This window comes from Patiriisocius hiemis, from assembly GCF_031846325.1.
GTDB lineage: Bacteria > Bacteroidota > Bacteroidia > Flavobacteriales > Flavobacteriaceae > Patiriisocius_A > Patiriisocius_A hiemis.
This window is the reverse complement of sequence record NZ_JAVRHZ010000008.1, coordinates 1-57,671: the sequence shown is the minus strand read 5'-3', so window position 1 is coordinate 57,671 and position 57,671 is coordinate 1. Positions and strand designations below refer to the sequence as shown.

The 57,671-nt window shown below is 34.1% G+C and carries 46 protein-coding genes and 5 tRNA genes (1 of these 51 running past the window's edge); 40 read left to right on the top strand and 11 right to left on the bottom strand.

Annotated elements, in window-relative coordinates:
• Positions 1 to 113 carry the 5' portion of an HTTM domain-containing protein gene (locus tag RM538_RS11935; RefSeq protein WP_311333669.1) on the bottom strand. Its footprint begins 1,228 nt before the window's first position, so 113 of the gene's 1,341 nt are visible here — the first part of the coding sequence; it begins with the start codon at positions 111 to 113; the stop codon falls past the left edge of the window.
• Positions 94 to 1,230, bottom strand: coding sequence for a glycosyltransferase family protein (locus RM538_RS11930; RefSeq protein ID WP_311333668.1), 1,137 nt, complete (start codon positions 1,228 to 1,230; stop codon positions 94 to 96). The genes RM538_RS11935 and RM538_RS11930 overlap by 20 nt, the downstream gene beginning before the upstream one ends.
• Positions 1,231 to 1,249: 19 nt before the next feature.
• Here RM538_RS11930 and RM538_RS11925 point away from each other — a divergent pair, with 19 nt between their 5' ends.
• Positions 1,250 to 2,371, top strand: coding sequence for a glycosyltransferase (locus RM538_RS11925; RefSeq protein ID WP_311333667.1), 1,122 nt, complete (start codon positions 1,250 to 1,252; stop codon positions 2,369 to 2,371).
• Entirely contained in the window at positions 2,364 to 2,765 is a 402-nt protein-coding gene (locus RM538_RS11920; RefSeq protein ID WP_311333666.1) for a sugar 3,4-ketoisomerase, read from the top strand. Before RM538_RS11925 ends, RM538_RS11920 begins: the two co-directional genes overlap by 8 nt.
• Here the strand turns inward: RM538_RS11920 and RM538_RS11915 are convergent.
• Both RM538_RS11915 and RM538_RS11910 read right to left on the bottom strand, forming a co-directional pair.
• Positions 2,748 to 3,692 (bottom strand): glycosyltransferase family 2 protein, encoded by a 945-nt coding sequence (locus RM538_RS11915; RefSeq protein ID WP_311333665.1) that lies wholly within the window; start codon positions 3,690 to 3,692, stop codon positions 2,748 to 2,750. The genes RM538_RS11920 and RM538_RS11915 overlap by 18 nt on opposite strands.
• Complete coding sequence (locus RM538_RS11910; protein WP_311333664.1) at positions 3,685 to 4,581, bottom strand: glycosyltransferase family 2 protein; 897 nt, start codon at positions 4,579 to 4,581, stop codon at positions 3,685 to 3,687. Before RM538_RS11910 ends, RM538_RS11915 begins: the two co-directional genes overlap by 8 nt.
• Before the next feature lie 98 nt (positions 4,582 to 4,679).
• On the opposite strand from RM538_RS11910, the gene RM538_RS11905 reads away from it, so the two are divergent.
• Both RM538_RS11905 and RM538_RS11900 read left to right on the top strand, forming a co-directional pair.
• The gene (locus RM538_RS11905; protein ID WP_311333663.1) at positions 4,680 to 5,501 is read left to right on the top strand and encodes a 2OG-Fe(II) oxygenase; all 822 of its coding nucleotides are present in this window, start codon (positions 4,680 to 4,682) and stop codon (positions 5,499 to 5,501) included.
• Positions 5,502 to 5,506: 5 nt separating this feature from the next.
• A complete protein-coding gene (locus tag RM538_RS11900; protein ID WP_311333662.1) occupies positions 5,507 to 7,150 on the top strand; it encodes a S8 family peptidase in 1,644 nt (547 codons plus the stop codon).
• Between the two features lie 2 nt (positions 7,151 to 7,152).
• Here the strand turns inward: RM538_RS11900 and RM538_RS11895 are convergent, their stop codons facing one another.
• Both RM538_RS11895 and RM538_RS11890 read right to left on the bottom strand, forming a co-directional pair.
• Complete coding sequence (locus RM538_RS11895; RefSeq protein WP_311333661.1) at positions 7,153 to 7,839, bottom strand: cell division ATP-binding protein FtsE; 687 nt, start codon at positions 7,837 to 7,839, stop codon at positions 7,153 to 7,155.
• A gap of 39 nt (positions 7,840 to 7,878) precedes the next feature.
• Positions 7,879 to 8,349 carry a tail fiber protein gene (locus RM538_RS11890; RefSeq protein WP_311333660.1) on the bottom strand — a complete coding sequence of 157 codons (471 nt, stop codon included), beginning with the start codon at positions 8,347 to 8,349 and terminating at the stop codon, positions 7,879 to 7,881.
• 149 nt (positions 8,350 to 8,498) lie between these two features.
• On the opposite strand from RM538_RS11890, the gene RM538_RS11885 reads away from it, so the two are divergent.
• The 3 genes from RM538_RS11885 (at position 8,499) to RM538_RS11875 (ending at position 15,124) form a co-directional block, all read left to right on the top strand.
• Complete coding sequence (locus tag RM538_RS11885) at positions 8,499 to 11,519, top strand: tetratricopeptide repeat protein (protein ID WP_311333659.1); 3,021 nt, start codon at positions 8,499 to 8,501, stop codon at positions 11,517 to 11,519.
• Between the two features lie 133 nt (positions 11,520 to 11,652).
• Positions 11,653 to 13,335 carry a TonB-dependent receptor gene (locus tag RM538_RS11880; protein WP_311333658.1) on the top strand — a complete coding sequence of 561 codons (1,683 nt, stop codon included), beginning with the start codon at positions 11,653 to 11,655 and terminating at the stop codon, positions 13,333 to 13,335.
• Positions 13,336 to 13,486: 151 nt separating this feature from the next.
• Entirely contained in the window at positions 13,487 to 15,124 is a 1,638-nt protein-coding gene (locus RM538_RS11875; protein WP_311333657.1) for an amidohydrolase, read from the top strand.
• A gap of 155 nt (positions 15,125 to 15,279) precedes the next feature.
• Here RM538_RS11875 and RM538_RS11870 read toward each other — a convergent pair whose 3' ends face one another.
• Complete coding sequence (locus tag RM538_RS11870) at positions 15,280 to 16,071, bottom strand: zinc-dependent metalloprotease family protein (protein WP_311333656.1); 792 nt, start codon at positions 16,069 to 16,071, stop codon at positions 15,280 to 15,282.
• 40 nt (positions 16,072 to 16,111) lie between these two features.
• On the opposite strand from RM538_RS11870, the gene RM538_RS11865 reads away from it, so the two are divergent.
• Positions 16,112 to 16,654 carry a DUF2059 domain-containing protein gene (locus RM538_RS11865; RefSeq protein ID WP_311333655.1) on the top strand — a complete coding sequence of 181 codons (543 nt, stop codon included), beginning with the start codon at positions 16,112 to 16,114 and terminating at the stop codon, positions 16,652 to 16,654.
• Here the strand turns inward: RM538_RS11865 and RM538_RS11860 are convergent.
• Positions 16,641 to 17,345: a class I SAM-dependent methyltransferase gene (locus tag RM538_RS11860; protein WP_311333654.1), complete on the bottom strand. Its 705-nt coding sequence runs from the start codon at positions 17,343 to 17,345 to the stop codon at positions 16,641 to 16,643. The two genes, RM538_RS11865 and RM538_RS11860, sit on opposite strands and share 14 nt — an antisense overlap.
• A gap of 29 nt (positions 17,346 to 17,374) precedes the next feature.
• On the opposite strand from RM538_RS11860, the gene RM538_RS11855 reads away from it, so the two are divergent.
• Positions 17,375 to 17,866, top strand: a complete 492-nt coding sequence (locus tag RM538_RS11855) for a YkgJ family cysteine cluster protein (protein ID WP_311333653.1) — start codon at positions 17,375 to 17,377, stop codon at positions 17,864 to 17,866.
• A gap of 1 nt (position 17,867) precedes the next feature.
• Here the strand turns inward: RM538_RS11855 and RM538_RS11850 are convergent, their stop codons facing one another.
• A complete protein-coding gene (locus RM538_RS11850; protein WP_311333652.1) occupies positions 17,868 to 19,169 on the bottom strand; it encodes an exo-beta-N-acetylmuramidase NamZ family protein in 1,302 nt (433 codons plus the stop codon).
• A 10-nt stretch (positions 19,170 to 19,179) separates the two neighbouring features.
• Here RM538_RS11850 and RM538_RS11845 point away from each other — a divergent pair, with 10 nt between their 5' ends.
• The 9 genes from RM538_RS11845 to RM538_RS11805 all read left to right on the top strand — a co-directional run bounded on the left by RM538_RS11845 (position 19,180) and on the right by RM538_RS11805 (position 29,512).
• The gene (locus tag RM538_RS11845) at positions 19,180 to 20,415 is read left to right on the top strand and encodes an ABC transporter permease (protein WP_311333651.1); all 1,236 of its coding nucleotides are present in this window, start codon (positions 19,180 to 19,182) and stop codon (positions 20,413 to 20,415) included.
• Between the two features lie 119 nt (positions 20,416 to 20,534).
• A complete protein-coding gene (locus RM538_RS11840; RefSeq protein WP_311333650.1) occupies positions 20,535 to 21,515 on the top strand; it encodes a PLP-dependent cysteine synthase family protein in 981 nt (326 codons plus the stop codon).
• 96 nt (positions 21,516 to 21,611) lie between these two features.
• Positions 21,612 to 22,880: a DUF2851 family protein gene (locus RM538_RS11835; RefSeq protein ID WP_311333649.1), complete on the top strand. Its 1,269-nt coding sequence runs from the start codon at positions 21,612 to 21,614 to the stop codon at positions 22,878 to 22,880.
• 71 nt (positions 22,881 to 22,951) lie between these two features.
• Positions 22,952 to 23,182 carry a PspC domain-containing protein gene (locus RM538_RS11830; RefSeq protein WP_311333648.1) on the top strand — a complete coding sequence of 77 codons (231 nt, stop codon included), beginning with the start codon at positions 22,952 to 22,954 and terminating at the stop codon, positions 23,180 to 23,182.
• Positions 23,179 to 24,189 (top strand): potassium channel family protein, encoded by a 1,011-nt coding sequence (locus RM538_RS11825; protein ID WP_311333647.1) that lies wholly within the window; start codon positions 23,179 to 23,181, stop codon positions 24,187 to 24,189. Before RM538_RS11830 ends, RM538_RS11825 begins: the two co-directional genes overlap by 4 nt.
• 96 nt (positions 24,190 to 24,285) lie before the next feature.
• Positions 24,286 to 25,917 carry an alanine/glycine:cation symporter family protein gene (locus tag RM538_RS11820; RefSeq protein ID WP_311333646.1) on the top strand — a complete coding sequence of 544 codons (1,632 nt, stop codon included), beginning with the start codon at positions 24,286 to 24,288 and terminating at the stop codon, positions 25,915 to 25,917.
• Positions 25,918 to 25,942: 25 nt separating this feature from the next.
• Positions 25,943 to 26,824, top strand: coding sequence for a ComEA family DNA-binding protein (locus RM538_RS11815; RefSeq protein WP_311333645.1), 882 nt, complete (start codon positions 25,943 to 25,945; stop codon positions 26,822 to 26,824).
• A gap of 42 nt (positions 26,825 to 26,866) precedes the next feature.
• Positions 26,867 to 28,033 carry an acyl-CoA dehydrogenase family protein gene (locus RM538_RS11810; RefSeq protein WP_311333644.1) on the top strand — a complete coding sequence of 389 codons (1,167 nt, stop codon included), beginning with the start codon at positions 26,867 to 26,869 and terminating at the stop codon, positions 28,031 to 28,033.
• Between the two features lie 57 nt (positions 28,034 to 28,090).
• Positions 28,091 to 29,512: a carboxypeptidase-like regulatory domain-containing protein gene (locus tag RM538_RS11805; protein WP_311333643.1), complete on the top strand. Its 1,422-nt coding sequence runs from the start codon at positions 28,091 to 28,093 to the stop codon at positions 29,510 to 29,512.
• Between the two features lie 77 nt (positions 29,513 to 29,589).
• Here the strand turns inward: RM538_RS11805 and RM538_RS11800 are convergent, their stop codons facing one another.
• Positions 29,590 to 29,733 (bottom strand): hypothetical protein, encoded by a 144-nt coding sequence (locus tag RM538_RS11800; RefSeq protein WP_311333642.1) that lies wholly within the window; start codon positions 29,731 to 29,733, stop codon positions 29,590 to 29,592.
• A gap of 227 nt (positions 29,734 to 29,960) precedes the next feature.
• Here RM538_RS11800 and rpsU point away from each other — a divergent pair, with 227 nt between their 5' ends.
• From rpsU to RM538_RS11695, 21 genes are all read left to right on the top strand, one after another.
• A complete protein-coding gene (gene rpsU / locus RM538_RS11795; RefSeq protein ID WP_311333641.1) occupies positions 29,961 to 30,155 on the top strand; it encodes a 30S ribosomal protein S21 in 195 nt (64 codons plus the stop codon).
• 121 nt (positions 30,156 to 30,276) lie between these two features.
• On the top strand, positions 30,277 to 31,164 hold the full coding sequence (locus tag RM538_RS11790) for a tyrosine-type recombinase/integrase (RefSeq protein WP_311333640.1): 888 nt from the start codon (positions 30,277 to 30,279) through the stop codon (positions 31,162 to 31,164).
• Positions 31,165 to 31,188: 24 nt separating this feature from the next.
• On the top strand, positions 31,189 to 31,497 hold the full coding sequence (locus tag RM538_RS11785) for an HPF/RaiA family ribosome-associated protein (protein WP_311333639.1): 309 nt from the start codon (positions 31,189 to 31,191) through the stop codon (positions 31,495 to 31,497).
• A gap of 108 nt (positions 31,498 to 31,605) precedes the next feature.
• Positions 31,606 to 31,679, top strand: a tRNA-Thr gene (locus RM538_RS11780).
• Between the two features lie 53 nt (positions 31,680 to 31,732).
• Positions 31,733 to 31,814, top strand: a tRNA-Tyr gene (locus RM538_RS11775).
• Between the two features lie 157 nt (positions 31,815 to 31,971).
• Positions 31,972 to 32,044: transfer RNA gene (locus tag RM538_RS11770), tRNA-Gly, on the top strand.
• A 111-nt stretch (positions 32,045 to 32,155) separates the two neighbouring features.
• Positions 32,156 to 32,227, top strand: a tRNA-Thr gene (locus RM538_RS11765).
• Positions 32,228 to 32,309: 82 nt separating this feature from the next.
• Complete coding sequence (tuf, locus tag RM538_RS11760; protein WP_311333638.1) at positions 32,310 to 33,497, top strand: elongation factor Tu; 1,188 nt, start codon at positions 32,310 to 32,312, stop codon at positions 33,495 to 33,497.
• Between the two features lie 136 nt (positions 33,498 to 33,633).
• Positions 33,634 to 33,706 (top strand) — tRNA-Trp (locus tag RM538_RS11755).
• Positions 33,707 to 33,748: 42 nt separating this feature from the next.
• A complete protein-coding gene (gene secE, locus RM538_RS11750; RefSeq protein ID WP_311333637.1) occupies positions 33,749 to 33,937 on the top strand; it encodes a preprotein translocase subunit SecE in 189 nt (62 codons plus the stop codon).
• A 2-nt stretch (positions 33,938 to 33,939) separates the two neighbouring features.
• Positions 33,940 to 34,494 (top strand): transcription termination/antitermination protein NusG, encoded by a 555-nt coding sequence (nusG, locus tag RM538_RS11745; RefSeq protein ID WP_311333636.1) that lies wholly within the window; start codon positions 33,940 to 33,942, stop codon positions 34,492 to 34,494.
• A gap of 72 nt (positions 34,495 to 34,566) precedes the next feature.
• A complete protein-coding gene (rplK, locus tag RM538_RS11740) occupies positions 34,567 to 35,004 on the top strand; it encodes a 50S ribosomal protein L11 (RefSeq protein WP_311333635.1) in 438 nt (145 codons plus the stop codon).
• 21 nt (positions 35,005 to 35,025) lie between these two features.
• Positions 35,026 to 35,721 carry a 50S ribosomal protein L1 gene (gene rplA, locus RM538_RS11735; RefSeq protein WP_311333634.1) on the top strand — a complete coding sequence of 232 codons (696 nt, stop codon included), beginning with the start codon at positions 35,026 to 35,028 and terminating at the stop codon, positions 35,719 to 35,721.
• 11 nt (positions 35,722 to 35,732) lie between these two features.
• On the top strand, positions 35,733 to 36,254 hold the full coding sequence (gene rplJ, locus RM538_RS11730; protein WP_311333633.1) for a 50S ribosomal protein L10: 522 nt from the start codon (positions 35,733 to 35,735) through the stop codon (positions 36,252 to 36,254).
• Between the two features lie 51 nt (positions 36,255 to 36,305).
• A complete protein-coding gene (gene rplL / locus RM538_RS11725; protein ID WP_311333632.1) occupies positions 36,306 to 36,686 on the top strand; it encodes a 50S ribosomal protein L7/L12 in 381 nt (126 codons plus the stop codon).
• A 136-nt stretch (positions 36,687 to 36,822) separates the two neighbouring features.
• A complete protein-coding gene (gene rpoB / locus RM538_RS11720; RefSeq protein ID WP_311333631.1) occupies positions 36,823 to 40,635 on the top strand; it encodes a DNA-directed RNA polymerase subunit beta in 3,813 nt (1,270 codons plus the stop codon).
• A 93-nt stretch (positions 40,636 to 40,728) separates the two neighbouring features.
• Positions 40,729 to 45,030 (top strand): DNA-directed RNA polymerase subunit beta', encoded by a 4,302-nt coding sequence (gene rpoC / locus RM538_RS11715; protein ID WP_311333630.1) that lies wholly within the window; start codon positions 40,729 to 40,731, stop codon positions 45,028 to 45,030.
• Between the two features lie 56 nt (positions 45,031 to 45,086).
• Positions 45,087 to 45,404, top strand: a complete 318-nt coding sequence (locus RM538_RS11710; protein ID WP_311333629.1) for a DUF3467 domain-containing protein — start codon at positions 45,087 to 45,089, stop codon at positions 45,402 to 45,404.
• 91 nt (positions 45,405 to 45,495) lie between these two features.
• A complete protein-coding gene (locus RM538_RS11705; protein WP_311333628.1) occupies positions 45,496 to 47,178 on the top strand; it encodes a histidine kinase dimerization/phosphoacceptor domain -containing protein in 1,683 nt (560 codons plus the stop codon).
• Between the two features lie 10 nt (positions 47,179 to 47,188).
• Positions 47,189 to 47,866: a LytR/AlgR family response regulator transcription factor gene (locus tag RM538_RS11700; RefSeq protein WP_311333627.1), complete on the top strand. Its 678-nt coding sequence runs from the start codon at positions 47,189 to 47,191 to the stop codon at positions 47,864 to 47,866.
• A 113-nt stretch (positions 47,867 to 47,979) separates the two neighbouring features.
• Positions 47,980 to 50,787 (top strand): phage tail-like protein, encoded by a 2,808-nt coding sequence (locus tag RM538_RS11695; RefSeq protein WP_311333626.1) that lies wholly within the window; start codon positions 47,980 to 47,982, stop codon positions 50,785 to 50,787.
• 53 nt (positions 50,788 to 50,840) lie between these two features.
• Here RM538_RS11695 and RM538_RS11690 read toward each other — a convergent pair whose 3' ends face one another.
• Positions 50,841 to 52,442 (bottom strand): peptide chain release factor 3, encoded by a 1,602-nt coding sequence (locus RM538_RS11690; RefSeq protein WP_311333625.1) that lies wholly within the window; start codon positions 52,440 to 52,442, stop codon positions 50,841 to 50,843.
• 570 nt (positions 52,443 to 53,012) lie between these two features.
• Here RM538_RS11690 and RM538_RS11685 point away from each other — a divergent pair.
• Positions 53,013 to 57,671 (top strand): Ig-like domain-containing protein (locus RM538_RS11685; protein ID WP_311333624.1); only part of this gene is annotated, 4,659 nt, incomplete at its 3' end.

The following is a 57,671-nucleotide window of genomic DNA, read 5'->3' as shown; positions in this document are numbered from 1 at the left end:
CAACTATTGGAGCCATACCCCATGAGTAAGGCAACTACAAAAAATGTAAATAAGTAGTAGTATACTTTAGGTAATGTAACATTTGCACCCATTTTAAGTAGTGTATATGTCAATATATTTTTGAGCAATTGTAATATAGTGGTGCTCCTTTTCAATAAAATTTATAGCGTTTTTACTTATTTCAGTAATTTTTTCAGGATTTTTTATAAGTAATTCTAGATTGGCTACAATCTCTTGAGTATCAGGTCTGGTATGTATTGCAACTTGATTTTTAAGATTATGAAAAGCTTCAAATTGTGGAGAAGCTCCGGTAAATACTACTTTCCCTTTTGCCATAGCTTCCAAGGCATTGTATCCTTGGTCATACGCTAATGCTTGGTCAAGTAAGATATGGGCTTTGTCAAACTTGGTTATGTACTCTTTGTATGGTAAATTTTCAACTACAACAACTTCTACTTTATCTGCATACTTTTTCTGAATAATCTCTAAAGCTTCTTCAAAATAGACAATTCCTTTTGTATGGTAATTACTTCGATTAATCCCTAAGAAAATTTTTATTTTGTGAGTAGGTTCTTGAGTTTTAGGGGTCTTTATTTTGTCTATATTTACAGGGTTTGGTATAAGTCCCAAGTATTTAGGGTGGTTTTCTAGTGGGAGGTGATAATCCATATCTGTAGCAATCACACCTTCTATTTTTGAGTAGACATAATTGTGAAGCTCTTTGTATGCGGGAGCTAAATATTTTAAAGATGAAAAGTAAGTTTCTTTTGATACGGTATTATCTAAATATCCTTTAAAAATACTATACTCAAGTTTATTACTTAGACCAAATGCGACACTTACATAATCCGTTCCGCAAGACAATAAAAATAGTTTTTTGTTATTTAAATGTAAGAAGTCTATAAATTCTTTTTCATATTTTGGGGTTGCAGCAAAAGAACTTTCGTTTATTAATTGTACTATATCAAAACCTGTTAAACGTTCTGTATGTTTAAAAAACTGATTTTTAAGAGATAGTGAGGTTATATTAACACCGGTAAACTTATACAAGAGAGTTTTCAGTTTCTTTTGAATACCACTATCAAATTTTCTTTTTAGTTTAATATCTGATGGGTAATCTTTAAAAAAATCCCCAGATGAAATAAGCAACACCTCATGTCCTAAAGCAGTTAGTCCCTCTTTTAATGAATTGTGTAATCTACTATATTCGCCTACTAAAAGTATCTTCATATCTTTGTGACGCTTCTAAATGGATAAGCTCTTGAGCGAAGGTACGCATATTAAAATTTGTATAGTAACAATTTCTCTTGCTAATGGTGGTGCAGAGAGAGCTGCTGCTATGCAATCTCAAATGTTTACATCACTTGGCCACGAGGTTCACATTGTAACTTTAAACAATGCTATTTCTTACAATTACTCAGGTACACTTTTTAATTTAGGAAAATTTAAAAAAGGTAAAGACACAGTCTTTAAACGTTTTATTAGATTTAAAAAACTTAGACGGTACATAAAGAAGCAAAAGTTTGATGTTATTGTAGATAACAGGTCGAAGACTAATTATAAGAGAGAGTTATTTTATAGTAATTATATATACAAGAACCAATCATGTATTTATGTGGTTCATAGCTCAAATAAAGAATTATACTTTAGCAATAACCCAAAGGAAACTGCAAAAATATACAGGAGAAATACTAAAACAGTTTGTGTTTCAAAATATATAGAGGATACCTTACTAGAAGATTTGAGCATTACCAATGGTGTCACTATATATAATTCTTTTAACCCAGATTGGAGTAGTCAAAATAGCACACTTCCTAAGCAATTAAATAATAGGAATTATATTTTGTCTTACGGAAGAATTGTCGATTCCGTAAAGGATTTTAGTTTTTTAATTAATTCCTTTTCAAAATCTGCTGTATGGAAAGATAACATATACCTAGTGATTATGGGTGATGGGCAAGATGCCAAAATGCTTCAAAATAAGGCTTCAAAATTAGAGTGTTCTCCATTCATTATTTTTATGCCATTTCAAGAAAATCCTTTTCCAATAATTAAGCAAGCAAAGTTTGTGACATTAACTAGTAAGTTTGAAGGGTTTCCTATGGTGCTTTTAGAATCTTTTTCTGTTGGAACCCCTGTAGCAGCATTAGATATAATTTCTGGTCCTAATGAAATTATTAAACACAAAGAAAATGGTTTATTAGTTTCTGAAAGAAATGTACCTTTATTTTCTAATGCAATTAGGCAGTTAGTATATGATAAAGAACTTTATATAAAATGTAAAGGCAATACTAATACATCTATAAAAGAGTTCTCTATGGAGGTAGTTGCAAATAAATGGAATGGAATATTATTAGAAAATTATGCTTGATAACTGTAAAATTATAGATATACCTAAAATTGCTGATCCAAGAGGTAATCTAGGTGTAATTGAAAAAGAATTACTACCCTATAAAATAAAAAGGGTTTATTATTTATATGATGTACCTAGCGATGCATATAGAGGGGGGCATGCACATAAAGAACAGTTAGAGTTTTTAATTGCATTAAGCGGCAGTTTTGAAGTAGTAATTGATAATGGAACAAACAAAGAAACAATTACCCTTAATAAACCAGATAAAGGTCTTTTATTAGATACAGGAATATGGCGTGAGCTGCAAAATTTCTCTTCTGGTGCAATATGCCTTGTAGTTTCATCTGGTGAATATCTTGAAGAAGATTATATTAGAAATTATAATGACTTTAAATCATTTGTAGGAGCTTAATCTATACCCCTTTTTTCCAAGAAATTTTTGAGTCTTTATCAATAATACAAGTATAGACCTAGGTAGCTTGAGTAGGTTTCTTTGTGTAAAAGAAAGATTTTTAGAATTTATTTTTTTTGAAATTTTATTGGACGTTTTAAAATTTCCTGAGAGCTTATATTGTAGTGCTATAGAATACCTGTTTAAATCTAAAAACTTTTGAAGAAACATATCTTCTTTTGCAAAGTCTTCATAGTTATCTAGATTTAGAAATACACGATCATTTGTAGGGGTATTAGAGATTCTATTTGTACCTTCTAGGTTATGTGTTGCACTAACTATTTTACAAAATCCAATTTCAGAGGCTAATGCGGCTCTAATCCATAAATCTGTATCTTCTCCTGCTCCCATTGTAATGGATGTGTCAAAGCCATTTAAACTGTTAAAAAAAATCTTTTTCATGCAAACAGCAGAGGTCCAAGCAAGATTATCTTTTAGAGAATTTTTAAAATAATTATTTATCAAAAACATAGACTCCTCTTTTTCCATAACTGGTGATTGTATGGGAACAATGAGATTTTTATTATGCTTTTTTTCATAGGCAGTTGCATACCAACCTTGTTCTGGGAACTTTTTAATTAAATCTTTCAGGTTTTTCAAGTGGTTTGGGTACCAATAATCGTCTGCGTCTAGAAAAACAATATGGTCTGCTATAGCTTTAGAAACTCCAAAATTTCTAGTTTTTGATACACCTTCATTTTTTTTTGAGAACAGCTTTATTCTATCGTCTTTTATTTGAGAAACTACACTTTCACTTTTATCTGTAGAACCATCATTAACTACTACAACCTCAAAATCACTATAAGACTGAAGTAACACACTTTTTAATGTGTTTTCAATATCTTTTTCTTTATTGTAAAGAGGTATAATTATAGATAACTCAGGCATTTTCTGCTCTTTTTAGCTTAATGTAATAGTGTAGTCTATATAAATCAAACCAAAATAAATTAGGCTTACTTGATCTAAAATTAGCTTCCATCATATTTTTAAACAATCCAATAAACCAATTAAATAACTTAGTAAGTCGCCACTTTTTCAACTTTAAATAGGACTGTTGCATTGGTCTAAGGTTGTAGTCTAATAAACCATCTTTTTCGAGAGTAAAAGTTGATTTAACAGACTGTAACGATTTTTCTAAAAACACCTCGGTATTTTCTAAACCATGATGTATTACAGGGTTTTTAACATGAAGTACAGCAGCATTCATGTTTTTTAATCTATTGGAAAAAAAATTGTCTAAGCCATAATGATTTTCAACAAGAGTATTAGCTTTTGTAAATGTCTCTTTCTTAATTAATAGATTTTGAGAAATTATAAAATGAGGTTTCTTTTTTCTATGTGATACAGACTTTGCTTCTCTTTGTTTGCCATAATGCCAACGTAAAAGTTTTTCTTTATCTAAAGGTTTTTTTTCTGAATAGGCAATGCCCCCAAAAATAACATCAAACTTATTATCAATTTGTTCAATATAGTTTTTTATAAAATTTTTTGAAGCGGGCATAACATCAGCATCCAGAAATAATAACCAGGAGTAGTTAGAATTTTCAACTAATTTATTTCTATTAGCTGTTCTACCTACATTTACTGTATTAGAAATAAGGGATACATTTTTTAAAAATGTAATACTATCATTTTTAGTAATAAAACTTTTCTTACTTGAAGCATCATCACTAACTATTATTTCAAAAGATATAGCAGTTTCGTTACATTGCTTATGTATCTCAGTAACTAGGTTAGTTACATCATAGTTATATGTAGGTATAAGTATTGAAAGCATATTTACTATTGGTAAAAATACATTTTTTGTTGCTTTAAAATTGATTTCAGTATTTATATTGTAATTTTAACCCAATAGTTATCCTCTTCAAATTATACATGGAAACAAAACAAATTGCAACATTAATTTTTGATAAAATCTCTTCAGAAAAAGAAACTCTAAAAAAGAAATATTCTGAAACAAAGAATGGTATAGGTCATTTTTACATTGACAATGTTTTACCAGAAGATCTAGCGATGAAAATTAGTAGTGTTTTTCCTAGTAAAGAAGAGATGGTACTAAAAAAAAGTTTACGAGAGTATAAGTACATCGCAGCACAAATGGATCAATATGATTCATTACTTGAGAAGGTGATTTATGCATTTCAAGATCAAAGAATAGTCGATTTAATTGGTGAAATTTGTAATACCAAATCACTAGAGCCTGACGAAAACCTGTATGCTGGAGGTATTTCCCTAATGGCTTATGAGAATTTTTTAAATCCGCACTTGGATAATTCGCATGATAAAAATAGAGATAAGTGGAGAGTCTTTAATCTATTGTATTATGTTACTCCAGATTGGGATGATGATAATGGTGGGCATCTAGAATTATGGCCTGATGGAGTAGAAGGTGAGCAAATAACTATCCATAGCAGGTTTAATAGGCTAGCAATTATGGCTACACATCAAGGTTCATGGCATAGTGTGAGTCCTGTCACGTACCAAGGAGAACGTTGTTGTGTTTCTAATTACTATTTTTCTGAAACACCTTTAAAAGAGAATGACCAATTTCACGTGACATCTTTTAGAGCTAGACCTGGACAAAAAGCAAAGGATTTTATCTTAAAAATGGATGCTTCCTTACGAATGGGGATACGTAAAGTATTTAAAAAAGGAATTGTAGAGAATCCTCATGTTTATAAAAAGGATAAAGAGTAATACTTATGAAGCCTATTCTACTTTACTTTCTACTATTATTTTCTTGCTGTAGTATAGCTTCTGCTCAATTTCAAGATAAATCCTGGATGTACCTTAGAGCTAAAGATACATTAGTGTCACCAAAATTTGAAGAAACAAATGGAGTTTTGAGATATGTGGGAGATGATACAAAGCTTAAAAAGATATTTGAAGAACATATAATCTATAAGTTTAAAAAAACATACAAAAACGCAACAAGACAGAACTTAAAAAAGACCTTTTTTGTTATTTCTGATAAACAATCTTTTCTAGATGATATTTTAAGAGAAGGGTCACATCTTTTTGTTTTTGGCGAACTTATAGCTAATGAAGACAAAAAGATTTTTGAGCCCAATGATTATGGGCTAACCAGTACCATTGGTGACTATGGAGAACATAAACTTAATCTAGATTACTTGGATTTTCTTGATTTACCTAAGGCGTGGTATTATACTACTGGAAGTAAAGATGTAATAGTAGGAATTTCAGATGCCCAATTAGATACTATAAATATTGATTTTAAAGGGAAAACAAAAAATCTTAAAAATGGATATCCAAGCGGTGGACATGGATATGGGGTTTCTGGAATTGCTGCTGCTCAAGGTAATAACGGTTACGGCATGCCAGGTGTTTGTTATGACTGTAGTATCTATGGCACTAAATATGGAGAGTTTAAAGACTTTAAATCCTTAATGGAGCTATCTAAGATGGGTGTACGTGTAATTAATTGTAGTTGGTCTGGTAGCAAATATTATGAAACTGCGCAAGAAGCTATAAACGAGATGTATCAAAATGGAACAATTATAGTTGCTTCAGCTGGAAATAAGAATTGGAATACATCAAAGCAAGGGGAAATTGTTTATTACCCAGCTTCTTATGACAAAGTGATTTCTGTTTCAACGGTAATGTATAAAAATCCTACCTATAAAGATGCCATGGATAGAGATTCAAAAGGTAATTTTTTCGCTCAAAACGTTAGAAATTATGTAGGTAGATCCTTAGGCTTTAAAGATAATGATACTTTAAATGAGCCTCATATCTGGAATGTATCTGTGACTACCTTAAACAAAGATGTAGATATACTTGCACCAAGTGCTGGGGTTTTTAGTTATGGGAAATGGCTTACTAAAAACAAAAAGGAGTTTATAGATATTGAGGCTACTTCACCAGCCGCTCCATTTGTTACTGGAACTATAGGCCTTATGTTATCGCTAAACCCTTGTTTGCCTACTAATGAAATTGAAAGTATCCTTAAAATGGGTTCAGTTAACATAGACTATATACCAGCAAACAGGAAGTTTTATGGCAACTATGGTTCAGGAGCACTTAACGCAGGAAATACGATAGAATTACTATATCAATTATACACTCCAACTCAAACTGCTTATATTCAAAATCAAGATTTCTCAAGATGGGGTTTTAACTTACGTTCTTTTGCTAAAAAAACTGTTTTTAAAAATCAGACGTTTAGAGAAGATGCTACTTTAGAATTAACTTCAAAAAATCAAGTAGTTCTCTCAGAGAATACAATTTTACGACCCGGAAATAAGGGAAGTATTAAAATAAAAATAGATTCGACGTTAGAAAAAGAATGTGAGCTCCAGCTAAGAGACCCTAGTATTGAAGAATAATACTATACTGTAGTTTGCACGACTTCAAAAATTTGGTTTTCGTCGCACTTTAATGTTTTTGAAGGGTATTTAAGTAGCAAGGCATAATCATGCGTAGCCATTAAAATAGTATTTCCGTTTTTATTTATTTCTTGAAGCACCTCCATAACTTCAACACTTGTTTGTGGGTCTAAATTACCAGTAGGTTCATCAGCAAGGATTAACTCAGGATCGTTTAGTAACGCCCTTGCAATAGCAATACGTTGTTGCTCTCCTCCACTTAATTGGTAAGGAAATTTAAAGGCTTTTGTTTTCATCCCCACTTTATCAAGCACTTCATTTATTTTATTCTCCATTCTACCTTTGTCTGTCCAACCAGTTGCTGTAAGAACAAAGAGTAGATTGTTATGAACGGTACGGTCGTTTAATAATTTAAAATCTTGAAAAACAACCCCTAATTTTCTTCGTAAAAAAGGGATATCATTCTCTTTTAAACTAGGTAAATCATAACCAACAATGCTTCCCTCTCCTTTTTGTAATGGCAAATCACCATATAGGGTTTTCATAAAACTACTTTTACCTGTTCCAGTTTTACCAATTAAATAAACAAACTCTCCCTTATCTACAGTTACTGAAACATCCGAAAGGATTAAGTTCTCTCTTTGAAAAATAGATGCATCTTTTAAAAATAAGACAGGTTGTTGTGACATAATATTGTTGTAGTTAATAAAACAAAAGTAGCTAAATCACTATTCATTTTCTAGTTTACTAATCTTTTCTTTCAATACTTCTAACTCCTTTTGTTGCTCAATAGTATATAATGTAAGTTCTTCTATTTTCTCTAGTAATAAAAGGTTCATTTCTTTTAATGAAAGTCCATTTTTATCTAACTCTTTTGCTGAAGGTATCTTAGGTAAGTGATTGTGTTTTTTTACATATGCCTCAAGTTTCAATAGTGATAACCTTGAATAATCAGGATTAAGAGTTGAACTCCCTTTAGTATATTCTTCAAAAACATAATCTGGTGCAACAGCACCTTTAAGGTCTACTATTACTTCTTGAGTGTGTATTTTTCCTTTAACTGTTAATGTTTCATCTGGGTTTGTAGTACCAATCCCAACTTTGCCATTTTTTTGAGTAATTAAATTCCCATAACTAGATTGTGCAGCACAGCTGCCAAGTAAAAAAAGAAGAGTAAAGAGTATTAATAAATTTTTCATAAGTGAAAGTTAAAGTCTATATATCAAGTCTAAAAGTAAGTAATTTTACATTCAAATATTCTATTAAGAAGACAAAACATAATTAACAGGCTTTTGCTCCGTTATAGAATAGATAGTGAAATAAAAAGCTACAAAAAACCTCAAACAACATGCTTAAAAATCTCATTGCACTTGGTATTGCTTTACTAGTAATAATTACATCAAGTGCTCAACAAACACAAGCTTTTACAAACGATTTAGTAGATTATAACAAGGCAATAGAGTTATATAAAAACAATCAGTTTTTGGCAGCTCAAAACCTTTTTACTCGTGTTAAAAATGAAGCTAAAGACCAAACTGTAAAAGGAGACTGTGCTTATTATATTGCTAATTGTGCAGTACGTCTTAACCAACAAAACGCAGACCAGCTTATGGAATCTTTTGTTGAAGAATACCCTACCAGCATTAAAAAAAATGAAGCCTATATTAATGTAGCAAATTACTATTTTGAAAATGGTAGATATTCCTATGCTAGGAAGTGGTTTGATAAAGTAGATGAAGCCAGCATCCCCAGAGGCGAACGCGAAAAATTTTATTTTAATAATGGGTATGCTTATTTTAAAGCAAAACGATATAATGAGGCTAAAAAATACTTTAATAGAGTCTCTACCTCCCAAAAATATGGTTCGCAAGCTAAATATTACCTAGGCTTTATTGCTTATGAGGGCGATGAGTATGAAGAAGCAACAGAGCTTTTTGATGAAGTAAAAGACGAAGAGCGCTACTCAAAAGATTTATCCTACTACCAAGCAGATTTAAATTTCAAATTAGGAAAGTTTCAAAAAGCTATCGATTTAGGTAAAGAACAATTTGATGCTTCTACTCCCAAAGAGAAAAGTGAACTTTCTAAAATTATTGGAGAAAGTTATTTTAACCTAGAGCAGTATGCAGAGGCAATTCCTTATTTACAAGGTTATAACGGACGAAGAGGAAAATGGAACAATACAGATTACTATCAGTTAGGGTACGCATATTACAAGCAAAGAGACTATAAAAATGCTATTAATGAGTTTAATAAAATTATAGATGGACGCAATGAGGTTGCTCAAAACGCTTACTATCACTTAGCCAAAAGTTACCTCGAACTAGATCAAAAGCAACAAGCACTTAATGCTTTTAAGAATGCTTCAGAAATGGACTTTTCTTTACAAATTCAAGAGGATGCGTACCTTAATTATGCAAAGTTGAGTTATGAGATTGGTAATAGCTACCAAAGTGTTCCGCAAGTTATTTCAGGGTTTATAGAAACATACCCTGACAACCAAAATAATGACATACTTAAAGATTTATTAATAGATAGCTACATCACTTCAAAAAACTATAAAGCAGCTTTAGAGCTATTAGAAAGTAACAAGTCTTTTGAAAATAAACTAGCTTATCAAAAAGTAGCTTTCTTTAGAGGGATTGAACTGTATAATGAAGGCGACTACAGAGAAGCTATTTCTTTTTTTAATAAATCATTAAAAGAGCCCAGAGATGCCACTTATACAGCAAGAGCAACCTATTGGAAAGCAGAGAGTGATTACAACCTTTCTAATTTTGAAGCTTCATTAATAGGCTACAAGCAGTACTTACAATTACCAGAGGCGAGTACAACACCAGAGTATAAGACTATAAAGTATAACCTGGCATACAATCAGTTTAAGCTTAAAAATTATAGCGAAGCTATTACAAACTTTAAAAGCTATGCTTCTTCTACCAATGCAGAAGCGGCCAGAAAACAAGATACTTATTTACGTCTTGGCGATAGTTATTTTGTAACAAGCCAGTATTGGCCTGCCATGGAAAATTATAACAAGGCTATTGAATCGGGTACAGCAGATAAGGATTATGCATCTTTTCAGAAGGCTATTAGTTACGGTTTTGTAGATAGGATACAGAAAAAAATTGAAGAGCTAAATGCTTTTGTAGGAGCGTATCAAAATTCAGTTTATAAAGATGATGCATTGTATGAACTAGGTAACACTTATGTTTCTCAAGATAATACAGCAAATGCCTTAAAGACTTACGATAGGCTTTTACGAGAGCAACCTAAAAGCTCGTTTGCCTCCCGTACATTACTTAAAAAAGCATTAATTTTTGATAACACTGGAAAAAGCAACGATGCACTATCTATCTTTAAAAAGGTAGCAAAAGATTATCCTTCAACACCTGAAGCATTGCAAGCTGTTGCTTCTGCAAAAATTATATATATAGACCAAGGAAACGTAGATGAATATGCAAGTTGGGTAAATACGCTTGACTTTGTTCAAGTCGAAGATGCAGAGTTAGATGATGCGACCTATCAAGCTGCGGAGCAACCCTATCTCGAGAATAAACCAAAACAAGCTATTACCAGGTTTTCAGAATACTTAAGTAAATTTCCTAATGGACAGCATACTTTACAAGCACATTTTTATTTAGCACAGCTTTATTTTGCAGATGATAAAAAGGAAGAAGCTATCCCATATTATGAGTTTGTAGTAAGCAAAGAACGTAGCGAGTTTTCTGAACAAGCTTTAGCAAGAGTTTCTGAAATTTACCTTTCTAAAAAGGACTATCAAAAAGCAATTACATTTTTAAAACGATTAGAAACTGAAGCAGATTTTCCTCAGAATATCATTTTTGCACAAACCAATAGTATGAAGGCGAGTTACGAGTTAAAAAAATACTCACAAGCAGTTAGTTATGCTGAAAAGGTGCTTCAGAACATAAAAATTGATAACAACATTAAAAGTGACGCACAAATAATTATAGCAAGGTCTGCTATTAAAACTAATGATGAAGAAAAGGCTAAAAGCGCCTATGCCGAAGTTTCCAAAATTGCAACAGGACAGCTTGCCGCGGAGGCACTTTACTATGATGCTTATTTTAAAAATAAAGATGCAGCCTACGAAGCCTCTAATGCATCTGTTCAAAAATTAGCCAAAGATTATAGTGGTTATAAATATTATGGAGCTAAGGGGTTAGTGCTTATGGCAAAAAACTTTTATGCGCTTAAAGACGCTTATCAAGCTACTTACATTTTAGAAAGTGTAATCACCAACTTTGAAGATTATCCAGATGTTGTGAATGAAGCAAAAGTGGAATTGGACAAAATTAAAAATGCGGAGGCAAAGACCAATGCTTCTGTAGAAACTGACGAAAATTAAAACCTCATTATTTGTCATGCTGATGACCAACAGCATCCCAAAAACTCAAATAAAATTTATGTTATACAGCCCTTTTTATACTAAACTAAAGCCTATACTATTTTTCTTTGTTCTTGCTATTTCAACAACTAGTATGGCACAAGAAGAAAAAGAAGATTTAGGTACCGAAGTGGTTAATATTGTAAAACCCTACACACCTACCATTTCTGATGCTTTTAAGGTAAAGCAAACGCCTATTTTAAACGATTCGGCAACAATAAAAAAACGACCAGTTCAATACAGTATATTTTCGGTACCCGTTGCTTCTACCTTTACACCTGCAAAGGGAACAGCAGCTACCTTAGAAAAGCCAAAACGTATAAAGTTATATGATAATTATGCTTCATTAGGCTTCGGGAACTTCACTAGTATTCTTGGAGAGTTATACAGTAATTTTGAAATAAGTAGGACGGATAATGCTGGTATCTTTTTTAGACATAATTCCTCTCAAGGTGGGATAGATGATATAAGGCTAGAAAATAAATATTATGATACTCAGTTAGATGGGAACTATACAAGTAGACAACGTGATGCAACATATATTTTAAATGCAGGACTACAACATCAATTATTTAACTGGTACGGGTTACCTAGTTTTTATGACAATGCTCCTGCTGAAACTATCAATGCCATAAACCCACAACAAACCTATTTTAGTGGCTATGTTGGTGGAAGTATTTCTTTAGATGATTCAGTTTTTGAAAAAGCTTCGGCAGAAGTACGCTACTTGGGAGATGCTTTTTCTTCTTCAGAATTTAATATCACAGCCCAGCCAGAATTTAGATTTCCACTAACAGATTTCAATTTAAAACTAACAGGAGACATCGATTATCTGAGTGGAAGTTTTGATAGAACTTATAATAGTAATCAAGGGATTAATTACAGCTTTCTTAACGCAGGAATTATCCCTTCATTAGAGTATGTAGATAATGACTTGTCGTTATTGTTAGGTGTAGCCGTGTTTTTGAGTTTAGATTCAGAAAATTCAGATTCTAATACATTTATCTATCCTCGTATTGATGCTTCGTACAGGTTAGTAGATGAGGTACTAATAGTCTATGGAGGTGCTAAAGGAGATTTAGAACAAAACAGTTTTTTTAACTTTAAAGAGCAGAACCCTTTTGTGTCACCAACTTTATTTGTTGCACCCACTAGTCAACTATACAATGGATTTGCTGGTCTTAAGGGAAAGTTGTCCAATGCTATTGGATACAATGTACGTGGAAGTTATGGCAAAGCAGAAAACCAACCATTATTTATAAACAACCCTGTAATAGACCAGCCTACTACTGAAATACAGCCTTATGAACTCGGAAACTCTTTTGGAGTTACTTATGATGATATTACAACTTTTAGACTCTTTGGAGAATTACAAATAGATATAAATGAGGCTTTTTCTTTAGGTGTAAACGGAACATTTAGTAGTTATGATACTACTAATCAAGCACAAGCTTGGAACTTGCCAGAAATTGAAGCAACGTTGTTTTCTAATTTTAATATTACTGATGAATTATATGGAGGTGCCTCAATATTTTTTGTTGGAGAACGTATGGACCTCTCTTTTGTAGATGGACCTCTCGAAGACACAACAGCAATGGAAGAAACACTAGATAGTTATATAGATGCTAATATACATCTGGGCTACAGAGTAAACGATAGGCTTTCTATTTTTGCAAAAGGGAGTAATCTTTTAAGTGACAATTACGAAAAATGGCTTAATTATCCAGTGCAAGGGATACAAGGGTTATTGGGTGCGACCTATAAGTTTGATTGGTAGATCCTCTTTATTTAATATTGCTTATTGATACAATTTTAAAAGTTATAGATTTTGATATGTCAAAATCCTATCGAGAAAGCTAAACATATCTACAAACAGTTCAGGTTTCATACAAAGTCTTTTTTTATCTTTACTCAAAATCAACTTAAAGATGAAAAACTTCGCATTCCTTTTAATTTCAATGCTATTTGTTAGTGCTTGTACAGATACAAAAGAAACTACAGATTTACTAGTAACTAATGCCAAAGTATATACTGTAAACGAAAATTTTGATATAACTGAAGCCTTTGTAATTACAGATGGAAAAATAGTAGCTGTAGGTACTGAAGAAGTATTACTAAAAAAATATAATCCTTCTAAAACCTTAGATGCTAAAGGAAAAACTATACTGCCCGGTTTAATAGATGCACATGCACATTTATTTAATTTAGGTGTGACCTTGCAACAGGTAGATTTGGTTGGTAGTGCCAGTTATCAAGAAGTATTGGATAGAGTAGTGGCATTTCAAGAAAAAAAAAACACCAATTACATCATTGGTAGAGGTTGGGATCAAAACGATTGGGAAGTTAAAGAGTTCCCAACCAAAGAAGAACTTGACAAATTGTTTCCAGACACTCCAGTTGCTTTAACAAGAATTGACGGGCATGCAATGATAGTAAACAGTAAAGCACTAGCGTTAGCTAACATATCGCCACAAACCCAAGTACCTGGTGGAGAAGTAGAGGTGGCCAATGGAGAATTAACAGGTATTTTAATTGATGCTCCTATGGGATTGGTACGAGCTACTATTCCAGAAATGAATCAAACAACACGAGTACAGGCATTGCAAGATGCCGAAGCGATTTGCGTTTCTTTAGGACTTACCACTATTAATGATGCTGGACTTTCACAAAATGTAATTGAAGCAATAGATAGTTTACAACAAAAGGGAGTGATGGACATTAGGGTCTATGCGATGATAAGTAATACCCCTAAAAACCTTGACTATTATCTTGACAAAGGAATTATTAAAACCGATAGGTTAAATGTGCGTTCTGTAAAAGTCTACGCAGATGGTGCGCTGGGTTCTCGAGGTGCCGCTATGAAGGCTCCTTATAGCGATAAAGAAAATCATTTTGGAGCTATGATTACTCCTCAAAGTGAATTACAATCCCTTGCGTCTCGTATTTCAAAAGCGGGCTACCAGATGAATACACATGCTATTGGAGACTCTGCAAATGTAGCTGTGCTAAGAGCATATAAAGAAGCACTAAAAGATAGAGAAGACTCACGCTGGAAGGTGGAACATGCACAAATTATAGATACTAAAGACTTTAATTATTTTTCTAAAAACATTATTCCATCTGTACAGCCTACACATGCTACAAGCGATATGTATTGGGCAGAAGATAGAGTTGGGGAAGACCGTATTAAAGGAGCCTATTCTTATAAAACTCTTTTAGACCAAGCAGGAATTATCGCCTTGGGAACCGATTTCCCTGTCGAAAAAGTGAATCCAATGCATACGTTTTATGCTGCAGTTGCTAGAAAAGATTTAGAGAATTATCCTGAAGGTGGTTTTAGAAAAGAAGAAGGATTATCTAGAGAAGAAACCTTGCGCGGTATGACTATTTGGGCAGCCTATTCTAACTTTGAAGAAAACGAAAAAGGAAGTATCGAAGTAGGTAAATTTGCAGACTTTATCATCTTAGATAAAAACATCATGGAAGTAGACGAGGACAGTATTCCAAACATAAAAGTCTTATCAACGTATATTAATGGAGAAGAAGTTTTTTCTGCTATTGAATAGCATTTATTAAAGTTTGATTTAGAAGTACGATCTACGAAATAAATCTTTTACTTTCCGATATTATTTTGCTTCATACTTGAAGCTTTTTAATTTCAGTTAATCTAAATTCAAAAAGCGAAGCGAGTCTATACTTTATTTTCTGAAAAATCTATAATCTACCTTCCTCCCTTAGCTTGTAGGTCTTGAAGACATAAATCGGCATCAAACTCTGGTACATTTTGTCTTCCTCTAAGGTTATTAAGAATAGCTTCCATATTACTACGTCCAAGATTGCTTTCAAAATACATTAAACAGTCCTCAACAATACAATGTCTGTTGTTATCTGTATCCTCATGGTTCGAATGGATATCATCATCAAGAATATTTACTAAGCCAAAAAGGTGACCAAACTCATGCTGTAAGGTAGTAGATTCTAGTAATCCTAATTCAATATTTTGTGAAGTACTTAAATTTCTTAGTGTTCTTTCATAAACAACAATAGATGTATTCTGGTATGCAGTACCAAGTGTTACGGCAGTATTGGTATCGTTAGAATTACTTCCGTTAGAGAAAAATACATATACTGCAATATCATCTCCTTCGGTATAGCGAGTTCTATTTTCGTCTTCAATATCTCTTATTTCTTGCGTAGTAAATGGAGCACCATCAGGAGCTTCAATTTGAGTTTCTATAACATTTATTCCGCTAGGTTTATTTATTCGAGCTGCAAGAAAATTTTCAAAATCTGTAATTGTGGACTGTTCTGGTCTAAATCCAGCAGAATAAACCAACTCTAAAGTAATACTTTGGTAGATATCGCTAGATAGTATATCTGCTCCGGAGGACCCTAAAGCTTTTCTGTTTTCAGCTTTAAAGTCTTCAACTCCATCACTATCATCATCCTTACATCCAGCAAGAACTATTAAGGCAACAAAAAATACTATATATTTGAATTGAAAAATTTTCATATTATTCTTTTTTTAACAAACATAAAGGTATCCCAATAAAATGAAACTAAGACACCTCACTTTAACGCTTTTTTTAACGATTTGTTTTTCAGTTACAATAAATGCGCAGTCCTTTCAAGAAGATATCATCAAATACCTTTCCATTAATGGGACGGCTCAGCAGTATGAAAAAGCTTATGATGAAATGTTTTTGGTATTACGACAGCAATATCAAAATGTTTCAATACCAGAAGAAGTTTGGACAGACTTACAATCTTCAAAAGAAAACCAAGTAAAATATATCATTGCGTTATTAGCATCTACCTATAGAAGTTACTTTACCAAAGACGATATTAAAACCATGCTTGCCTTTTATGAAAGTGAAGCAGGAAAACAACTAGTTGATGATTACACAAAGCTGTCACCTGAACAAAATGCTGCTTTTAGTGCTTTTAATACAAGTGAAACTGGGCAAAAACTAGAACAAGTTCGTCCAGAATTAGCAAAGGACATTTCTGAAACATCTGAGTTTTGGAGTAGAGATTTGTTCAAAAATACAATGGAGGCACTAAAAGAAAAAGGGTACTATCCTATAAAGCAGTAAGCCTTGCTAGGTAATCAAAATTAGTTCCTTCTGCTATTACTTCAAAACTAAGATTTGAAGCATCACAGGCTTCCTTAAAGATTTTTTGGTCCAAGTATAACCAATTAAATGGTTCTGTGGTTTCCCCTTTATAAGACATAGTAAATTCTAATTCTCCGTAGTAGTGGTCTTGAGGAACCCAGATACCTCCATTTTGTCCTTCAGGATATAAATATTGAAGATCACTAGAATCAATTAATATTTGCCCTTTAGGACTTAATAATTTTTTTAAGTGGTTAAGGTAGGTGTCAATTTGTTCTAATTTCTGAAAAACTCCAGTACCATTCATAAGTAGCAGAATAGTATCAAACTGCTCATTGTTAAGCTCTAACAAGTCAATTTTTCTCGCATCTATTACACCTCTTTTTTTAGAAACCTCAATAGCACCTTTTGAAATATCAATGGCTGTAATAGGGTGTTTTTTTTGTTGAAGATATAATGCATGACTACCTGCACCACACCCTACATCTAGTACTTTTCCTTTTGCTAGTTGTAATGCCTTTTGCTCCAGAGGAGGCATTTCCTTAAAACTTCGGAATAGATACGGAAGCGGTAGTTCATCTTCTTCAGTCACCGAAGTTTCGGTAATAATATCTTCGGTATAGTTTCCATTATAAAAATCTAGTAAAGCATTTCCAAGCACATCGCTCATAAAAGGGTAGTATTTAGTATTTTTGAAGTATGGATGAAACGCTAAAGCAGCTCCCACAACGTGCCAAAGATACACATAACGAAACCAAAAAGTTTTTTACAAAACTTAAAAAAAAGCCACCAAAACATCTTGATGTATTAATGCAAGAGTTGCATGATGCTGAGTTTTCAAAAACCGATTGTCTTACCTGTGCTAATTGCTGTAAAACTACAGGTCCTTTATTTACAGATAAAGATGTTTCTAGAATTGCAAAACATTTTAAAATGAAAGAGCAACAGTTTATAGAAACCTATTTGCGTGTGGACGAAGACAATGATTATGTATTGCAAAGTGTTCCATGTACATTTTTAGGAACCGATAATTATTGTAGTATTTATGATGTGCGTCCTAAAGCGTGTAGGGAGTTCCCACATACAGATAGGAAAAAGTTTCAACAAATTAGTAACCTTACTTTAAAAAATGTGGCTATTTGTCCTGCTGCTTTTAATATTGTAGAGGAAATGAAAAAGCGTTTAGGATAGTCTAATCATACAACAAATAGGGCTGTCGCATAGAATCATACGCTTCTAAATCTCGTAGCCAAGTTGCTCTAATTTCCTTATAGGTATATCCCTTTTCAATTTGCTCTTGTAGTTTAGTTGTACCCGCTAATTTTGTAAAAAACGAATTAAAAAAAGTTGATTTTTTTCCATACCCAACGTAGGCTTCAATAAGCCATTCTAAGTTTAATTTGTCTAATTTTTCAGTATCTCTTAAATCTAAACCATTACAAACTTCTCCTTTAAACTTAGGGTACTTAGCACCTTCATTAGCTTGCGGTGTAAATTGATACGGGAAAAATTCACTTGGTAAGGAAGGTGCTCCAAAAATTTGAAATTGTGTATCAGTACCACGACCAGCACTTGCAATAGTACCTTCAAAAAAGCATAGGCTAGGATAAAGGTTAATAGCGGTATCATTAGGTAAATTGGGAGAAGGTTTTATAGGTAAACTATAAGGTGTGTCATGGGTGTAATTTTCCATTGTAATAATGGTAAGTTCACATTTTACTTTGTTAGTAAGCCAACCTTCTCCATTGATCATTTGAGCGTATTCTGCAATGGTCATCCCATGTACCACAGGGACAGGATGCATCCCTACAAAACTACTATGCTGAGGTTCTAAAATAGGGCCGTCTATATAATGTCCATTTGGGTTGGGTCTATCAAGAATTAATAATGGAATTTCAGCTTCGGCACAGGCTTCCATAACATAATGTAAGGTAGAAATATAAGTGTAAAAACGAGCACCCACATCTTGGATATCAAACACCATAATGTCAATATCTTCTAGTTGTTGCTGTGTTGGTTTTTTGTTTTTTCCGTAGAGAGATACAATAGGAACTCCTGTTTTGGTATCTATACCATCTTTTACTACTTCACCGGCATCTGCCGTACCACGAAACCCATGTTCTGGAGCAAAGACTTTTTTTACATTAATCTTTTTTGCAACTAGGTTATCTACCAAGTGCTCTTTAATCCTAATCCAACTTTCTGTTTTGGTTGCACTATCATATTCCATTGTCTTAACATCTAGCCTAGATGTTTGGTTAGCAACAACTCCCACTTTTTTATTTTTAAGTACAGGAAGATATTTTTCAATTTGAGAAGCTCCAACAACAATCTCTTTAGTTTCAGTAATTATAGAAATACTATCGTGTATTACTTCACTTTCAGCAAAATCACTAGTGTTTTTTGTTTGTAGATTACTTCCGCAGGAAAAAGGAAGGGTGAGCATTCCTAAAACGGTTAAAATAAGTGTATTTTTGTGAAGTAACAGAGTCATAAATAGGTACGTGAATTTAGAGTTTTTTCTTGCCCGGCGCATCATCTCCTCCAAGGATTATAAAAGTAGTGTTTCGGCACCAATAATAAAAATTGCCATTACTGCTATTATCTTAGGTATGGTGGTTATGTTGGTTTCTATTGCTACGGGAGTTGGACTTCAGAAAAAGATAAAAGAAAAAGTTTCGGCATTCAACGGAGATATTATTATCACCAATTTTGACACTAACTTTTCTAACGATTCTCAAATTCCAATTTCAAAAGAACAGGATTTTTATCCTGAATTTACTAGTGTAGAAGGGATTAAACACATCCAGGTTTCGGCTTTAAAAGGAGGTGTTATTAGAACTGCAACAGATTTTGAAGGAGTAGTGGTAAAGGGAGTGGGAGACGATTACAATTGGGAATTTTTTGAAGACTTTTTAGTTGAAGGGAAATTGCCTAATTTTTCTGGAAGTATTAACGATGAACTTTTAATTTCAGAATATCTAGCTAACAGATTACAACTTACCATAGGTGATAAAGCTCCTACCTTTTTTTTAAATGCCGAAGAAGGAAAAAGGCCTCGAAATATTGGATTTACCATTGTGGGTATTTACAATAGTGGTTTTTTAGAGTTTGATGAGCAATTTATAATTGCAGACATTAAACAAATTCAACGCTTAAATAAATGGGACGAAAACCAAATTGGTAGTTTTGAAGTTTTTGTCGAAGATTTTAATACTATTAGAGAAACAGGAAATAAAGTGTATGACGAAGTAGGAAGTACACTAGACACTCAAACTATAAGAGATAAATACGGGTCTATTTTTGAATGGTTAGATTTATTCGATTTTAATATTGTACTCATTATTGGGATTATGATTTTGGTTGCCAGTATTAATATGATTACTGCATTGTTGGTGTTAATTTTAGAACGTACCCAAATGATTGGAATTTTAAAAGCATTAGGAAGTAGCGATTGGGCTGTGCGAAAAATCTTTTTATACAATGCAATGTATTTAATTGGTAAAGGCTTGTTCTGGGGAAATGTGATAGGCTTAGGTATTTTATTTATACAAAAACAATTTAAATTATTTCCCTTAGACCCAACCACCTATTATGTTACTGAAGCTCCTGTTTATTTTGATGTAGTACATATACTATTACTTAATATAGCCACTTTTTTATTGTGTTTATTTTTCTTGTTAGTTCCTTCTTATCTAATTTCAAAAATTTCTCCTGTAAAGGCGATTAGGTTTGAATAACGCAATTCCTGTAGAGATTGAAATCTTTATAATTTATTTCTAAAATAAATAGCCATTTAAAAGACTTATATAATTTTTTTTGAACTTACTTTTTTACATTTGCAAACTCAAAACAAACTATGGAGTACGCAAAGAATATCTTAGAAACTATTGGGAATACCCCACTTGTAAAAATCAATAAACTTGCTGAAGAATTACCTTGCTTGTTGTTAGCGAAGTATGAGACATTTAATCCAGGAAACTCTGTTAAGGACCGTATGGCACTCAAAATGATTGAGGATGCAGAGGAAGATGGTAGATTACAACCTGGCGGAACAATTATAGAAGGAACTTCTGGTAATACAGGAATGGGATTAGCACTTGCAGCCATTGTAAAAGGGTATAAAATGGTTTGTGTAATAAGTGACAAACAGAGTAAAGAAAAGATGGATATTTTGCGGGCAGTAGGAAGTGAAGTAGTGGTATGCCCTACAGATGTAGAACCAGATGACCCTAGATCGTACTATTCAACTTCAAAACGCCTAGCAGAAGAAACTCCTAATAGCTGGTATGTTAATCAATATGACAACCCAAGTAATGCTAAGGCGCATTACGAAAGTACTGGACCAGAAATATGGAAACAAACTAATGGAAAAATAACACATTTTGTAGTAGGTGTTGGTACTGGAGGAACTATAAGTGGCGTTGGAAAATATTTAAAAGAACAAAATCCAAATGTTAAAGTATGGGGGATTGATACTTATGGAAGTGTTTTTAAAAAATATCATGAAACAGGAATATTTGATGAAAAAGAAATCTACCCTTATGTAACTGAAGGTATTGGTGAAGATATTTTACCAGAGAATGTAGATTTTAGTATCATTGATGGATTTACTAAAGTAACCGATAAAGATGCTGCAGTCTACACACAAAAACTAGCTAAGGAAGAAGGCATGTTTTTAGGGAATTCAGCTGGTGCTGCCATGAAAGGAATTCTTCAATTAAAAGAGCATTTTACAAAGGATGATGTTGTAGTAGTATTATTTCATGACCATGGAAGTCGTTACGTAGGTAAAATGTTTAATGACGATTGGATGCGTGAAATGGGATATATAGATTAACAATTTCTATTTATGCATGAATCTATAGGAGTATCATAGATTATTTTGTCTTATTTATTATATTTATAGCCCTCCCCACATAATTTTAGTCTTTAGATGAAAGAAGATTTCCTTCATTACGTATGGAAGTTTCAGAAGTTTTCGGCAAAGCAATTAAAAACAACTACAGGGGATACTGTAATAATTTCTAAACCTGGTAGCCATAACTTTAATGCCGGGCCAGACTTCTTTAATGCTTCTATACAAATTAATGAACAGTTGTGGGCTGGAAATGTAGAAATACACGTAAAGTCTAGTGATTGGTATGCACATGGTCATGAAAGTGATTCAGCGTACGATTCAATTATTCTTCATGTAGTTTGGGAGCACGATACAGAAGTTTATAGAAAAGACAATACTCCTATTGCCACACTTATGCTTAAAGAAATAGTTTCTAACGAAACACTTTTGCAGTATAAGAAACTCTTTTCTAAAGAAAAGAGATGGATTGCATGCGAAAATAACTTTCCTGAGGTGGACGATTTTATAATCCAAAATTGGCTGGAACGTCTCTACATAGAACGCCTTGAAGAAAAATCTATTTTTATACTTAATGAACTAGAAAGAAATAACAACCATTGGGAGGCAGTTTTATACAAGATTTTATTTAAAAATTTTGGATTAAAAGTTAATGGAGAATCTTTTTTAAGTATTTCAAATTCAATTGATTTTTCAGTAGTACAAAAAGTAAGGCATTCAATGCAAAGTCTAGAAGCACTATTTTTTGGGCAAGCAGGACTGCTTTCAGAAAATTATAGTGATGCATATTTTGAAAGTTTAAAGCTTGAATATGCCTTCTTAAAGCAAAAATTTCAGTTGTCACAAAACACAGTTATTAATCCTAAATTTTTTCGTTTACGACCTCCTAATTTTCCTACATTAAGATTGGCTCAATTAGCTTCTCTTTTCTTTAACAGACCTTCTCTTTTTTCTGAAATAATTTTGGCTAAACATAAGGAAGACTATTATGATATTTTTAAAGTTGCTGCTAGTGAATACTGGGATGTGCACTATAATTTTGAAGTATTATCTGCAACTAGAAAGAAAAAACTTACACGAGGTTTTATTGATTTATTAATAATAAATACGCTTATACCTATCAAATTTACATATGCTAAACATACTGGAGAAGATAACGTAAAGGAGCTTTTTACTTTAATTGAACAAATACCAAAAGAGAATAATACGGTTATTTCTAGATATAATAAACTTAAAAAAGTTGCTAATAATGCATTAGAATCTCAAGCACTTTTGCAATTGAACAGTAAGTATTGTCAAAAACTAAAATGCCTTAATTGTGCTGTAGGTATTTCAATTATAGGATAACTTTTAGAATAAAAATTAAAAAACTACTTTTATTAAACTAGCGGTTAACTCCAAATTAACTATTTTGCAATATGCTACAATTAGTATACAAAATACGGCACTATTTTGAAAAACGCGGCTTTTACGTAAGTTCTCGTTTGGCAGATAGATTGGGGATGCGAGCAAAAAGTGTAAGACTCTTTTTTATATATGTATCCTTTGCTACACTTGGTGCTGGATTTGCAATTTATCTAACGTTAGCCTTTTGGTTAAAACTTAAAGATTTAATTTACAGTAAAAGAACCTCAGTTTTTGATTTATGAAAAAGTTTTTTCTATCAAAAATTGCCTTTGCAATATTACTTGTACTTATTGTCTTTATAATAGGTGTAGTGGGCTTTAAATTTTATTCTGGATACTCTTGGATAGATGCTATATATATGACGGTTATAACAATTTCTACTGTAGGATATGCAGAAGTAGAACCTCTTAACCAAGCAGAAAAAATTTTTACCTCTTTCTTAATTATATGCAGTATTTTCATTTTAGGGTATGCTATAACTGCAATTTCAGAATATATTTTAAGTAGAAATAATATTGGAAATATAAAGTACAAAAAGGTGAAAAAAGAAATAGATAATTTAGAAAACCATGTGATTGTGTGTGGGTATGGGAGAAATGGGAAACAGGCAACTCAAAAGCTCCAAGATTATAAAGAAAACTTTGTCGTAATAGACAATGGAGAGGAAGCTTTAGAGCGCTTATCTGAGCAAGGGTTGTTATACATTAGTGGTAATGCTATAGATGATGATGTGCTTATTGAAGCTGGATTGAAAAGAGCATCTACACTAATTTGTGCACTACCAAGTGATGCAGATAATCTCTTTATAGTTTTATCTGCACGCCAACTTATGCCAAGCTTAAAGATTATAAGTAGAGCAACAGAAGAAACTAGCTATCAAAAATTAAAATTGGCTGGAGCAGATAATGTAATTATGCCAGATAAAATAGGAGGAGACCATATGGCTTCTCTTGTTGTAGTACCAGATTTGGTAGAGTTTTTAGATAACCTTTCTGTGTCTGGAGATGAAGATAGTATTAATGTGGAGCAAATATCTTTTGAAAAAATATGTCCAGATGGAAAAGAACATACAATCGAAGAAATTGACCTACGAAAGTTAACAGGTTGTTCAATAATTGGATATAAAGAACCCAATGGTCACTATATCGTAAATCCAGAACCATCTTTGAGATTACGAGAAGGTTCAAAGCTCATATTAATAGGCCGCCCTAACCAAATTGAAAGCCTAAAACAACAATACAATGTTTAGAAATCGTTAACAATTTAACGGCTAATAATTTGAATTCCCTAAATTTTTTAGCATATTGCCTTGCTTTAAAAATGAAGTCTCACTAATAAACTAACTATGAAGAAATTTCTTCTCTCATTATTTACAATTTTAACCCCATTATTAACTTTTGCACAAGAAGATGCTGGAAGTATAGAAGCTAGCTTTGATGCAAGTTTTCGTAAATATACGGGTTGGTTCGTTGATGCTATTTTTTATGAAATCCCATTTTCTGATACATTTCAAATACCTTGGGTTCTTATAGTTCTTATAGGTGGTGCACTATATTTTACTTTTTATTTTAAATTAATAAATTTTACAGGCTTCTTTACAGCAATTAAGGTTGTAAGAGGTAAGTATGAAGATATTGAAAAACATGGAGTAGATACTCTATATGGAGACCCAACTCCTAATGAAGGGGGAGATATAATTGAAACTATAAGAGATGAAAGTGCAGATGGAGAGGTTTCACACTTTCAGGCACTCACAGCAGCATTATCTGCTACAGTAGGTCTTGGAAACATTGCTGGAGTTGCAGTTGCCTTATCTATTGGTGGTCCTGGAGCTACGTTCTGGATGATTCTTGCCGGTTTATTAGGTATGGCTTCTAAGTTTGCAGAATGTACCTTAGGTGTAAAGTATCGTGATGTTGGAGAAGATGGTACAGTATATGGAGGTCCAATGTATTACTTGAGTAAAGGACTTAAAGAAAAAGGAGCTGGTGTTTTAGGAAAAATATTAGCTGTCTTATTTGCCATTTTTGTCATTGGAGGATCTTTTGGTGGAGGAAACATGTTTCAAGCGAACCAAGCAGCGGCACAGTTCACAAAGTTATTTGAACTTACAGGAGGTAACTCAGGGTTCTTTTTCGGTTTAATCATGGCTGCATTTGTTGCTATTGTTATTATTGGTGGAATTAAAAGAATTGCAAAAGTTACAGAGAAAATTGTTCCTTTTATGGCAGGTATATATGTACTTGCAGCGGTTATAATTTTAGTAGCAAACTTCTCTCTTATTGATGATGCATTTTCATTGATATTTACAGGAGCATTTTCTGGGCTTGGTATAGCAGGAGGACTTATTGGAGTGATGATACAAGGAATAAGAAGAGGAGCATTTTCTAACGAAGCAGGTGTAGGATCTGCAGCAATCGCACACTCAGCTGTTCGTACTAAATATCCAGCAAGTGAAGGTATTGTAGCTTTACTAGAGCCTTTTGTAGATACAGTTGTAATTTGTACTATGACTGCTCTTGTAATTATTATTACAAACTTTGATGGAAGTTTTATGGAATATGGAACTCCAATTTCAGAAGGTGTAGAACTTACAGCAACAGCTTTTGATTCTGTAATACCTCATTTCTCTATAATATTAACGATAGCAGTAATCTTATTTGCTTTTTCAACAATGATTTCATGGTCTTATTATGGAATGCAAGGGTGGAAATACCTTTTTGGAAAAGGAAAAATAACAGATTTAATATATAAAATACTTTTCTTAGCATTTGTAGTATTAGGAGCTTCAATAAGTCTTGGAGCTGTAATCGACTTTTCAGATGCGATGATATTTGCAATGGTTGTGCCTAATATTATTGGAGTAGTATTGCTTACTCCAGTTGTTAGAAAAGAACTTACAAAGTATATGAAAGCAATCAAAACAAAAAAAGAAGCGATTGAAGAAGGGGCAGAAGATCTTACAAACGAACTCTAAAAATATGCTCTAAATACCCTTTAGAATGAAAAATTATAAATCCCACTTAACATTTTCAAAAAATGAACGAAGTGGGATTTTTTTATTGGTTGCAATTATTTTTGGCTTTTTAAGTGTTTACTTTTTTGTTGATTTTTCTACTGAAAAAATACTGGATACAGGTTCTACTGAAATTGTAAAAATTCAGAACGAGATAGACTCTTTAAAACTAGCTAAAACTAAAAATTCTAAACCAAAAGTTTATCCTTTTAATCCCAACTTTATTACAGAATATAAAGCTTATACACTAGGGCTTTCTGTTAAAGAATATGATAATTTAAAAGCCTACAGAGCAAAAGATAAGTGGGTTAATTCAGTATCAGATTTTAAAAAAGTTACAGGAGTTTCAGATTCTTTATTAGCTACAATTTCACCTTACTTTAAATTTCCAGATTGGGTTACAAATCCAAAACCTAAAAAGTCTAAGCCTAACTATGTAAATAGTATTGTTGAAAAAGCCTATTCAGAAAAAATAGACCTAAACAAAGCAACTAAAGAGCAACTACAGCAGGTAAGTGGTATTGGCGAAGCTTTAAGCACTAGAATAATAAATTATAGAAATAAACTAGGTGGTTTTAGTGATGAAATTCAGTTACACAATGTATACGGTTTAGAGCCTATAGTAATCAAGAAGACTACCAATCTATTTACTGTAAAAACACCAAAAGAAATTAATAAGATAAATATTAATACTGCTTCTGCTTCAGATATTGCAACTATTCCGGGTGTTTCATTTCAACTTGCAAAAGAAATTTGGGAGTTTAGAAGACTTAGAGAACGTATAGAATCACTTTCAGAATTAGAGAAAATTGACAAACTTTCTGCTGTAAAGTTACAGTTAATTCAGTTATATTTGTTTGCTAAATAACATGTAGATCTTTCGCTACAAATCCTAAATTAAAAACCATTTATGGACCAATTATATTTTACAGAAGAGCACGATTTTTTCAGAAAAAGTTTTCAAGATTTTCTCCAAAAAGAAGTAGTTCCTCATATAGAAAAGTGGGAAGAAACAGGTCATATTGAGCGATTTATTTGGGAAAAGATGGGGGAGATGGGATATTTTGGCATTAATTATCCTGAGGAGTATGGAGGGATGGATTTAGATCTTTTTTATACTGTAATTTTTCTTGAAGAATTACAAAAAATTAGTAGTGGTGGTTTTGCTGCAGCCATGTGGGCGCATGCCTATCTTGCAATGACTCATCTTAATAAAGAAGGAAATCATGAGCAAAAGCAAAAATACCTAACGCCAAGCATTACAGGTGAAATGATAGGTTGTTTGTGTATTACTGAGCCTTTTGGGGGAAGTGATGTAGGAGGTATGAGAACTACTGCTGTTAAAAAAGGAGAATCATACATCATAAATGGATCTAAAACATTTATTACTAATGGCGTGTATAGCGATTATTTAATTGTTGCAGCCAAAACAAATCAAGAATTAGGAAATAAAGGCATAAGCATTTTTATAGTAGATAGAGAAGCAAAAGGTGTTTCGGCTACTAAATTAGATAAACTAGGATGGAGAGCAAGTGATACGGGTGAAATTGCTTTTGATAATGTTGAAATCCCTGCCGAAAATCTAATGGGAGAGGAAAACATGGGTTTCCCATACATCATGCAACATTTTGCTTTAGAGCGTTTAATTATGGGTATTAATGCTCATGCTAGAAGTGAGTGGGCGTTAGAGTACACCATACAGTACATGAAGGATCGTACCGCGTTTGGGAAATCTATTTCAAAATTTCAAGCACTACGTCATAGAGTAGCGCAACTTGTAAGTGAAGTTGAGGTTGCAAAAACATTTAACTATGTTACTACTAAACGATTGAATGATGGTGAATATGTTGTGAAAGAAGCAACTATGTCTAAGCTTATTTCAACAAAAGTAGCTGATGAAGTAGCTTATGAATGTTTACAATTACTAGGAGGTTATGGTTATATGGAAGAGTATCCATTAGCACGAAACCTTAGAGATAGTAGGCTAGGACCAATTGGTGGAGGAACTAGTGAAATACTTCGAGAAATTATTGCTAAAATGGTGATGGACGGTAAATCCTACAAGCCAGCGACATAGTAGGCCTCTTTTTTGTTTTTATCTTGGTATATTTACTAACAATTTCAAATCCCAAGTATGAACTTTTCTTTTAAAAAGCAACTTATAGCCCTAATGGCTATTTGTCTAGTTTCGTTAAGCTTTGCTCAAACCGAACTCAAAAATAAAGTGGTAGATTTTGCTACTTATGCTCCTATTGAAAATGCAAGTGTATATGTTCAAAATACTACTATAGGTACAGTAAGTAATGTAGATGGTAAGTTTGTGTTACTGGTGCCAAACAAGCATAAAAACGACACCTTAGTTATTTCATCAATTGGGTATAAAAGTTTTAAGACCACAGTAGCAGAGTTCGACAATACAATGGATATTTTTCTTGAAGAAGATATTGCTTCATTAGATGAAATTTTATTAATCGCAGAAACTCGGCCTAAAACTGGTAATGATGTTGTACTTAAAGCAATTGAGCGATTAGAAAAAACACTTCCAGATAGTTCATATATCCAAAAAGGATTTTTACGTCATAGAGAACGAAATATAAAACAATATAAATGGCTTATAGAAAGCGCCATTACCCTATATGATTCTAGTTACGCTGCTGGTTCTCGAAAAAATTTAAAAATTAATGTTGACGAAACTAGGAAGAGTTTTGACCTAAGAGATATTGATAGTTTATTTGTTTACACTTCTTATTTAAAAAGTATTGACCCAGATATAGACATAACCTCAAACACACTTAATAGAAACAACCTACAAACTAGCGCTCTTGAAAAAGCTATAAAGTGGAATGACCAAAGAATTAATGGCTTAGACAATCTTTTTAAAGGAAAACTTAATATAGTAAGAAATGCTAATAACACAAGAGCATTATTCGGAAAGGACGTTTTGCAAGATCACCAATTTACTATAGATACTATTCTTGTTGAAAATGATAAGAAAGTTTATAAAATTAAAATTTTTGAAGGTGAAGAATACGTAAACCTTGAAACTCCCGGTATATATAATGATGGTTATCATCCAAGAGGTTGGTTGTACATAGATTGGGATTCCTATGCTATAAAGAAAATCGAGTATGAATTAGTACCAGCTTCTACTATTCAGAAAAGGAGAAGCAAGAGTTTGTTTAATTCGAAAGTGAACCATAAACTAGTAATTACTTATCGCGAATTTGAAGACAATATGTACCCTAGTTACCTGTACTATGAAACACCCAAGTTGGTAAACATTGGGAACAGATCTTCGGATAGGCCAGAAAATGAAAGTGCAGAAACAAGAGAAGAACAGTACTACTTTACTATACAAGAAATTGTTTTTACTGAAATTATTCAAGATGACCAAGTAATAGCAAAAGCACTTACTGATGAATGGTCTTCAGACATCTTTTTACCACGTCCATACAACAAAGACTTCTGGGAAAGTTACAATACCTTGCTAGAAAGTGAAGAAGAAGAAAAACTTATTAGAGATTTAACTAGGAGAGCAACCTTATTTAAGGAATAACATCTTTAAAAAAGAGATGTTAAAAAGGTTAAATAGGTTTAATTTCTGTTTGAGTGTATTGTCACTAGCGCCAAGCATTACAATTCTAGTTTTTTATTATCATTCTGCTTATGTGTTAGGATATTTTCCCGAACCGTATTATCCAGATCCAAAAAGTCTTGAAGCCTATACTTTTTTTGATACCGTTCTTGAAGTAGCATTTTATATATGGCTATACTCATCAACAGCTTGGATTTTTCTCTCAATTTGTTTATTAATAAATAAGAGAAGAAAGGATACTTATAAGCTGCTTTTAATAGGTTTACTTTTTCAAAGTCTTTTATTTGTATTGTTGTTTTTAACTGATTTAGTAACGTGGTATTTTGATTAAAAAAATCTAACATCTAACATCTAATATCTAAAATCTTTTTTATATTTGCAGCCGCAAAAGAGAGGAGGTTAAGATACTATGTTAATAATACCAGTAAAAGACGGAGAAAATATCGACAGAGCTTTAAAGCGTTTTAAGCGTAAGTTTGATCGTACAGGAACAATGCGTCAATTAAGAGCAAGACAGGCATTTACAAAGCCTTCTGTTGCACGTAGAGCGCAAATCCAAAAAGCACAATACATCCAACACTTAAGAGATCAAGAAGAAATCTAATGATTGGAACTATAATATTTTAAAAAATCCGTTAGCGTGTGCTAACGGATTTTTTGCTTTAAATACTATTTATTCTGTATCTTAGAACTACTTATTAAAACGTGTACCGAAAACCAAAGCTTTGTCTATTCAATCATTTGTAGCATATCTAGAATTAGAGAAAAAATACTCTTCTCACACCATACTAGCTTACAAAAAAGACCTAGAGGAATTTTTAGACTTTATTACAACAGAATATTCAATTACTAAAATTAAAACTGTTAACTACAGTATTATTAGAAGTTGGATTGTTTCACTAGTAGAAAAAGGTATCGCTAATAGGAGTATTAATAGAAAAATATCTTCATTAAACTCTTACTTTAAATTTCTACTAAAATCAAAACAAGTTTCAGAAAATCCTTTACTAAAACACAGAGCATTAAAGACTTCAAAAAAAGTACAAATTCCTTTTTCAGAAAAAGAGATAAATGATGTTTTAATATTATTGAATAATGTAGATAGTTTTGAGGGGGTTAGAAATAAACTAATTGTAGAGTTGTTTTACACTACAGGTATGAGAAGAGCAGAGTTGGTTAACCTTCAATTAAAAGGTGTAGATTCAAACAATAAAACAATTAAGATTTTAGGTAAAAGAAATAAAGAACGTCTTATCCCTTTGTTACCTTCCGTTGTAAAAACACTAGAGCTATATCAAAAAGAAAGAATACAGTTAGAAAAAATTGTAGATTCTTCATTTTTATTGCTCACTAAAAGAGGTGAAAAAGTGTATGATAATCTTGTTTATAGGGTAATAAATTCTTACTTTAGTAAAGCTTCTGTAAAAGTAAAAAAGAGTCCACACATTTTGCGTCACTCTTTCGCAACCCATTTACTTAATCAAGGAGCAGATATTAATGCGGTAAAAGAACTTTTAGGACATTCTAGTTTAGCTTCTACCCAAGTATATACTCATAATAGTATTACAGAGTTAAAAGAAGCCTATAAAGGTTCACATCCAAGAAATAAGTAAAGTGCTAACCTAAAACCTACAATTATGAAGTTAAATGTACAAACACCCAATTTCTCACCCAAGTCTGAATTATTATCATATATTGATAAGAGGTTTGTAAAACTGCAACAATTCCATGATAAGATTGTAGCCACAGATGTTTTCATGAAAGTTCAAAAAACAGCATCTAAGGAAAATAAACTAGTCGAGCTTTTGGTAAGAATCCCAAAGAAAGATATTGTAATAAAAAAAGCAGCAAAATCTTTCGAAGAAGCAGTTTATGAATGTATGCAATCTGCTGAAAGACAACTAAAAAAAATGAAGCAAAAAGAAAGAGCTATTTTATTGCAATAATTTTTTTAAAATTTGTTTTGTAAAAACATAAATTTACATACATTTGCAGTCCGTTAGAAACAGCGGACTTTTTTATGCTAAAAAATTAGTGTAAAAAAGGGTTTAAAAGCCGATGTAGCTCAGCTGGCTAGAGCAGCTGATTTGTAATCAGCAGGTCGTGGGTTCGAGTCCCTCCATCGGCTCTTGAAATTTTGATGATTCGTAATTCATTTTTTGGATTTCCGAATTGGCTTAGGGGGAGATACTCAAGCGGCCAACGAGGGCAGACTGTAAATCTGCTGACTACGTCTTCGCAGGTTCGAATCCTGCTCTCCCCACAAAGAGTTTTAAAAGTGGGAGCGTCAAAAGCTTGCTTTTGTAAGCTGCCAGAATAAAATTCTTGGTTCGGGTTCACCCGAATTGGATCACCGAGAAAGTGTAGGTAATCCAAATTGAAATATTGAAATAAATTAACTGTAAAAGGCAGTTATAAATGCGGGAGTAGCTCAGTTGGTAGAGCGTCAGCCTTCCAAGCTGAATGTCGCCGGTTCGAACCCGGTCTCCCGCTCTAAGCGAAATGTCGTCATAAGAAAATGTGACCTTCGCTCATTAAACTTGCGAGTTACGATGTATGATTTAATGAATCGTAAATCTTGAATCGGCAATCGTAATCAGATTTGCCGGTGTAGCTCAGGGGTAGAGCGTTTCCTTGGTAAGGAAGAGGTCACGAGTTCAAATCTCGTCATTGGCTCAAAACATGAGAGACTACTTTATGTGGTTTTCTCAATTATTTATTGAACACTATTATATAACTAAGATTAAATTAATACAAAATGGCAAAAGGAACATATGATCGTTCGAAACCACACTTAAACGTTGGTACAATTGGACACGTAGATCACGGTAAAACAACCCTTACAGCTGCTATTACTAAGGTGTTAGCAGATAAAGGATTTTCAGAAGCTTCTGCTTTTGATCAAATTGATAACGCGCCAGAAGAAAAAGAGCGTGGTATTACAATTAACTCTTCACACGTAGAGTACCAAACTGCTAATCGTCACTATGCGCACGTTGACTGTCCAGGTCACGCCGATTACGTAAAGAACATGGTAACGGGTGCTGCACAGATGGATGGTGCTATTCTTGTTGTTGCTGCAACAGATGGTCCTATGCCTCAAACACGTGAGCACATCTTATTAGGACGTCAGGTAGGTATTCCTCGTATTGTTGTATTCATGAACAAAGTGGATATGGTAGACGATGAGGAATTACTTGAATTAGTAGAAATGGAGATTAGAGATTTACTTTCTTTCTACGAGTATGATGGTGATAATGGTCCTGTTATTGCTGGTTCTGCTCTTGGAGCATTAAACGGTGAAGGTAAATGGGTGGATACAGTTTTAGAGTTAATGGAAGCTGTAGATACTTGGATTGAAGAGCCAGTTCGTGATATGGACAAGCCTTTCTTAATGCCTATTGAAGATGTATTCTCTATTACAGGTCGTGGTACAGTTGCAACTGGTCGTATTGAGACTGGTGTAGCAAACACAGGTGATCCTGTAGAGATTATTGGTATGGGTGCAGAGAAACTAAACTCTACAATTACTGGTATTGAAATGTTCCGTCAAATCCTTGATAGAGGAGAGGCAGGAGATAACGCTGGTATCTTATTAAGAGGTATTGAGAAAACTCAAATCTCTAGAGGTATGGTAATTACTAAGCCAGGTTCAGTAACACCACACTCTAAGTTTAAAGCTGAGGTGTATGTACTTAAGAAAGAAGAAGGTGGGCGTCACACTCCATTCCACAACAACTACCGTCCACAGTTCTACGTACGTACAACTGATGTTACAGGAAACATTAACCTTCCTGATGGAGTTGAAATGGTAATGCCAGGTGATAACTTAACTATTACAGTTGATCTTATCCAACCTATCGCAATGAATGTTGGTCTTCGTTTTGCAATCCGTGAAGGTGGTAGAACAGTAGGTGCCGGTCAGGTAACTGAAATTTTAGACTAACTATTAATATATTTTATAAAGTTAAAGGTGTTCCGTTTTTCGGAACGCCTTGACTTTTATAACGGGTTTACCTGTCTGCTTAAGGCAGGGCTTAGTAAAATAAGTGTCATTTTCTGGGTAATCCCAATACAAGAATACGGGTTTAGCTCAGTTGGTAGAGCACTGGTCTCCAAAACCAGGTGTCGGGAGTTCGAGTCTCTCAACCCGTGCTACTGAAGATTAAAGCTTCAAAACAAAATAACACAATTATAATGTTGAATTATATTAAAGAATCTTATAACGAGCTAAAAAACCATGTAACATGGACTCCTTGGCCAGAAGCACAAAGATTAACAGTTATTGTAGCTGTTTTTTCAGTAGTACTTGCACTAGCTGTTTGGGGTGTTGATACTGTTTTTAGTGGAGCTGTAGAAGCTTATTTTAAATGGATTAAGTCGTAGTTATGACTGAAACAAAGAGTACAAAAAAATGGTATGTTGTCCGTTCAGTAAGTGGACAAGAGAATAAGATTAAGTCTTATATAGAGAGTGAGATTAATAGACTCAACCTTCAAGACTATATTGATCAAGTTCTTGTTCCTACTGAAAAGGTTATCCAAATTCGTAATGGAAAGAAAATAAATAAAGAACGCGTTTATTTTCCTGGATACATTATGATACAGGCGAGCCTCGCAGGAGAAATACCTCATATTATAAAATCAATTAATGGAGTAATTGGTTTTCTTGGTGAAGTAAAAGGGGGAGATCCTGTTCCATTACGTCAAGCAGAGGTTAATAGAATGCTTGGTAAAGTAGATGAGCTTGCTGTTCAAGATGATAACGTAAATATACCTTACGTAATAGGAGAGACAGTAAAAGTTATAGATGGTCCATTTAATGGATTTAATGGAACGGTTGAAAAGATAAATGAAGAAAAGCGTAAACTTGAAGTAATGGTAAAGATTTTTGGTAGAAAAACACCATTAGAGTTAAGTTACATGCAAGTAGAAAAAATTTAATTTGTTACACACTATATAAACGTTGTTTCTTAGGCTTCCACTCAAGAAATAACACATTTTAAAATTTAGAAAATGGCAAAAGAAGTAGGTAAAGTAGTAAAGTTGCAAGTTCGTGGAGGAGCCGCTAACCCGTCTCCACCAGTTGGGCCAGCTTTAGGTGCTGCCGGTGTTAACATTATGGAGTTCTGTAAGCAATTTAATGCGAGAACTCAAGATAAGCAAGGTAAAGTATTACCAGTTGCGATTACAGTTTATAAAGACAAGTCTTTTGACTTTGTTATTAAAACTCCTCCAGCTGCAGTACAAATCTTGGAAGCTGCTAAGACCAAAAAAGGGTCTGGTGAGCCGCACGTTAAAAAGGTAGCAACTATCTCTTGGGATCAAGTAAGAGCTATTGCAGAAGACAAAATGCCTGATTTAAATGCGTTTACAGTAGAGTCTGCTATGAAAATGGTAGCTGGTACAGCGCGTTCAATGGGTGTTAAAATCAAAGGTGCTGCACCTTTTTAATAAAGAAAAAGAATCTATATAATGGCACGATTAACTAAAAAGCAAAAAGAAGCTGTACTTAAGGTAGAGGATAAAACATATTCTGTAGCTGAAGCTTCTGCTTTAATAAAAGAAATCACCAACGTAAATTTTGATGCCTCTGTTGACCTTGCGGTTCGTCTTAACGTGGATCCACGTAAAGCAAACCAAATGGTAAGAGGTGTTGTTACCTTACCTCATGGTACTGGTAAAGATGTAAAGGTGTTAGCATTAGTGACTCCAGATAAGGAAGCTGAAGCTAAAGAAGCCGGTGCAGACTATGTTGGACTAGATGAGTACCTCGATAAAATTAAAGGAGGTTGGACAGACGTTGACGTTATTGTAACTATGCCAAGTGTAATGGGAAAATTAGGACCATTAGGACGTGTTTTAGGTCCTCGTGGATTAATGCCTAACCCAAAGACAGGTACAGTAACAATGGACGTTGCTAAAGCTGTTTCTGATGTCAAATCTGGTAAAATTGACTTTAAAGTTGAAAAGACTGGAATTGTACATGCTGCAATTGGAAAAGCATCTTTTGATGCAGATAAAATTGCCGGAAACGCAAGAGAATTATTAACAACACTTGTAAAACTTAAGCCTCAAGCGGCAAAAGGTGTTTATATTAAAAGTATCTACATGTCGAGTACGATGAGTCCTTCAGTAGAAATAGACACTAAAAGATTTACTGAGCAGTAAAATACATAATTATGACAAGAGAAGAAAAATCACAAGTAATCTCAGATTTAACTGCACAGTTAGGGGATAATGCTAACATTTACTTAGCAGATATTTCTGGGCTTGATGCAGGAGCAACATCAAACTTACGTCGTGCTTGTTTTAAAGCAGGTGTAAAACTTGCGGTTGTTAAAAATACATTGCTTGCAAAAGCAATGGAAAGTTCTGATAAAGATTTCGGTGAATTAACTGAGGTGTTAAAAGGTAACACTTCTATTATGATAGCCGAAGCAGGAAATGCACCAGCAAAAGTAATTAAGGAATTTAGAAAAAAATCTGAAAAACCTTTACTTAAAGGAGCATATATTGAAGAAGCAGTTTATGTTGGAGACGATCAACTTGACAAATTAGTTGAGATTAAGTCTAAAGACGAATTGCTTGGAGAAATCATTGGATTACTTCAATCTCCTGCTAAAAATGTTATTTCTGCACTTAAGAGTGGTGGAAGTACACTTTCAGGACTAGTTAAAACCTTATCTGAAAGAGAAGGTTAATAAAATAAGCACTAATTAAATTATATATTAAAATTACAAAAACGATAGAAAATGGCAGATTTAAAAGATTTCGCAGAGCAATTAGTTAACTTAACTGTAAAAGAAGTTAATGAGTTAGCTACTATATTAAAAGATGAGTATGGTATCGAGCCTGCTGCTGCAGCTGTTGCTGTTGCCGCTGGTGGTGGTGCTGCAGGTGGTGGAGACGCCGCTGATGAAAAGTCAGAATTTGACGTAATCCTAACTGCACCAGGTGGTTCTAAATTAGCAGTTGTAAAACTTGTTAAAGAACTTACAGGTCTTGGTCTTAAAGACGCAAAAGGATTAGTTGATAATGCACCTTCTCCAATTAAAGAAGGAGTTGCAAAAGACGAAGCTGAAGCATTAAAAGCTCAGTTAGAAGAAGCTGGAGCAGAGGTTGAGCTTAAGTAAGCTTACCTAACTTCAAACCTTAAGGTTTAGGTCTTCCGATATGTTCGGAAAGACCTAAACCATTTTGCGTATATAAAGGTTAACCATTTTTACTGTATACGCGCATAGTTTTTTTTAATCAAAATTCCGTCCATAGATGTCAGCAACGCAAACTGAAAGATTGAATTTTTCCTCTGTACAAAATAAGCCGGACTATCCGGACTTTTTGGATATCCAGATTAAATCCTTTCAGGATTTTTTCCAGTTGGAAACCAAGTCAGAAGAAAGAGGTCAAGAGGGGTTATATAAAACCTTCTTAGAGAATTTCCCGATTACAGATACACGTAATCAATTTGTTTTAGAGTTTTTAGATTACTTCGTAGATCCACCTAGATATACACTCCAAGAATGTATAGAGCGTGGACTTACCTATAGTGTTCCTTTAAAAGCTCGTTTAAAATTATATTGTACAGATCCAGAGCATGAGGATTTCGAGACTATTGTTCAGGATGTATACTTAGGTACTATTCCCTACATGACACCTAGTGGTACTTTTTGTATCAATGGAGCAGAACGTGTAGTAGTATCACAATTACACCGTTCGCCTGGAGTATTCTTTGGACAATCCTTCCACGCTAATGGAACTAAATTATATTCAGCCAGAGTAATTCCTTTTAAAGGTTCTTGGATTGAATTTGCTACCGATATTAATAGCGTTATGTACGCTTATATCGATAGAAAGAAAAAATTACCTGTAACCACACTTTTCCGTGCAATTGGTTTTGAGAGAGATAAAGATATTCTTGAAATTTTTGATCTTGCTGAAGAAATTAAAGCAACTAAAACGGGGCTTAAAAAATTCTTAGGTAGAAAACTAGCAGCTCGTGTATTAAAAACGTGGCATGAAGATTTTGTAGATGAGGATACAGGAGAGGTAGTATCTATTGAAAGAAACGAGATTGTATTAGATCGTGATACAGTTCTTGAAAAAGAGCATATTGAAGAGATTTTAGAATCTGGATCTAAAACAATTTTATTACATAAAGAAGATAATCATCTTGCAGATTATGCAATTATACATAACACATTACAAAAGGATCCTACCAACTCAGAAAAAGAAGCGGTAGAACATATCTATAGACAATTACGTAACGCAGAACCACCAGACGAGGAAACAGCTCGTGGTATTATTAATAAGTTATTCTTCTCAGACCAAAGATATAACTTAGGTGAGGTAGGACGTTACCGTATGAATAAAAAGTTAGGTCTTGATATTGAAATGGATAAGCAAGTGCTTACCAAGCAAGATATCATTACTATTGTAAAATACTTAATCGAGTTAATTAACTCTAAAGCAGAGATTGATGATATTGACCACTTATCTAACCGTCGTGTACGTACAGTAGGTGAACAATTATCTTCTCAATTTGGTGTTGGTCTTGCTCGTATGGCACGTACCATCCGTGAGCGTATGAATGTACGTGATAACGAAGTGTTTACGCCTATCGATTTGATTAACGCGAAGACATTATCTTCAGTAATTAACTCATTCTTTGGTACAAACCAGTTATCTCAATTTATGGATCAAACTAATCCATTAGCAGAGATAACTCATAAGCGTCGTCTTTCGGCATTAGGACCTGGAGGTCTTTCGAGAGAGAGAGCAGGTTTTGAGGTGCGTGATGTACACTATACACACTACGGAAGATTATGTCCTATTGAAACACCAGAAGGACCAAACATTGGTCTTATTTCTTCACTTTCAGTTTATGCTAAAGTGAATAACTTAGGATTTATTGAAACACCTTATCGTAAAGTTGATAATGGTAAGATTGACTTGAAAAATGAGCCAACATACCTTTCAGCAGAAGAAGAGGAAGAAAAATTAATTGCACAAGCTAATATTCCATTAAAAAAGGATGGAACTATAGATAGCGACAGAGTTATTGCACGTATGGAAGGTGACTTCCCAGTTGTAGACCCAAAAGAGGTTCACTACACAGACGTTGCACCAAACCAGATTTCGTCTATCTCGGCTTCATTAATTCCTTTCTTAGAGCATGATGATGCAAACCGTGCCTTAATGGGATCAAACATGATGCGTCAGGCAGTACCTTTATTACGTGCAGACTCTCCAATTGTTGGAACAGGTCTTGAGCGTCAGGTTGCTAGTGACTCACGTGTATTAATAAACGCAGAAGGAGACGGTGTAGTAGAGTATGTAGACGCTAATGAAATTATTATAAAATATGACCGTACAGAAGAAGAGCGTATGGTTAGTTTTGATGGTGATAGTAAAACATACAACCTCGTAAAATTTAGAAAAACAAATCAAAGTACTTCTATTAACCTAAAGCCTATTGTAAGCAAAGGTGATAGAGTAAAAAAAGGACAAGTATTATGTCAAGGATATGCTACCGAAAAAGGGGAGCTTGCACTAGGACGTAATATGAAAGTAGCCTTTATGCCTTGGAAAGGGTATAACTTTGAGGATGCAATTGTAATTTCTGAAAAAGTAGTGCGTGACGATATATTTACTTCTATTCATATAGACGAGTATTCTCTTGAAGTTAGAGATACAAAACTTGGAAATGAAGAATTAACTAATGACATTCCTAATGTTTCTGAAGAGGCTACAAAAGACTTGGATGAGCATGGGATGATTAGAGTTGGTGCAGAAGTAAAACCTGGTGATATTTTAATTGGAAAAATTACTCCAAAAGGAGAAAGCGATCCAACACCAGAAGAAAAATTACTTCGTGCTATTTTTGGAGACAAAGCAGGAGATGTTAAAGATGCTTCTTTAAAAGCTTCTCCATCGTTACGTGGTGTTGTAATTGACAAAAAGTTATTTGCAAGAGCAATTAAAGACAAACGTAAGAGAGCAAAAGACAAAGAGGATATTGCAGAACTTGAAATTAAGTATGATGCAAAATTCCAAGCGCTTCAAGATGTATTAGTTGAAAAATTATTTGCAATTATTGGCGGTAAAACTGCACAAGGTGTGATGAATGACTTAGGAGAAGTTGTCTTTCCTAAAGGAAAGAAATACACGCTTAAAATGTTAAATGCTGTAGATGACTATACGCACTTAACAGGCGGTACTTGGACGACTGATGATGAAACCAATGCGATGGTTGCAGATTTAATGCACAATTATAAAATTAAGGAGAATGATTTACAAGGTAATTTACGACGTGAGAAATTTACTATTTCTGTAGGAGATGAGTTACCATCTGGAATCTTAAAACTTGCAAAAGTTTATATCGCTAAAAAGCGTAAACTTAAAGTAGGTGATAAGATGGCAGGACGTCACGGTAACAAAGGTATCGTAGCGAGAATTGTTCGTCAAGAAGATATGCCTTTCTTAGAAGACGGAACACCAGTAGATATAGTATTAAATCCACTTGGGGTACCATCTCGTATGAACATTGGACAGATTTACGAAACTGTTCTTGGATGGGCAGGTCAAAAATTAGGTCGTAAGTATGCGACTCCAATTTTTGATGGTGCAACACTTGATCAAATTAATGAAATTACAGATGAAGCTGGAATTCCAAGATTTGGTCATACATATCTATATGATGGAGGTACAGGACAACGTTTTGATCAACCTGCAACCGTAGGGGTGATTTATATGTTGAAGCTTGGACACATGGTAGATGATAAGATGCACGCACGTTCAATAGGACCTTACTCATTAATTACGCAACAACCATTAGGTGGTAAAGCACAATTTGGTGGACAACGTTTTGGTGAAATGGAGGTATGGGCATTAGAGGCTTATGGAGCTTCTAGTACACTTAGAGAAATATTGACTGTTAAATCTGATGATGTAATAGGTAGAGCCAAAACATACGAAAGTATAGTAAAAGGTGAAGCTATGCCAGAACCAGGATTACCAGAATCGTTCAACGTACTTATGCACGAATTGAAAGGTCTGGGACTTGACATTAGATTAGAAGAATAATATAACCCCCGAGAAATCGGGGATCTATAGCATTCTGAAGAAAACCTATATCGGTTTTCAATTTAACAACAACAATGATTATTATACAGCATTATGGCAAGAAATAATAACGAACAACAACAAAAGAAATTTAATAAAATTTCTATCGGTTTAGCATCACCAGAGTCTATTTTAGCAGAATCTCGTGGTGAAGTATTAAAACCAGAAACAATAAATTACCGTACTCATAAACCAGAACGTGATGGACTTTTTTGTGAGCGTATTTTTGGCCCTGTAAAAGATTACGAGTGTGCCTGTGGAAAATACAAGCGTATCCGTTATAAGGGTATTGTTTGTGATAGATGTGGTGTAGAAGTTACCGAAAAGAAAGTACGTCGCGATAGAGTAGGACACATTAATCTTGTAGTACCTGTAGCACATATTTGGTACTTCCGTAGTTTGCCAAACAAAATAGGATATCTTCTTGGATTACCGTCTAAGAAGTTAGACATGATTATCTATTATGAAAGATATGTTGTAATACAACCAGGTATTGCTAAGAATGAAGAAGGAGAACCCGTTAATAAAATGGATTTCCTTACTGAAGAGGAGTACTTAAATATTTTAGATAGTCTTCCACAAGAAAATTTATACTTAGAAGATAGTGACCCTAACAAGTTTATTGCTAAAATGGGTGCAGAGTGTTTAATTGAATTGCTACAACGTATAGACTTAGATGAATTATCATTTGAGTTACGTCATAAAGCAAATAACGAAACTTCTAAGCAACGTAAAACGGAAGCATTAAAGCGTCTTCAAGTAGTTGAAGCTTTACGTGATGCTAACAAAAATCGTGAGAACAACCCAGAGTGGATGATTATGAAAGTGGTGCCAGTAATTCCACCAGAATTACGCCCATTAGTGCCACTTGATGGAGGTCGTTTTGCAACTTCAGACTTAAATGATTTATACCGTCGTGTAATTATTAGAAACAATCGTTTAAAGCGATTAATGGAAATTAAAGCTCCGGAAGTAATTTTACGTAATGAAAAACGTATGTTACAGGAGTCTGTAGATTCATTATTTGATAACACGCGTAAGTCTTCAGCAGTAAAAACAGATAGTAACAGACCATTAAAATCACTTTCAGATTCTTTAAAAGGAAAGCAAGGTCGTTTCCGTCAAAACTTACTTGGTAAACGTGTAGATTATTCAGCACGTTCTGTAATTGTTGTAGGACCAGAATTAAAATTATATGAGTGCGGGTTGCCAAAAGATATGGCAGCAGAACTTTACAAGCCTTTTGTTATTAGAAAACTAATTGAAAGAGGTATTGTTAAAACTGTAAAATCTGCAAAGAAGATTATAGATAAAAAAGAGCCTGTAGTTTGGGATATTTTGGAGAACGTTCTTAAGGGGCATCCAGTATTGCTAAACCGTGCTCCTACCTTACACCGTTTAGGTATTCAGGCATTTCAGCCTAAATTAATTGAAGGAAAAGCAATCCAATTACACCCATTAGTATGTACGGCATTTAACGCCGATTTTGATGGTGATCAAATGGCTGTTCACCTTCCTTTAGGGCCAGAAGCAATATTAGAGGCACAGTTATTAATGCTTGCTTCTCATAATATCTTAAACCCTGCAAATGGTTCGCCAGTCGCGGTACCGTCTCAGGATATGGTATTAGGTCTTTATTATATGACCAAGCTTCGTAAAACGGATAAGCAGTTTACAGTTAAAGGAGAAGGGCTTACTTTTTACTCTGCAGAGGAGGCAATTATTGCTTACAACGAGAAGAAAGTAGATCTAAATGCCGAAATTAAAATACGTACTAAAGACTTTAATGAAGAAGGAGAACTTGTGTATCAAATTATTACAACTACGCTAGGTAGAGTAATATTTAATGAGCAAGTACCAGAGGAAGCAGGATATATTAATCAAGTATTAACTAAGAAATCATTACGTGATATTATTGGTGACATTCTTGAGGTAACTAGTGTCCCAAGAACAGCAGCCTTCCTTGATGAAATTAAGAGTTTAGGTTTCAAGTTTGCATTTGAGGGTGGATTGTCTTTCAGCTTAGGAGATATTATTATCCCTGCTGAAAAGCAAACAATGATTGATGATGCAAATACTCAGGTAGATGGTATTATCGGAAACTATAATATGGGTCTTATTACCAATAATGAGCGTTACAATCAGGTAATTGATATATGGACAGCTACCAATGCGGAGCTAACAGAACTTTCTATGAAGCGTATTAGAGAGGATCAACAAGGATTTAACTCTGTGTATATGATGCTTGATTCTGGAGCGCGTGGATCTAAAGAACAGATTCGTCAGCTTACAGGAATGCGTGGGTTAATGGCAAAGCCTAAAAAATCTAACTCAGGTGGAGGTGAAATTATTGAAAACCCAATCCTTTCAAACTTTAAAGAAGGTCTTTCAATCTTAGAATACTTTATCTCGACACACGGTGCGCGTAAGGGACTTGCAGATACGGCCTTAAAAACTGCCGATGCAGGTTATTTAACTCGTCGTCTAGTAGATGTTTCTCAAGATGTAATTGTAAATTCTGAAGATTGTGGAACACTTAGAGGTATTGAAGTTTCTCCACTTAAAAAGAACGAAGAAGTTGTTGAGACTCTAGGAGCAAGAATAGTTGGTCGTACTTCATTAAACGATGTAGTAGATCCATTAACTAAAGAAATTCTTGTTGAATCTGGAGGACATATTACTGAAGCTATTGCAAATAAGATTGAAGCTTCTGCATTAGATACTGTAGAGGTAAGATCGGCATTAACATGTGAGGCTAAGAAGGGTATTTGTGCACAATGTTACGGTAGAAACTTAGCTACCAATAAAATGGTGCAGCGAGGAGAAGCGGTTGGTGTTGTAGCAGCACAGTCTATTGGAGAACCTGGAACTCAGTTAACACTTCGTACATTCCACGTAGGTGGTATTGCTGGAAACATTTCAGAAGAAAATAAATTAACTGTTAAGTTTGACGGTAAAGCAGAAATTGAAGAGCTTAAAACCGTAAAAGGAGAAGATGCAGATGGTAAAACAGTTGATATTGTAATTTCTCGTACATCAGAATTAAAATTAATAGACCAGAAAACAGGTATTACGTTGAGTACTAATGTAATTCCTTACGGTTCTACAATCTTTGTGAAAGATGGAGATAAATTAAAAGCTGGAGATGTAGTATGTCAATGGGATCCATATAATGGAGTTATTATTTCTGAATTTGCTGGTAAAATCAAATATGAAAACATTGAACAAGGTGTTACTTATAGCGTAGAGATTGATGAGCAAACAGGATTCCAAGAAAAAGTAATTACAGAATCTAGAGATAAGAAAAAGATACCAACACTTCAAATTTTAGGTAAAAAAGATGAAGTAATTAGATCTTACAACTTACCAGTAGGGGCACACCTTATGGTAGATGATAATGATAAAATTAAGATTGGTAAAATTTTAGTAAAGATACCGCGTAAGTCTGCAAAAGCAGGGGATATTACAGGAGGTCTTCCACGTGTAACAGAGCTATTTGAAGCACGTAACCCTTCTAACCCAGCTGTTGTAAGTGAGATTGATGGAGTAGTAAGCTTCGGAAAAATTAAGCGTGGTAATCGTGAAATTATTGTAGAGTCTAGAATTGGTGAGATTAAAAAGTATCTAGTTAAATTAAGTAACCAGATATTAGTTCAGGAGAACGATTTTGTGAGAGCTGGTATGCCATTAAGTGATGGTTCTACTACTCCAGAAGATATCTTACGAATTAAAGGGCCTTCTGCAGTACAACAATACTTAGTAAATGAAGTGCAGGAAGTATATCGTTTACAAGGTGTAAAGATTAACGATAAGCACTTTGAGGTAGTAGTTCGTCAGATGATGCGTAAAGTACGTATAGAAGATAGTGGTGATACTACATTCTTAGAAAACCAATTAGTTCATAAAGATGACTTTATTGAAGAAAACGATAAAATCTTCGGAATGAAAGTAATTGTAAATGCAGGTGATTCTGAAACACTTAAAGAAGGACAAATAATTTCTCCAAGAGAACTACGAGATGAAAACTCTATCTTAAGACGTAATGATCAAACCCTAGTAGAAGCCCGTGATGCTGTTAATGCAACAGCAACACCAATACTACAAGGTATTACTAGAGCATCGTTACAGACTAAGTCGTTTATTTCTGCGGCTTCTTTCCAAGAGACAACTAAAGTATTAAACGAAGCTGCTGTAAGTGGTAAAGTAGATACATTAGAAGGTCTTAAAGAAAATGTAATTGTAGGTCATAAAATACCTGCAGGAACAGGAATGCGTCGCTATGATACTATTATTGTAGGAAGCAAAGAAGAGCTTGAAGAAATGACAAGAGAAAAGCAAGAAGTTAATTATAACTAAATATGATAATTAAACGCTCCTTTTGGAGCGTTTAATTTTTAAATACATTTTTTAAAATGGCTGAAGAAAATAAAAAACAAAAGCAAGGTCAAATTAATATTGAGCTTGATGAAAATATAGCACAAGGAACTTATAGTAATTTAGCAATTATTAATCATTCTCAATCTGAGTTTGTAGTAGATTTTGTTAGCATTATGCCTGGTGTTCCTAAGAGTAAAGTAAAATCAAGAATTGTATTAACACCACAGCATGCAAAACGATTTTTAAAAGCTATGCATGACAATGTTTCAAGATTTGAAAAACAGCATGGTGAAATAAAGGATTATAAACAACCTCCAATGCCCATTAACTTCGGGCCTACGGGAGAAGCTTAAAAAAAAGCCTTATCAATTTTGATAAGGCTTTTTTTATTAGCTAAAAAATGGTTTAATTTATAGATAACTAATTAACCAAATAACTTTTAAATTGAACAAACTATTTTTTTTAGTTTTTTCCATTCACTTTATTTTTGGATGGGCCCAAGAAGTAGATTCACTTGCCCAATTTTACAATGACAAAACATGGGAATATATCATAAAAGAGAATGATAGTGCCCTCTATTACGCCAATAAAGGTATTTCTATCTCAAAAGCCGAAAGCTATGCTTATGGCGAGATGATTAATCTTGAATATCGTGGCATTTATAAAGAAGCTGTTGAAAACGACTACGAAGGTGCCACCCAAGACTACATCTCAGCAATAGCTATTGCAGAAGTATCACATCCAGAATATTTACCAGATCTTTATATCTCGATGGGAATATTATTTGCAAAAATGGGTGATGATTCTAAAGCCATTTCTTACTTACAGCAAGCAGTTTCCATTAGCAATAAGGAAAACAGAAGCTATATGCTTGCGTTAGTAAATCTTGCTATTATACAGAGTAGGTTAGGTCAGTATGAAAAAGCTAATTCAAACTTTGAAGAATTTCTTGAAGTTGATGGACTTACTTTGAGGGAAAAAGATGCTGCGATCCTTGGTATAGGGAAAAATCTAACTAGACAAAAAAAATATAAAGAGGCAGAGCCTTACTACCTTGAAGCTATACTACCAGACTCATTAAATGGAGGCAAGCGTTACGCACAACATTATTCAGACTTGCTAGATAATTATTTAAAATTAAAAGATGTCAAAGCAGTTTCTAAATACCTTCCCATAATGACTCTTAGTTACGATAGCGTTAAAGCTCTAAGAGAAATACAGGTGTTTTATATTTCTGCAACCAATGCCTACAAATTATTAGACCGACCAGACTTGGCATTGCAGTACCAAGATAGTTTGTTGATGGTCAAAGATTCTCTCTCTCAAAAAAAGTATAGTGAACAGGTTACTGAGCTTGAAACTCAATATCAAACACAACAAAAAGAAGCCCAAATTTTAGTAGCAAAAAAACGACAAAAAACTTGGTACTACATTGCAGGAGGAGTTGCATTTGGATTACTTATTGTTGCGTTTTTGCTTTTCAATAACATAAAAAAACGAAAAGAACTTTTAGAAAATAAGAAGACATTAGAGAAAACTCTTAAACAGCGTAATATGCTACTTAGGGAAACACACCACAGGGTGAAAAACAGTTTTCAAATGGTGAGCGGTCTCTTGCAATTGCAGGCAACAGAGACTACAGCTAAGGATGCAGTACTTGCTTTGGAAGGAGCAACTCAACGAGTTAACTCTATGATTTTATTGCATCAACAACTGTATTCTAAAGACGATTTGTTAGGTGTGGAGCTTAATAAGTATATGGAGGATTTACTTTCTGAAATCAAAAAAACTTCGGATAGAGTAATAGAGTATAAAACAAATATAACTCATAAAATATTAGACGTAGATATTACTACCTCTCTAGGACTTTTGGTAAACGAACTTGCAACCAATTCAATTAAATATGCTCATTCAAACAGCCAAGATTTATTAATTTTACTTAATATTTCTGAAATAGAAGATGGTTTAGAATTTACAATGTATGACAATGGTAGAGAAATGGATGCTACCACAAAAAATGGATATGGGACTGAACTTATTTCACTTTTAATAGATCGCTTAGACGCAAAAAAACAGCCACTTAAGGAACACCCTTTTGGATTGCGCCTAATAATACCTTTAACCTGATTATTTTATTATGCACACCTTGTTAATTGTAGAAGATGATCCTTTTATTTCTAGAAGCATTGCCGCTACTTTTAAGGAAAAGCCTTTTGAAGTTTTAGGCATCGCAAAGTCTGTTTCACAAGCAAGAGAATTATTAGAACTTCAAAAACCCGATGTTTGTTTGGTTGATATTCAATTAAAAGGAGAAGAATCGGGCACAGCTCTCGCGGCAGATTTGGACCTATTGCAAATCCCATATCTATATTTAACAGCACAGACAGACCCTTATACTTTAGCTGAAGTTTCAAGAACCAACCCCTTAGGATATATTGTAAAGCCTTTTACTCTAGCAAGCCTTTGGAGTAGTTTTAGTGTTAGTTGGCAGCAATACATAAGTAAGCAAAAGACCATATTTACAGTTAAAGTTGATGGGTACTTATATAAGATTGATGAAGCAGATATCTTATACCTAGAAGCCTTTGATAACTATTGTTATCTACACACTACAAATAAAAAACTCTTACTTCCTAGGACCTTAAAGTCGGTTAGAGAGTCTTTACACGCTTCGTATTACTTTACACCACATAGGTCGTATCTTATTAATTTGAAAAAGGTAACTAATTTGGGAAAACGAACTGTAGAGGTATCAGGCAGAGAACTTCCCTTAAGCGAAGCACGCCGACCAGAATTACTAAAAATATTGAAGTAGCATTTTCTATTATTTTTTATTTCACTAAAAATTCACACCTATTTCACTCAATATATTTTTTAAGTAATTGTAGTAGAGGTAGTTTCGAGGTTATAAAATAATACCTCCAAGAAATGAAAACTAATACAACTGGCACTACGCTACGGAAGCCCCATTTTCTACTTATTTTTTTTCTGCTATTTACAACTACCTTTTTTGCCCAAGTGGGGATAGGAACCATATACCCAGACTCTTCCTCAATGCTAGATATAGAGAGTACTACTTCTGGAATACTAATCCCTAGAATGATTGCTTCAGAAAGAACTGCTATAAGTAACCCCGCTGAAGGTCTATTAGTTTACCAAACTGATTCCCCCGAAGGGTTTTATTATTTTGATGGAACCGTATGGCAGGAAATTTCAGCAGGAAATACAGGCTGGAAAACAACGGGTAATTCAGGTACAGATGCTTTGGTAAATTTTATTGGGACTACGGATGACGTAAACGTTATTTTTAAAAGAAACGATACTCACTATGGAATTTTTCATGAAGATTTAATAGGAGGAGTGCTTCCTATAAACAACATAGGTTTTGGTAAAAATTCTCTTATGAACATCACCTCGGGAAACTCAAATATAAGTTTTGGTAACGAGTCATTATCATCATTAACTTCTGGTTCAGAAAACACAGCTTTAGGAGGTAGAGCGCTAGCTTCTGTTACAGGTGGTGGAGCAAACACAGCGATTGGTTTTGGTGTTTTGGAAAACAATGTTGGTGTGAGAAATACTGGAGTTGGAAGGAGGGCATTGCAAAACCATACTTCGGGAGACGATAACATTGCAATTGGAAATTTTGCGATGACAAGCAACTCTGGAGAATTCAACCTTGGAATAGGTAACTCTACATTAGTTTATAATGAAGGGAATTATAATACTGCAGTAGGTCATAACTCTTTAAATAATAACTCTTCTGGACAACGTAATGTAGCAATTGGTTTTAGTAGTTTATATGATAATACTTCGGGAAGTTATAATGTTGCCATTGGTGAAGATGCATTATCGTCTAATTCAGTTGGTTCAAATAATGTAGCAATTGGTAAGTCAAGTTTAAGTTCCATTAATACCTCAAGCGCAAATGTAGCTATTGGAAGTAACTCTTTATCCCAGTTAACATTTGGCTTACGAAATACTGCAATAGGACATTATAGTTTGCGATTAGGAGCTTCTGGAAATGATAATACAGGTGTAGGTTCTAATTCCCTTGAGAATAATATAGGTAGTAGTAATACAGCAATAGGAAGTCAAGCACTAAGAAATAATGATTCTGGAAGCAATAATACAGCGATAGGTGAACAAAGTTTGCTGCAGAATACTACTGGAACTTCAAACACAGCACTTGGAGTATCAAGTTTACAAAATAATTTGACGGGGAGTTTTAACGTTGCATTAGGAGGTCGAACCTTAATTGAAAATACTGCAAATTACAATACTGCAGTTGGGTACCAAAGTCTCAAAGAAAACACTACGGGAAGTCAAAATGTAGCTTTAGGGACTTTTGCTTTGGATAATAATATCACAGGAAATGGAAATACTAGTATTGGTTATAATAGTCTAGGTTCTAATGATTCAGGAAGTAGTAATGTAGGAATTGGTTCAAATAGCTTATTGAATAATGATATAGGATCAAATAACGTTGCTGTTGGAGTATCTGCTCTGCTTTTTAATGATATTGGTAATGGAAACACAGCGATAGGTAATGGAGCTTTATATGCGAATCTAGGAGGTAACAATAATACTGCGATTGGAAATGATGCAGATGTGGGAGTAAATAACCTCACCAATGCTACTGCTATAGGTGCACAGGCGTATGTAGAAACTTCAAACTCTCTAGTACTAGGAAGTATTTCAGGTCAGAATGGAGCAACTAGTAATACCAATGTTGGTATAGGAACAACCAGCCCTTCATCTAGTCTCGATCTTGTTGGAAGTTTCCAGTTCCAGAACGGTAGTGAAACCCTAGACTGGGTATTACGAAGTGATGCCCAAGGAAATGCCACTTGGGTGAATCCAAATAGTGTAATAGACCCTGATGATGGAGATTGGACTGTGCAAGGAGCTAATATAAAAAGGTTATCTGGTAATGTATATATAGGTGACACACCAGCAACTAATAATGACTTATATATTAGTGACCGTCTTGTAGATTGGGATAATATTGCTAGGTTTATAGATCCAGGTGGGTTGAGTTGGGTTGATTCAATGCGTTTTGAAAATGGAACTATAGCAAACCCTTCTATTCGTTTTTCAGATGCAAACACAGGGATTTATAGTCCTTCAGCTAACGAATTAGGATTTGTGTTAAATGGGACAGAGCGTATTCATTTAAATAATATTGGTCTGTTAGGAATACGTAACACAAATCCAACTTTTGATATACATCTAAAACAATCTAACAATCAAGCTGGAAACTCTGGTGGTTTAGCATTAGAAAGCGTTTTTTCTACTGTAAACTGGAAGGTGTATCATAGTGGTTCTCATCTTTCATTTTCTGAAAATGGAGTTAGACGTGCATACATTGAAGCCACTTCTGGAGATTATGTGCAACCTAGTGATGAGCGATTAAAAAGAAACTTTCAAGAAGTTTCAAACTTTCTTTCTAAACTGAATAGTGTTAATATTTATACATATGAATATAAAAATCAAAAAAGTAATAAACGAAGCTTAGGAGTTAAAGCACAGGAAGTACAGCAACTTTTTCCAGAACTAATTTCTCAAGGCGAAGATGGGTTCTTGGGAATGAATTATGCTGGTTTAAGTGTTGTAGCTGTACAAGCCATAAAAGAACAACAAACGGAAATAGAAAAACTAAAAGAAAAAAATAGCCGATTAGAACAAAAACTTACTCAACTATTATCTCGCTTGGAGGCATTAGAGAATAAATAGTAGGTGTTTTCTCAAATCTGCTTTATAGCCTCGTCAATTTTGACGGGGCTTTTTTACTCAGCAATAGATTCAAACTCACTAACAAAGTGCAATTTTACATTAGGGTACTTACTCTGGGTCATTTGTAAGGTAAAAGCAGAGTCTGCAAAAAATACAAGTTGCCCTCGTTTATCCTTTGCTAGAAATTTTGACTTTACTCTTTTAAAATCTGCAAACTCATCACTTTTTTCGTCTTTAGGATCTACCCAGCAGGCTTTATGTACATTTAGGTTTTCATAAGAACATTTGGCACCATACTCGTGTTCTAACCTGTATTGTATAACTTCAAATTGAAGGGCTCCAACGGTCCCTATTACTTTTCTTCCGTTGAGCTCTAAGGTAAATAACTGTGCAACTCCTTCGTCCATAAGTTGATCAATCCCTTTTTCAAGTTGCTTGCTTTTCATAGGGTCTGCGTTATTAATATACTTAAAGTGCTCAGGAGAAAAACTTGGTACTCCTTTATATTGTAGTTGTTCACCTTCAGTTAATGTGTCTCCTATTTTAAAGTTACCTGTATCATGTAGCCCAACAATATCGCCAGGATAAGAGGTGTCAACTATTTGCTTTTTTTCAGCAAAAAAAGCATTTGGACTACTAAACTTCAACTTTTTTCCATGGCGTACGTGTAGGTAAGGCGTGTTTCTTTCAAAGGTTCCAGAGACAATTTTCACAAAGGCTAACCTATCACGGTGTTTAGGATCCATATTGGCGTGAATTTTAAAAACAAAACCTGTAAACTCTTTTTCGTCAGGTTTTACTAATCTGGTATCACTTTCCTTGGGCCTTGGCTTAGGTGCAATTTCAACAAAGCAATCTAATAACTCTCTCACACCGAAGTTATTAAGAGCAGATCCAAAAAATACAGGCTGTAGTTTTCCTTCAAGATATTCGGTAGTATCAAAATCTGGATATACTTCATATACAAGCTCTAGTTCTTCTCTTAGTGTTTCGGCCGCATTATCTCCTATAAGTTCGTCAAGTTCCGGATTTGTAAGGTCTTCTATTTCAATTGTCTCTTCAATATTTTTTCTAGAATCTCCACTAAAAAGGTTTACGTTTTTCTCCCATACATTATAAATACCTTTAAAATCATACCCCATCCCAATTGGGAAAGATAGGGGGGTTACTCTTAAGTGAAGCTTTTGTTCAATTTCGTCTAATAACTCAAAAGCATCTTTACCTTCTCTATCTAGTTTATTTATAAAAACAATCATGGGGATGTTTCGCATTCTACAAACTTCTACTAATTTTTCAGTTTGTTCCTCGACACCTTTTGCAACATCAATCACTACAATAACGCTATCTACAGCTGTAAGAGTTCTAAAAGTGTCTTCAGCAAAATCCTTGTGTCCAGGAGTGTCTAGAATATTAATTTTTATACCTTCATATTCAAAAGCTAGTACAGAAGTAGCAACAGATATACCTCTTTGCCGTTCAATATCCATAAAATCACTAGTAGCTCCTTTTTTTATCTTGTTACTTTTAACAGCGCCAGCTTCTTGTATAGCACCTCCAAATAATAAAAGTTTCTCTGTAAGTGTTGTTTTCCCTGCATCTGGGTGAGAGATGATACCAAAGGTTCTTCTCCTTGCTATTTCTTTATTAAATGACATAAATTTTTATTGAAATGCAAAAATAAAGGTAATGTTTTGTATCTATGAAATATTTTGACACAACTTATTCTTTTATATTAATAACACACACTTTTTGTTACTTTAGTAGCTAATATTTGATTTTTTCTTCCTACACTCTATTGTTGCTTGACTAAAAAATTTACCTTTAATCGATTATTTTTTTTATATTTGTTAAAGTTGAAAATATCATAAGAAGTATTTTCTACAATTTGAAATCCCCAATTTCTAATCAATATTAACCAAAAATTAAGGTATGTATCCTTTTATTTTCCCCCGAAATTACTGTGTAGTTTGTTATATTGTTCCCACAAAATTTAGTCGCACTAAACCCTTTGTTTTAGGCTATATACGTAGTTTTACGTATTACTTTTTCCTACAAAAAAACATGGTAAAAGCAGCTTTTTTGTGTAGTTCAACGAGTATTCATAACGTTTCAGCTAATAGTTAGTTTTTCTTAAAACCTTAACACTTTTTCCTACGTATATTTGATTTCACGATGCGAATGGTATGTCCATTCCGTACGTCAATAACAATAAAAAATTTAAACGCATGCAAACTATTACATTCGTTAACAGAAATACGAAAAACTTAATCAGGACAACCATCCTTGGTTTGGTTTTATTTTCTTTCAATTTTGTTGCTCAAGCTCAAATTGGAACTCAGTCACCTTCAATTAGAGCTGGAGCTACATTCCAATGGTCTGACACACAAAATGGTAATAATGATAATTCTGCGACTATAAGTGGGATTACTATTAACGGCATTGAGTACAATAATTTTGCAGTACCTTCTGGTTATGAACTAACTCGTTTAGGTGATGGTGGACACGATGCAAATTCAATTCAAGAGGATGGGGATGAATTAATAGGTACTAGTAATCCAAATGCTGGAAGCTCTAATGCCTCTGCTGCATGGAATGCTGCAGCAGAAGCAGCCTTCATGGATAAAAACTTGAATCATTATTTTGAATCTAATGCGAATGGTGGTGGAACATGTTTAGATTTTAATGAAGCTAACGATCCAAATGGGGACGCACAAGTACAAACTTTATTCTACGACCCTCCAATACCTTCAAACGAAGGAGGAATTTTAGCTGTATCAGAAAGAGGAGGAAATAATTGTTTATATGTAAGATTTTTTGGATTTCCTGCAGGTGGAAATACAGAGCAACCTCTTGGTGATACTTTTATTAGAACAGGTGGTAATTTACAAGGAGGAGGTTTTAGCGAACCTTCTAATAACTCAGATTACTGGGGTTCTGGTAGAGAACAAGATAACGGGCAGACAATTGCAATTGCACTTTTTGAGTTAAATAACATTGCGCCAGTAGGTTCAAGAATTACTGCTGTTAGATTTTCAGCTGCGTCAAGCGACCATGGAGATGGAAAAGTATTTATTCTTCAAGGGTATGCTCAGGATAGACAAGATTCTGGATGTGAGGGAGAAACTATTAATGGTGATTTAGACCAAGCTAACCTTGCGCCTTCAGGATCTACTTTTACTTTAGAAGGTCCAGAACCAGATGGTGTAGATTCATTTACGTTAAATAGTAATGGTACTTATTCTTATACCCCAGTTGCGGGTTTTACAGGTTCAACTAGCTTTGATTATAAAGTTCAATTACCTGCTCCAAACCAAGGTATTACTGATATTGCAACGGTTTCAATAACTGTAAATCCAAATCCAGATACTCCACAAGCAGAATTTACTTGTGGTAGTAATCCTAATAATGGAAAAATTAATGTGACTTCCCCATCAGGAAGTCAATTCCAATATAGATTAGATAATGGTAATTTTCAGAACTCTTCTCAGTTTAATAATATTGGAGAGGGAACTTACACAATTACTGTAAAGAATAAAAATACAGGTTGTACAAGTGAAACAATTTTTACAGTAGATGAATCATCTAACGATGCTCCAGAAGCATTTGGAGAGAGTTTTTCTACAAACCTAAACACATCGGTATCATTTAATGTTCTTGACGATAATGGAAATGGTGTAGATTTTGACCCTAACGGAGACCCTATTAGTGTTATTTCAAACACTAATACTGGAAACGGAAATTTAGTTAATAATGGAAATGGAAACTTCACTTATACTCCTGCTCCTGGTTTTGTAGGAACTGTGTCTTTTGAATATACCATTCAAGATGAGCCAACTCCTTGTGAGAATTTAGAAAAAACAGATAAAGCAATCGTTGAAATAACTGTTGTTAATGAACCAACTCCAAGAGGATGTAATTGTTCGCCGTTATATAAAGACTCAAACTTTGTAAACCCACAATTAATTTCTGGAGGTGCATTACAAGTTGGATCTGTATATAGATTTGCAAATGTGTTTCCAACGAATCCTCATGGAACTACATTGGATGCACTTGTTAGAATTGAAGAATTTGCTGGAGGAGCTTCTTTATTAAATATAGATGTAACTTCTTCAGGTCTCTCTGAAGCTTTCCAACCAAGAATTAATAGTACAAATGATAATGACCAAAGTGTATTATTTAGTATAACTTTTGTTGAAAGTGGAGGAAATTATGGTGATGAAGTTGAGATTTCTTTCTACGGTACACCATACGATATTGATGGAGATAGCCAAGATTCAAGAGAGTACGCAGAGCTAAGTTTACCAGATGCATATTTTGTTGATAACAATACTCTTTTAGATATAACTCAAACTGCTACTGAAATTAGAGGTGAAGCAACAAACTCTACAACAGCTCCTGGAGGAGATGTTTCTTTAGACCCTCGTTACACTTTTAGTAACTACTGGGAAACGAAGTCTTCTCTAATGTACCGAATTGGTAAATTAGACGGTAATAGTGATAGATACTACTCTTTTGCTGTTACTTGTGCAGATTATGATGATCCTAATTCTGTATTTATCACATTTCCAACTATTTGCGGAAATGTAAGTGACGAAGAAGGAAATCCATTAGCTAATGTAGATATTGATATTACAGGTTCTGATGGAAGTTCTCAAACTGTTCAAACAGATAGTAATGGTAATTATTTAGCTACTGCTCAAGTTCCTGATGCTTTAGTTGATGTAACGTATGAGATTAGAGAGAATGATCCTGATGGGTTTATTTCAATATCTGATGTTGATGGTGCAAATGATAACTTAATAACAAGAACAATTGCATTACAATCTTCATGTGGAAATGATTTCGTAGATGGTGTAGAATTAATTATCGCTTTAGAAGAAAAAACAGATATATTATGTAATGGTGATAATACTGGTTCAATTACTGTATCTGCAACAGGAGGAGTGCCACCATATTCATATTCTTTAAATGGAGGAGCACCTCAAGCTTCTGCTACGTTTGATAATTTGACTGCTGGAGTTTATAATATTCAAGTAGAAGATAGTAATGGAAATACAGATTCACTTTCAGTAACATTAACTGAACCTGAACCAATCAGTATTCAAATTACAAAAGAAAATGCATCTCTATTAGGTCTTTGTCTTAACGGTGAAGCTACTGCAACACCTTCTGGAGGAGTTGGTCCATATACGTACCAATGGAGTGCAAGTGCTGGAAACCAAACAACACAAACTGCTACAAACTTACCTGCTGGTAACCACACAGTTACGGTGACAGATGCAAACAACTGTACCCTAACTCAAGGAGTTGTGATAGATTGTATTAACGATTGTGATGCTGTAGTAATGGTCGATGATGTAGATAATGTTTTATGTGCAGGACAAAATACCGGAAGTGCAACGGTAAGTGCAAGTTCGGTTGCTAGTCCAAATGCTGACTTTACATTTACTTGGAGTCCTGCAATACCACCAGGAAATCAAATTGATACAGATACAACAAGTACGATTACTGGTTTAACTGCTGGAGTTTACACGGTAAGCGTAACAATCGATGGGACACTATGTCTTCCAGTAGAGCAAAGTGTTACTATTACAGAGCCTTCAAGCCCAGTATCTGTTTCAGCAACTGCAACAGATGAAACGGGACCTACAACTAATGATGGTACAGCAACAGCGAACCCATCTGGAGGAACACCACCTTATACATATTCGTGGAGTCCAGGAGGAGAAACTACTCAAACTATTACAGGTTTAAGTGATGGTGTTTACACAGTTACAGTAACAGATGCTAATGGATGTATGGCTACAGCTCAAGCAACTGTAAACGATGGTGATTGTGATAATCTAGCCGCTTCTGCCTCATCTACACCAGTATCTTGTAATGGTGGTGATGACGGAACTGCAACTGCGGGAGTAACAGGAGGAATTGGACCATTTACTTTCTCTTGGAGTCCAGGAGGAGAAACAACACAAACTATTACAGGTCTTTCAGCTGGTTCATATACAGTAACTGTTACAGATACTGCTACCTTATGTACTACAACAGCAACAACAACAGTAAACGAGCCTTCTGTACTTAGTTCTGGAATTGCAGTAACAAATGTTGCTTGTTTTGGTGAAAATACAGGTTCTTTAGACCTTACAGTAACAGGAGGAACACCTCCATATACTTTCTTATGGTCACCTGGAGGAGAAACAACCGAAGATTTATTTGAACTTACAGCTGGTACTTATTCAGTTATGATTACTGATTCAAATGGTTGTGAAATTTCAAATAGTGCAACAGTTCAACAGCCAACTGAAGCATTAGACTTGCAAATAACATCTCAATCGGATATTGTATGTACTGGATTAGGTTCAGTAACTGTAGAAGCTACAGGAGGAACACCACCTTACTCATATAGTCTTGATGGAGGAGCTCCTCAAACAAGTGGTACTTTTAATGATTTAGATGAAGGAACTTATACAATTACTGGAATAGATGGTAATGGTTGTACCAAAGAGATAACAGTTACTATATTAGAGAACTGTACAGACGCTGTAAATGATATTAATGACACTTTTGTTGATCTACCGGTAAGCGGAAACGTTTTAACTAACGATGAAGATGCTGAAGGTGACACACAAACTGTTACAACAACAGGAACAATCGCAACTGCGCAAGGCGGAACAGTAGTATTGAATGCTGACGGGAGTTATACCTATACACCTCCAGTAGGATATGTAGGTGAAGATACTTTTGAGTATTCTATTACTGATGATGGTAACCCAATTGCTACAGATACAGCTACAGTAACTATTCAAGTATTGCCAGTAGATACTGGTAATAATACTACTACTGCAAATGATGATATAGCAGGTACAGAAGTTGATACGCCAGTATCT

Bases quoted from the DNA above. Each gene is read 5' to 3' on its own strand.
- RM538_RS11855 (WP_311333653.1), top strand. From the start codon at position 17,375: ATGGATGAAACGCTAAAGCAGCTCCCACAACGTGCCAAAGATACACAT.
- RM538_RS11835 (WP_311333649.1), top strand. From the start codon at position 21,612: ATGAAAGAAGATTTCCTTCATTACGTATGGAAGTTTCAGAAGTTTTCG.
- RM538_RS11830 (WP_311333648.1), top strand. From the start codon at position 22,952: ATGCTACAATTAGTATACAAAATACGGCACTATTTTGAAAAACGCGGC.
- RM538_RS11865 (WP_311333655.1), top strand. From the start codon at position 16,112: ATGAAACTAAGACACCTCACTTTAACGCTTTTTTTAACGATTTGTTTT.
- RM538_RS11695 (WP_311333626.1), top strand. From the start codon at position 47,980: ATGAAAACTAATACAACTGGCACTACGCTACGGAAGCCCCATTTTCTA.
- RM538_RS11815 (WP_311333645.1), top strand. From the start codon at position 25,943: ATGAAAAATTATAAATCCCACTTAACATTTTCAAAAAATGAACGAAGT.
- rplK (WP_311333635.1), top strand. From the start codon at position 34,567: ATGGCAAAAGAAGTAGGTAAAGTAGTAAAGTTGCAAGTTCGTGGAGGA.
- RM538_RS11920 (WP_311333666.1), top strand. From the start codon at position 2,364: ATGCTTGATAACTGTAAAATTATAGATATACCTAAAATTGCTGATCCA.
- RM538_RS11805 (WP_311333643.1), top strand. From the start codon at position 28,091: ATGAACTTTTCTTTTAAAAAGCAACTTATAGCCCTAATGGCTATTTGT.
- RM538_RS11710 (WP_311333629.1), top strand. From the start codon at position 45,087: ATGGCTGAAGAAAATAAAAAACAAAAGCAAGGTCAAATTAATATTGAG.
- RM538_RS11905 (WP_311333663.1), top strand. From the start codon at position 4,680: ATGGAAACAAAACAAATTGCAACATTAATTTTTGATAAAATCTCTTCA.
- RM538_RS11690 (WP_311333625.1), bottom strand. From the start codon at position 52,442: ATGTCATTTAATAAAGAAATAGCAAGGAGAAGAACCTTTGGTATCATC.
- tuf (WP_311333638.1), top strand. From the start codon at position 32,310: ATGGCAAAAGGAACATATGATCGTTCGAAACCACACTTAAACGTTGGT.
- RM538_RS11910 (WP_311333664.1), bottom strand. From the start codon at position 4,581: ATGCTTTCAATACTTATACCTACATATAACTATGATGTAACTAACCTA.
- RM538_RS11900 (WP_311333662.1), top strand. From the start codon at position 5,507: ATGAAGCCTATTCTACTTTACTTTCTACTATTATTTTCTTGCTGTAGT.
- RM538_RS11870 (WP_311333656.1), bottom strand. From the start codon at position 16,071: ATGAAAATTTTTCAATTCAAATATATAGTATTTTTTGTTGCCTTAATA.
- nusG (WP_311333636.1), top strand. From the start codon at position 33,940: ATGACTGAAACAAAGAGTACAAAAAAATGGTATGTTGTCCGTTCAGTA.
- rplJ (WP_311333633.1), top strand. From the start codon at position 35,733: ATGACAAGAGAAGAAAAATCACAAGTAATCTCAGATTTAACTGCACAG.
- RM538_RS11895 (WP_311333661.1), bottom strand. From the start codon at position 7,839: ATGTCACAACAACCTGTCTTATTTTTAAAAGATGCATCTATTTTTCAA.
- secE (WP_311333637.1), top strand. From the start codon at position 33,749: ATGTTGAATTATATTAAAGAATCTTATAACGAGCTAAAAAACCATGTA.
- RM538_RS11930 (WP_311333668.1), bottom strand. From the start codon at position 1,230: ATGAAGATACTTTTAGTAGGCGAATATAGTAGATTACACAATTCATTA.
- RM538_RS11860 (WP_311333654.1), bottom strand. From the start codon at position 17,345: ATGAGCGATGTGCTTGGAAATGCTTTACTAGATTTTTATAATGGAAAC.
- rpoB (WP_311333631.1), top strand. From the start codon at position 36,823: ATGTCAGCAACGCAAACTGAAAGATTGAATTTTTCCTCTGTACAAAAT.
- RM538_RS11885 (WP_311333659.1), top strand. From the start codon at position 8,499: ATGCTTAAAAATCTCATTGCACTTGGTATTGCTTTACTAGTAATAATT.
- RM538_RS11810 (WP_311333644.1), top strand. From the start codon at position 26,867: ATGGACCAATTATATTTTACAGAAGAGCACGATTTTTTCAGAAAAAGT.
- rpoC (WP_311333630.1), top strand. From the start codon at position 40,729: ATGGCAAGAAATAATAACGAACAACAACAAAAGAAATTTAATAAAATT.
- RM538_RS11925 (WP_311333667.1), top strand. From the start codon at position 1,250: ATGGATAAGCTCTTGAGCGAAGGTACGCATATTAAAATTTGTATAGTA.
- RM538_RS11820 (WP_311333646.1), top strand. From the start codon at position 24,286: ATGAAGAAATTTCTTCTCTCATTATTTACAATTTTAACCCCATTATTA.
- RM538_RS11880 (WP_311333658.1), top strand. From the start codon at position 11,653: ATGGCACAAGAAGAAAAAGAAGATTTAGGTACCGAAGTGGTTAATATT.
- rpsU (WP_311333641.1), top strand. From the start codon at position 29,961: ATGTTAATAATACCAGTAAAAGACGGAGAAAATATCGACAGAGCTTTA.
- RM538_RS11840 (WP_311333650.1), top strand. From the start codon at position 20,535: ATGGAGTACGCAAAGAATATCTTAGAAACTATTGGGAATACCCCACTT.
- RM538_RS11800 (WP_311333642.1), bottom strand. From the start codon at position 29,733: ATGAGTATAGCCATATATAAAATGCTACTTCAAGAACGGTATCAAAAA.
- RM538_RS11915 (WP_311333665.1), bottom strand. From the start codon at position 3,692: ATGCCTGAGTTATCTATAATTATACCTCTTTACAATAAAGAAAAAGAT.
- RM538_RS11825 (WP_311333647.1), top strand. From the start codon at position 23,179: ATGAAAAAGTTTTTTCTATCAAAAATTGCCTTTGCAATATTACTTGTA.
- RM538_RS11890 (WP_311333660.1), bottom strand. From the start codon at position 8,349: ATGAAAAATTTATTAATACTCTTTACTCTTCTTTTTTTACTTGGCAGC.
- RM538_RS11785 (WP_311333639.1), top strand. From the start codon at position 31,189: ATGAAGTTAAATGTACAAACACCCAATTTCTCACCCAAGTCTGAATTA.
- rplA (WP_311333634.1), top strand. From the start codon at position 35,026: ATGGCACGATTAACTAAAAAGCAAAAAGAAGCTGTACTTAAGGTAGAG.
- RM538_RS11875 (WP_311333657.1), top strand. From the start codon at position 13,487: ATGAAAAACTTCGCATTCCTTTTAATTTCAATGCTATTTGTTAGTGCT.
- RM538_RS11850 (WP_311333652.1), bottom strand. From the start codon at position 19,169: ATGACTCTGTTACTTCACAAAAATACACTTATTTTAACCGTTTTAGGA.
- RM538_RS11700 (WP_311333627.1), top strand. From the start codon at position 47,189: ATGCACACCTTGTTAATTGTAGAAGATGATCCTTTTATTTCTAGAAGC.
- rplL (WP_311333632.1), top strand. From the start codon at position 36,306: ATGGCAGATTTAAAAGATTTCGCAGAGCAATTAGTTAACTTAACTGTA.